Origin of the sequence: Curtobacterium sp. MCPF17_031, from assembly GCF_003234035.1 — a bacterium.
Lineage (GTDB): Bacteria > Actinomycetota > Actinomycetes > Actinomycetales > Microbacteriaceae > Curtobacterium.
This window is the reverse complement of the sequence record NZ_QKSG01000004.1, coordinates 57,102-111,925: the sequence shown is the minus strand read 5'-3', so window position 1 is coordinate 111,925 and position 54,824 is coordinate 57,102. Positions and strand designations below refer to the sequence as shown.

59 protein-coding genes (2 of these 59 cut by a window edge) are annotated in these 54,824 nt (G+C 71.6%); 32 read left to right on the top strand and 27 right to left on the bottom strand.

Annotated elements, in window-relative coordinates; all coding sequences use genetic code 11:
* Positions 1-1,173: the 5' portion of a uracil-xanthine permease family protein gene (locus tag DEJ31_RS07880; protein WP_111121591.1), read on the bottom strand. It extends 180 nt beyond the left edge of the window; only the first 1,173 of its 1,353 coding nucleotides appear in the window; the start codon lies at positions 1,171-1,173; the stop codon falls past the left edge of the window.
* 114 nt (positions 1,174-1,287) lie between these two features.
* Between DEJ31_RS07880 and DEJ31_RS07875 the strand changes: the two genes are divergently transcribed.
* The 3 genes from DEJ31_RS07875 (at position 1,288) to DEJ31_RS07865 (ending at position 5,801) form a co-directional block, all read left to right on the top strand.
* Positions 1,288-2,778, top strand: coding sequence for a hypothetical protein (locus DEJ31_RS07875; protein WP_111121590.1), 1,491 nt, complete (start codon positions 1,288-1,290; stop codon positions 2,776-2,778).
* A 75-nt stretch (positions 2,779-2,853) separates the two neighbouring features.
* A complete protein-coding gene (locus DEJ31_RS07870) occupies positions 2,854-4,818 on the top strand; it encodes a M13 family metallopeptidase (RefSeq protein WP_110903011.1) in 1,965 nt (654 codons plus the stop codon).
* The gene (locus tag DEJ31_RS07865; protein ID WP_111121589.1) at positions 4,818-5,801 is read left to right on the top strand and encodes a serine hydrolase; all 984 of its coding nucleotides are present in this window, start codon (positions 4,818-4,820) and stop codon (positions 5,799-5,801) included. Before DEJ31_RS07870 ends, DEJ31_RS07865 begins: the two co-directional genes overlap by 1 nt.
* Before the next feature lie 33 nt (positions 5,802-5,834).
* Here DEJ31_RS07865 and DEJ31_RS07860 read toward each other — a convergent pair whose 3' ends face one another.
* On the bottom strand, positions 5,835-6,338 hold the full coding sequence (locus DEJ31_RS07860) for a hypothetical protein (RefSeq protein WP_110902962.1): 504 nt from the start codon (positions 6,336-6,338) through the stop codon (positions 5,835-5,837).
* Positions 6,339-6,365: 27 nt separating this feature from the next.
* Positions 6,366-7,037 carry a DUF4232 domain-containing protein gene (locus tag DEJ31_RS07855; protein ID WP_111043660.1) on the bottom strand — a complete coding sequence of 224 codons (672 nt, stop codon included), beginning with the start codon at positions 7,035-7,037 and terminating at the stop codon, positions 6,366-6,368.
* 206 nt (positions 7,038-7,243) lie between these two features.
* Between DEJ31_RS07855 and DEJ31_RS07850 the strand changes: the two genes are divergently transcribed.
* Positions 7,244-7,519, top strand: coding sequence for a hypothetical protein (locus tag DEJ31_RS07850; protein WP_146240602.1), 276 nt, complete (start codon positions 7,244-7,246; stop codon positions 7,517-7,519).
* A gap of 19 nt (positions 7,520-7,538) precedes the next feature.
* Here the strand turns inward: DEJ31_RS07850 and DEJ31_RS07845 are convergent, their stop codons facing one another.
* Entirely contained in the window at positions 7,539-7,946 is a 408-nt protein-coding gene (locus tag DEJ31_RS07845) for an NUDIX domain-containing protein (protein ID WP_258366224.1), read from the bottom strand.
* Between the two features lie 35 nt (positions 7,947-7,981).
* Complete coding sequence (locus tag DEJ31_RS07840; protein WP_110902965.1) at positions 7,982-9,277, bottom strand: glutamyl-tRNA reductase; 1,296 nt, start codon at positions 9,275-9,277, stop codon at positions 7,982-7,984.
* Positions 9,278-9,351: 74 nt separating this feature from the next.
* On the opposite strand from DEJ31_RS07840, the gene hemE reads away from it, so the two are divergent.
* From hemE to hemL, 11 genes are all read left to right on the top strand, one after another.
* Positions 9,352-10,473, top strand: coding sequence for a uroporphyrinogen decarboxylase (gene hemE, locus DEJ31_RS07835; protein WP_111043663.1), 1,122 nt, complete (start codon positions 9,352-9,354; stop codon positions 10,471-10,473).
* Positions 10,470-11,822, top strand: a complete 1,353-nt coding sequence (locus DEJ31_RS07830) for an NAD(P)/FAD-dependent oxidoreductase (RefSeq protein WP_111121588.1) — start codon at positions 10,470-10,472, stop codon at positions 11,820-11,822. The genes hemE and DEJ31_RS07830 overlap by 4 nt, the downstream gene beginning before the upstream one ends.
* Positions 11,823-11,956: 134 nt before the next feature.
* Positions 11,957-12,223: a hypothetical protein gene (locus tag DEJ31_RS07825; RefSeq protein WP_110902968.1), complete on the top strand. Its 267-nt coding sequence runs from the start codon at positions 11,957-11,959 to the stop codon at positions 12,221-12,223.
* The gene (locus tag DEJ31_RS07820) at positions 12,220-12,678 is read left to right on the top strand and encodes a phage holin family protein (RefSeq protein ID WP_110902969.1); all 459 of its coding nucleotides are present in this window, start codon (positions 12,220-12,222) and stop codon (positions 12,676-12,678) included. The genes DEJ31_RS07825 and DEJ31_RS07820 overlap by 4 nt, the downstream gene beginning before the upstream one ends.
* Positions 12,679-12,731: 53 nt before the next feature.
* Positions 12,732-12,971: a DUF3618 domain-containing protein gene (locus DEJ31_RS07815; RefSeq protein WP_239539903.1), complete on the top strand. Its 240-nt coding sequence runs from the start codon at positions 12,732-12,734 to the stop codon at positions 12,969-12,971.
* Between the two features lie 141 nt (positions 12,972-13,112).
* Positions 13,113-13,850, top strand: coding sequence for a hydrogen peroxide-dependent heme synthase (gene hemQ / locus DEJ31_RS07810; RefSeq protein ID WP_110903014.1), 738 nt, complete (start codon positions 13,113-13,115; stop codon positions 13,848-13,850).
* On the top strand, positions 13,847-15,082 hold the full coding sequence (locus DEJ31_RS07805; protein WP_181421503.1) for a ferrochelatase: 1,236 nt from the start codon (positions 13,847-13,849) through the stop codon (positions 15,080-15,082). The genes hemQ and DEJ31_RS07805 overlap by 4 nt, the downstream gene beginning before the upstream one ends.
* 29 nt (positions 15,083-15,111) lie before the next feature.
* Complete coding sequence (hemC, locus tag DEJ31_RS07800; protein ID WP_110902970.1) at positions 15,112-16,194, top strand: hydroxymethylbilane synthase; 1,083 nt, start codon at positions 15,112-15,114, stop codon at positions 16,192-16,194.
* Positions 16,195-16,246: 52 nt separating this feature from the next.
* A complete protein-coding gene (locus tag DEJ31_RS07795) occupies positions 16,247-17,143 on the top strand; it encodes a uroporphyrinogen-III synthase (protein ID WP_111121587.1) in 897 nt (298 codons plus the stop codon).
* Positions 17,140-18,195, top strand: a complete 1,056-nt coding sequence (gene hemB, locus DEJ31_RS07790) for a porphobilinogen synthase (RefSeq protein WP_111121586.1) — start codon at positions 17,140-17,142, stop codon at positions 18,193-18,195. Before DEJ31_RS07795 ends, hemB begins: the two co-directional genes overlap by 4 nt.
* On the top strand, positions 18,192-19,535 hold the full coding sequence (hemL, locus tag DEJ31_RS07785; RefSeq protein ID WP_111121585.1) for a glutamate-1-semialdehyde 2,1-aminomutase: 1,344 nt from the start codon (positions 18,192-18,194) through the stop codon (positions 19,533-19,535). The genes hemB and hemL overlap by 4 nt, the downstream gene beginning before the upstream one ends.
* Positions 19,536-19,675: 140 nt before the next feature.
* Here hemL and DEJ31_RS07780 read toward each other — a convergent pair whose 3' ends face one another.
* Both DEJ31_RS07780 and DEJ31_RS17165 read right to left on the bottom strand, forming a co-directional pair.
* Positions 19,676-20,461: an ABC transporter ATP-binding protein gene (locus tag DEJ31_RS07780; RefSeq protein ID WP_111121584.1), complete on the bottom strand. Its 786-nt coding sequence runs from the start codon at positions 20,459-20,461 to the stop codon at positions 19,676-19,678.
* A gap of 38 nt (positions 20,462-20,499) precedes the next feature.
* The gene (locus DEJ31_RS17165) at positions 20,500-21,168 is read right to left on the bottom strand and encodes a GntR family transcriptional regulator (RefSeq protein WP_111043670.1); all 669 of its coding nucleotides are present in this window, start codon (positions 21,166-21,168) and stop codon (positions 20,500-20,502) included.
* 107 nt (positions 21,169-21,275) lie between these two features.
* Here DEJ31_RS17165 and DEJ31_RS17575 point away from each other — a divergent pair, with 107 nt between their 5' ends.
* Both DEJ31_RS17575 and DEJ31_RS07765 read left to right on the top strand, forming a co-directional pair.
* Positions 21,276-22,556, top strand: a complete 1,281-nt coding sequence (locus tag DEJ31_RS17575; RefSeq protein WP_111121583.1) for a sensor histidine kinase — start codon at positions 21,276-21,278, stop codon at positions 22,554-22,556.
* A complete protein-coding gene (locus tag DEJ31_RS07765) occupies positions 22,553-23,212 on the top strand; it encodes a response regulator transcription factor (RefSeq protein ID WP_258366223.1) in 660 nt (219 codons plus the stop codon). Before DEJ31_RS17575 ends, DEJ31_RS07765 begins: the two co-directional genes overlap by 4 nt.
* A gap of 106 nt (positions 23,213-23,318) precedes the next feature.
* Here DEJ31_RS07765 and DEJ31_RS07760 read toward each other — a convergent pair whose 3' ends face one another.
* From DEJ31_RS07760 to DEJ31_RS07745, 4 genes are all read right to left on the bottom strand, one after another.
* Positions 23,319-24,218 carry a L,D-transpeptidase gene (locus DEJ31_RS07760; RefSeq protein ID WP_111121581.1) on the bottom strand — a complete coding sequence of 300 codons (900 nt, stop codon included), beginning with the start codon at positions 24,216-24,218 and terminating at the stop codon, positions 23,319-23,321.
* A gap of 106 nt (positions 24,219-24,324) precedes the next feature.
* Positions 24,325-24,840 carry a hypothetical protein gene (locus DEJ31_RS07755; RefSeq protein ID WP_110902979.1) on the bottom strand — a complete coding sequence of 172 codons (516 nt, stop codon included), beginning with the start codon at positions 24,838-24,840 and terminating at the stop codon, positions 24,325-24,327.
* Between the two features lie 158 nt (positions 24,841-24,998).
* A complete protein-coding gene (locus DEJ31_RS07750; protein WP_110902980.1) occupies positions 24,999-25,976 on the bottom strand; it encodes an MDR family oxidoreductase in 978 nt (325 codons plus the stop codon).
* Between the two features lie 69 nt (positions 25,977-26,045).
* Entirely contained in the window at positions 26,046-27,074 is a 1,029-nt protein-coding gene (locus tag DEJ31_RS07745; RefSeq protein WP_110902981.1) for a 6-phosphofructokinase, read from the bottom strand.
* A 152-nt stretch (positions 27,075-27,226) separates the two neighbouring features.
* Here DEJ31_RS07745 and DEJ31_RS07740 point away from each other — a divergent pair, with 152 nt between their 5' ends.
* A complete protein-coding gene (locus DEJ31_RS07740) occupies positions 27,227-28,210 on the top strand; it encodes a DNA-3-methyladenine glycosylase (RefSeq protein WP_181433476.1) in 984 nt (327 codons plus the stop codon).
* A gap of 32 nt (positions 28,211-28,242) precedes the next feature.
* Here the strand turns inward: DEJ31_RS07740 and DEJ31_RS07735 are convergent, their stop codons facing one another.
* Positions 28,243-29,106 carry an NAD-dependent epimerase/dehydratase family protein gene (locus DEJ31_RS07735; protein WP_111121669.1) on the bottom strand — a complete coding sequence of 288 codons (864 nt, stop codon included), beginning with the start codon at positions 29,104-29,106 and terminating at the stop codon, positions 28,243-28,245.
* Positions 29,107-29,235: 129 nt separating this feature from the next.
* On the opposite strand from DEJ31_RS07735, the gene DEJ31_RS07730 reads away from it, so the two are divergent.
* A complete protein-coding gene (locus DEJ31_RS07730) occupies positions 29,236-29,451 on the top strand; it encodes a hypothetical protein (protein ID WP_146240603.1) in 216 nt (71 codons plus the stop codon).
* A gap of 1 nt (position 29,452) precedes the next feature.
* Here DEJ31_RS07730 and DEJ31_RS07725 read toward each other — a convergent pair whose 3' ends face one another.
* From DEJ31_RS07725 to DEJ31_RS07695, 6 genes are all read right to left on the bottom strand, one after another.
* A complete protein-coding gene (locus DEJ31_RS07725) occupies positions 29,453-30,235 on the bottom strand; it encodes a DeoR/GlpR family DNA-binding transcription regulator (RefSeq protein ID WP_111121580.1) in 783 nt (260 codons plus the stop codon).
* Position 30,236: 1 nt separating this feature from the next.
* Positions 30,237-31,232 (bottom strand): 4-hydroxythreonine-4-phosphate dehydrogenase PdxA, encoded by a 996-nt coding sequence (gene pdxA, locus DEJ31_RS07720; RefSeq protein ID WP_110902983.1) that lies wholly within the window; start codon positions 31,230-31,232, stop codon positions 30,237-30,239.
* 9 nt (positions 31,233-31,241) lie between these two features.
* Entirely contained in the window at positions 31,242-32,426 is a 1,185-nt protein-coding gene (locus tag DEJ31_RS16865; protein WP_181433475.1) for a four-carbon acid sugar kinase family protein, read from the bottom strand.
* The gene (locus DEJ31_RS07705; RefSeq protein ID WP_110902985.1) at positions 32,423-33,433 is read right to left on the bottom strand and encodes a 2-keto-3-deoxygluconate permease; all 1,011 of its coding nucleotides are present in this window, start codon (positions 33,431-33,433) and stop codon (positions 32,423-32,425) included. The genes DEJ31_RS16865 and DEJ31_RS07705 overlap by 4 nt, the downstream gene beginning before the upstream one ends.
* Positions 33,434-33,626: 193 nt before the next feature.
* Entirely contained in the window at positions 33,627-34,040 is a 414-nt protein-coding gene (locus tag DEJ31_RS07700) for a DUF2382 domain-containing protein (protein ID WP_111121579.1), read from the bottom strand.
* A gap of 143 nt (positions 34,041-34,183) precedes the next feature.
* Positions 34,184-35,005, bottom strand: a complete 822-nt coding sequence (locus tag DEJ31_RS07695; protein WP_111121578.1) for a DUF2382 domain-containing protein — start codon at positions 35,003-35,005, stop codon at positions 34,184-34,186.
* Positions 35,006-35,213: 208 nt separating this feature from the next.
* On the opposite strand from DEJ31_RS07695, the gene DEJ31_RS07690 reads away from it, so the two are divergent.
* Together DEJ31_RS07690 and DEJ31_RS07685 are read left to right on the top strand one after the other, a co-directional pair.
* Positions 35,214-35,915 (top strand): TetR/AcrR family transcriptional regulator C-terminal domain-containing protein, encoded by a 702-nt coding sequence (locus DEJ31_RS07690; protein WP_111121577.1) that lies wholly within the window; start codon positions 35,214-35,216, stop codon positions 35,913-35,915.
* Between the two features lie 90 nt (positions 35,916-36,005).
* A complete protein-coding gene (locus tag DEJ31_RS07685; protein ID WP_110902989.1) occupies positions 36,006-36,269 on the top strand; it encodes a zinc-ribbon domain-containing protein in 264 nt (87 codons plus the stop codon).
* A gap of 286 nt (positions 36,270-36,555) precedes the next feature.
* On the opposite strand, the gene DEJ31_RS07680 is transcribed toward DEJ31_RS07685, so the two are convergent.
* The 4 genes from DEJ31_RS07680 to DEJ31_RS07665 form a co-directional block, all read right to left on the bottom strand.
* Positions 36,556-37,713, bottom strand: a complete 1,158-nt coding sequence (locus tag DEJ31_RS07680; RefSeq protein WP_110902990.1) for a protein kinase — start codon at positions 37,711-37,713, stop codon at positions 36,556-36,558.
* A complete protein-coding gene (locus DEJ31_RS07675; protein ID WP_110902991.1) occupies positions 37,713-38,909 on the bottom strand; it encodes a PP2C family serine/threonine-protein phosphatase in 1,197 nt (398 codons plus the stop codon). Before DEJ31_RS07675 ends, DEJ31_RS07680 begins: the two co-directional genes overlap by 1 nt.
* Positions 38,906-39,796: a vWA domain-containing protein gene (locus DEJ31_RS07670; RefSeq protein ID WP_110902992.1), complete on the bottom strand. Its 891-nt coding sequence runs from the start codon at positions 39,794-39,796 to the stop codon at positions 38,906-38,908. Before DEJ31_RS07670 ends, DEJ31_RS07675 begins: the two co-directional genes overlap by 4 nt.
* A gap of 176 nt (positions 39,797-39,972) precedes the next feature.
* Positions 39,973-41,850 carry an adenylyl cyclase gene (locus tag DEJ31_RS07665; protein WP_181433474.1) on the bottom strand — a complete coding sequence of 626 codons (1,878 nt, stop codon included), beginning with the start codon at positions 41,848-41,850 and terminating at the stop codon, positions 39,973-39,975.
* Between the two features lie 205 nt (positions 41,851-42,055).
* Here DEJ31_RS07665 and DEJ31_RS07655 point away from each other — a divergent pair, with 205 nt between their 5' ends.
* The 3 genes from DEJ31_RS07655 (at position 42,056) to DEJ31_RS17570 (ending at position 44,781) form a co-directional block, all read left to right on the top strand.
* Positions 42,056-42,994, top strand: coding sequence for an AraC family transcriptional regulator (locus DEJ31_RS07655; RefSeq protein WP_181433473.1), 939 nt, complete (start codon positions 42,056-42,058; stop codon positions 42,992-42,994).
* Positions 42,995-43,356: 362 nt separating this feature from the next.
* Positions 43,357-43,839 (top strand): hypothetical protein, encoded by a 483-nt coding sequence (locus tag DEJ31_RS07650; protein ID WP_111121573.1) that lies wholly within the window; start codon positions 43,357-43,359, stop codon positions 43,837-43,839.
* A 63-nt stretch (positions 43,840-43,902) separates the two neighbouring features.
* The gene (locus DEJ31_RS17570; protein ID WP_258366222.1) at positions 43,903-44,781 is read left to right on the top strand and encodes a lytic transglycosylase domain-containing protein; all 879 of its coding nucleotides are present in this window, start codon (positions 43,903-43,905) and stop codon (positions 44,779-44,781) included.
* Between the two features lie 64 nt (positions 44,782-44,845).
* Here the strand turns inward: DEJ31_RS17570 and DEJ31_RS07640 are convergent, their stop codons facing one another.
* Complete coding sequence (locus tag DEJ31_RS07640; protein WP_111121572.1) at positions 44,846-45,793, bottom strand: alpha/beta hydrolase; 948 nt, start codon at positions 45,791-45,793, stop codon at positions 44,846-44,848.
* 556 nt (positions 45,794-46,349) lie between these two features.
* On the opposite strand from DEJ31_RS07640, the gene DEJ31_RS07635 reads away from it, so the two are divergent.
* Both DEJ31_RS07635 and DEJ31_RS07630 read left to right on the top strand, forming a co-directional pair.
* Positions 46,350-46,643, top strand: a complete 294-nt coding sequence (locus DEJ31_RS07635) for a hypothetical protein (RefSeq protein ID WP_110905153.1) — start codon at positions 46,350-46,352, stop codon at positions 46,641-46,643.
* A gap of 390 nt (positions 46,644-47,033) precedes the next feature.
* Positions 47,034-47,342 carry a hypothetical protein gene (locus DEJ31_RS07630; RefSeq protein ID WP_110904327.1) on the top strand — a complete coding sequence of 103 codons (309 nt, stop codon included), beginning with the start codon at positions 47,034-47,036 and terminating at the stop codon, positions 47,340-47,342.
* A gap of 255 nt (positions 47,343-47,597) precedes the next feature.
* Here DEJ31_RS07630 and DEJ31_RS07625 read toward each other — a convergent pair whose 3' ends face one another.
* Positions 47,598-48,440: an SDR family NAD(P)-dependent oxidoreductase gene (locus DEJ31_RS07625; RefSeq protein WP_111121571.1), complete on the bottom strand. Its 843-nt coding sequence runs from the start codon at positions 48,438-48,440 to the stop codon at positions 47,598-47,600.
* Between the two features lie 123 nt (positions 48,441-48,563).
* Between DEJ31_RS07625 and DEJ31_RS07620 the strand changes: the two genes are divergently transcribed.
* Positions 48,564-49,457 carry a helix-turn-helix domain-containing protein gene (locus tag DEJ31_RS07620; RefSeq protein WP_110905151.1) on the top strand — a complete coding sequence of 298 codons (894 nt, stop codon included), beginning with the start codon at positions 48,564-48,566 and terminating at the stop codon, positions 49,455-49,457.
* A gap of 68 nt (positions 49,458-49,525) precedes the next feature.
* Here DEJ31_RS07620 and DEJ31_RS07615 read toward each other — a convergent pair whose 3' ends face one another.
* Positions 49,526-50,026, bottom strand: coding sequence for an ATP-binding protein (locus tag DEJ31_RS07615; RefSeq protein ID WP_110905150.1), 501 nt, complete (start codon positions 50,024-50,026; stop codon positions 49,526-49,528).
* A gap of 87 nt (positions 50,027-50,113) precedes the next feature.
* The gene (locus DEJ31_RS07610) at positions 50,114-50,989 is read right to left on the bottom strand and encodes a DUF808 domain-containing protein (RefSeq protein ID WP_110905149.1); all 876 of its coding nucleotides are present in this window, start codon (positions 50,987-50,989) and stop codon (positions 50,114-50,116) included.
* Between the two features lie 542 nt (positions 50,990-51,531).
* Here DEJ31_RS07610 and DEJ31_RS07600 point away from each other — a divergent pair.
* Positions 51,532-52,410 carry a serine hydrolase gene (locus DEJ31_RS07600; protein ID WP_110905147.1) on the top strand — a complete coding sequence of 293 codons (879 nt, stop codon included), beginning with the start codon at positions 51,532-51,534 and terminating at the stop codon, positions 52,408-52,410.
* Positions 52,411-52,421: 11 nt separating this feature from the next.
* On the opposite strand, the gene DEJ31_RS07595 is transcribed toward DEJ31_RS07600, so the two are convergent.
* Positions 52,422-53,018, bottom strand: coding sequence for a TetR/AcrR family transcriptional regulator (locus tag DEJ31_RS07595; protein WP_110905146.1), 597 nt, complete (start codon positions 53,016-53,018; stop codon positions 52,422-52,424).
* A gap of 108 nt (positions 53,019-53,126) precedes the next feature.
* Here DEJ31_RS07595 and DEJ31_RS07590 point away from each other — a divergent pair, with 108 nt between their 5' ends.
* From DEJ31_RS07590 to DEJ31_RS07575, 4 genes are all read left to right on the top strand, one after another.
* Complete coding sequence (locus tag DEJ31_RS07590) at positions 53,127-53,489, top strand: DUF4267 domain-containing protein (protein ID WP_110905145.1); 363 nt, start codon at positions 53,127-53,129, stop codon at positions 53,487-53,489.
* 87 nt (positions 53,490-53,576) lie between these two features.
* Entirely contained in the window at positions 53,577-54,041 is a 465-nt protein-coding gene (locus DEJ31_RS07585; protein ID WP_111043684.1) for an ester cyclase, read from the top strand.
* Positions 54,042-54,270: 229 nt separating this feature from the next.
* On the top strand, positions 54,271-54,591 hold the full coding sequence (locus DEJ31_RS07580) for a transcriptional regulator (RefSeq protein WP_111121570.1): 321 nt from the start codon (positions 54,271-54,273) through the stop codon (positions 54,589-54,591).
* 195 nt (positions 54,592-54,786) lie between these two features.
* A protein-coding gene (locus tag DEJ31_RS07575; RefSeq protein WP_111121569.1) for a discoidin domain-containing protein crosses the window boundary here: on the top strand, positions 54,787-54,824 show its 5' portion. 5,389 nt of this gene lie beyond the right edge of the window; the window shows 38 of its 5,427 coding nt (coding positions 1-38); it begins with the start codon at positions 54,787-54,789; its stop codon lies off the right edge, out of view.

The window sequence follows — 54,824 nt, the reverse complement described above, 5'->3', positions numbered from 1 at the left end:
GCCACCGAGCGTGAACGTGAAGTCCGCGATGCCCATGATGAGCGCGACGCCCGCCGTCAGCTGGTTCTTCGGCTTGGCGAAGTCGACGCGGTTCTCCACCCAGATCCGGATGCCGATCACGCCGATGAGACCGTAGAGCGCCGTGGTCGCACCACCGAGGACGCCGGCGGGGACGGTCGAGATGACCGCACCGATCTTCGGCGAGAGCCCGAGCAGGACCGCGACGATCGCCGCGACCCAGTACGCCGCCGTCGAGAACACCCGGGTCGCCGCCATCACACCGATGTTCTCGCCGTACGTGGTGGTCGCCGAACCGCCGCCGACCCCCGCCAGCACGGTCGAGATGCCGTCCGCGAAGAGGGCACGCCCGGTCAGGGGCGTCAGGTCGCGGCCGGTGAGCTGCCCGACGCCCTTGACGTGCCCGACGTTCTCGGCGACGAGGGCCAGGACCACGGGCAGGAACCCGAGGTAGACGGCCATCTGCGACGGGTCGAAGGCCGGCGCGGTGAAGGTCGGTAGGCCCACCCAGTCCGCCTCCTCGATCGCGCTGAGGTCGACCTGACCGGCGACGAGGGCGGCCGCGTAGCCGACGACCACCCCGACGACGATCGACAGGCGTCCGACCAGGCCCTTGAAGAGCACGGTGCACAGGACGATCGCGGCGAGGGTGATGACCGCCACGACCGGGGCCTTCGTGAAGTTGTCGCGCGCGGCCGGAGCCAGGTTGAACCCGATCAGGGCGACGATCGCACCCGAGACCACCGGTGGCATGAGCCGGTCGATCCACCCGGCGCCGGCCAGGTGCACGACGAGGCCCACGACGGCGAGCAGCGCGCCGACGACGATGATGCCGGACAGTGCGAGCGGGATCCCGCCGATCTCCGTCGCGGCCCCGATCGGCGCGAGGAAGGCGAACGACGACCCGAGGTAGCTCGGCAGGCGGTTGCCGGTGACGAGCAGGAACAGGATGGTGCCGATGCCGCTGAACAGCAGCGTGGTCGACGGCGGGAACCCGGTGATCAGCGGCACGAGGAACGTGGCGCCGAACATCGCGACGACGTGCTGCACCCCGAGCCCGATGGTGCGGGGCCAGGTGAGGCGCTCGTCCGGCGCCACGATCGTCGATGCGGAGACGGTGCGGCCGTCCCCGTGCAGCTTCCACGGAAGTCCCATGCGATGACCGTAGCGGGCACGCGGGACCATGTGAGGACGGATGGGCTCCCTGTGGAGAACCCTGCCGTCGCCCTGCGGCCTGGATATGGTGTGTGGAACATCACGAGGAGCACCATGTCGAACCACCTGCACCACCACGTCCTTGTCCCCCCGGTCGTCGCCGCGCTCGCCATCGGTGCCGTCATCGGCCTCCCGGTGCTCGCCGCGGACCCCGCCCTCGCTGCGGCCACCGACCGCCCCACGACCCGGGTCAGTGCTCCCAGGCCGGGATCGCCGTCGGACGGGACGCGCGCCGCCACGGGCGTCGACTTCACCGCCGGGGTCCGGTCGATCGCACACGGTGCCGGCATCGTGACCCTGACCGGCTCCGTCCCCACCGGCACGAGCGTCGAGGTCAGCGGTGACGTCGTCGAGCCCGTGTGGGCCGAGGGCGACGCTGCGGGCCACTGGGAGGCGCAGGTCCGGGTCCGACCCGGTCAGCACGTCATCCGCGTCACGTCCCAGGTCTCCGGCCAGGCGGTCGACATCCCCGTCGAGCTGCTCATCCTGCTGCCACCGGACATGCTCGCGACCGTCGACGGCATCGCCCGGACGATCGACCTCGCCGGTTCCGGCCACCCCGGGGCGCACCTCGTGGTGCGGGCCGACGGGACGACCCGGGCCGCGACCGACGTCGCCGAGGACGGCACGTGGCACGTCCTGCTCCGTGACCTCGCCTTCGGCAGCCATCACGTCGAGGTCTCCCAGTACTTCGACGGCACGCGGAACGGGGGTGTCGACGACGTCTACGAGATCTCCGGTGCCCCGACGGTCGAGCGGGCACAGGCGTCCCGCCAGACCGAGCGCATCACACTCGCAGGCCGCGCACCGGCAGGCAGCACCCTGACGTTCGAGGACGCCCGTGGTCCGGTCACGGGCCCGGACGGCCAGCCGGTCGAGATCCGGGTCGGGGACGACACCTCGTGGCAGGCCACGCTCCCCATCCCGGACGACGTCCGGTTCGACGTCGTGACGGTCATCGCGCACGACGGCGGGCACGAACTCGGGCGGACGGACGCGCACGTCACGATCCCCCTCGCACTCACCGGCAGCGTGGAGGAGCTGGACGACGGCCGGATCCGCCTGAGCGGGACCGGTGAAGTCGGCGGCACGGTCACGCTCGAGGACGAGTCGGGAGCAGAACTCCGCGCTGCCGACGGGAAGCCGCTCCGCACCGGCATCGGCCGGAGCTGGGAACTGGTCGTCCCCCGCCACGACCTGCCCGCCGGGTCCGTGGTCGCCCGACAGCGGGTGCAGGACGTCGAGCAGGGCGCGCTCCGACTGGTGCTGCCCGGGCTGCCGGATCGGCCCGGAGCGGGCCACGGCAGCGGTACCGGAACGGGGGCGTCGGCCGGCGGTGGCATCGTCACGGGGACGGACACCCGGCACCCGACGGCTGCGCGGGTCCGGTCCGATGCTGCTCGACCCGGTACCGACGGTCGGCTCGCCTACACCGGTGCGGACATCGGGCGGCCGACCGCGGCAGCCGTCGCATCGCTCCTCAGCGGTGCGGCCGGACTGCCACTCGCCGCCTTCCTGCGCCGCCGGGCAGCCTCCCGCCGATGAGCGTCCCCGAGTGAGGTCAGGTCAGTGAACGAGTACCGGGTGGCGGACGAGGAGCCGGTGGCTATCGTGGGGAGCATGACCGACGTCGCAGGCACCACCGGAATCCGTACCGACGAACTCGACGAGTCGGTGCGACCGCAGGACGACCTCTACCGGCACGTCAACGGCAGGTGGATCGACCAGACGCCGATCCCGGACGACAAGGCCCGCTACGGCTCGTTCACCGTCCTGGCCGAGGAAGCCGAAGCCGCTGTGCGCACGATCATCGAGCGCGCACAGACCGCGGCGCCGGGCAGTGAGCAGCGCAAGGTCGGCGACCTCTTCACGTCCTTCACCGACGAGACGGCGCTCGAAGCACTCGGGTCCGCCCCGATCGAACCGCTCCTCGCCGACATCGCCGCGATCGAGGACAAGAACGACGTCCTCCGCATGGTCGGCCGCTTCGAACGACTCGGGCTGCCGAGCTTCATCCAGCTCTTCGTCGACAACGACCCGGGCGACCCGGACTCCTACATCGTGTTCCTCGAACAGTCCGGTCTCGGCCTGCCCGACGAGTCGTACTACCGCGAAGAGCGCTTCGCTGACATCCGCGAGAAGTACCGCGAGTTCGTGGGCTCGATGTTCCCGCTCGCCGGGTACGACGAGAGCGGCGACCGGACCGAGCACGTGATCGCACTCGAGACGGCGATCGCGTCAGCGCACTGGGACAACGTCGCGACCCGTGACAGCCAGAAGACGTACAACAAGCTGCCGTGGGACGAGGTCTCGGCGCTCGCCGAGGGCGTCGACCTGCGCCTCTGGTGGGACGCCATCGCGGCTCCCGCCGGCGCTTTCGACACCGTGGTGGTCCGCCAGCCGTCCTTCCTGACCGGCCTCGCCCAGCTGTTCCGCGAGCAGCCGCTGCCCGTCTGGAAGGACTGGCTCTGCTGGCAGGTGATCCGGGCCTCCGCCCCGTACCTGACGAGCGCGTTCTCGGCGACCAGCTTCTCGTTCTACGGCACCGCACTGACCGGTGCGCCGAAGCAGCGCGACCGTTGGAAGCGCGGGGTCTCCCTGGTCGAGGGTGCGATGGGCGAGGCGGTCGGACGCATCTACGTCGAGGAGCACTTCGACGAGACCTCGAAGGCGACGATGGACGACCTCGTCGCGAACCTGGTCGAGGCGTACCGCCGGAGCATCACGGGGCTCGAGTGGATGACCGACGAGACCCGGGCCCGCGCGCTCGACAAGCTCGAGAAGTTCACCCCGAAGATCGGCTACCCGGTGAAGTGGCGCGACTACAGCGCCCTGCCGGTCACCGCCGACGACCTGCTCGGCAACGTCCGCGCGATCGCGTCGTTCCAGGTCGACCGTGAACTCGGCAAGATCGGCAAGCCGATCGACCGCGACGAGTGGTTCATGACCCCGCAGACGATCAACGCGTACTACAACCCGGGTTTCAACGAGATCGTCTTCCCGGCCGCGATCCTGCAGTTCCCGTTCTTCGAGGCCACCCGTGACGCCGCCGCCAACTACGGTGCGATCGGTGCCGTCATCGGGCACGAGATCGGGCACGGCTTCGACGACCAGGGTTCGCAGTACGACGGCGACGGTCGCCTGCAGAACTGGTGGACCGAGGCCGACCGGCAGGCGTTCGAAGAGCGGACGAAGGCCCTCATCGCCCAGTACGACGCCCTGGTGCCGACCGAGGTGCCGGACGGCCACGTCAACGGTGCCCTCACCATCGGCGAGAACATCGGTGACCTCGGTGGCCTGTCGATCGCGTGGAAGGCCTACCTGATCTCACTCGACGGTGCCGAGCCGCCGGTGATCGACGGCCTGACCGGTGCCGAGCGTTTCTTCCTCAGCTGGGCGCAGGCGTGGCGGATGGCGATCCGTCCGGAAGAGGCCGCTCGTCTGCTGAGCATCGACCCGCACTCGCCGAACGAGTTCCGCTGCAACCAGATCGTCCGCAACATCGACGTCTACTACGACACCTTCGACGTCTCGGACCGTGACGCGATGTACCTGGCCCCGGCCGAGCGCGTCGCCATCTGGTGATGACGGAGCCGGACGCGCCGCACTCGTCGCGCCGGCGCCGCCCCGGACGCCCCGCTGACGACGGCTCAACGGGGAACAGTCCAGTCGGCGGTGGTCGTGCCGGCGGTGGTGGTCGGAGCCGTGGGAAGCACCGTGGTGGGGCGGACGAGCGCTTCACGGCCACGACACAGGCACTGGGCACCATCGCGCAGGACGGCGCAGGGGTCAGCGCCTCCATCATCGACACCTCCACCGGTCGTGCGCTGCTGGCGATCGACGACCGGTTGGTGCAACCGGTGTCCGGCCTGGGGCGCGTGCTGCTCCTCATCGAGGTCGCGGCGCAGCTCGAGGACGGTCGGCTGCACGGCGACCGGCTCCAGCGCATGGCCCGGGACACCGCGACGGGTGCCGGGCTGTGGCAGTTCCTGCAGGAGCCGACCATGCAGGTGTCGGACCTCGCCACCTTGGTCGGTGCGACCGCGGACGCCTGGGCGACGAACGCCCTGCTCACCACGGTCGGGATCGACGCAGTGCGTGCCCGTGCCGAGTCCCTCGGGGTCGAACGGTCCGCGCTGATCGACCGGGTGCGGGACCGCCGGGGCCCGGACGACGCCCCGGACGTCTCGGTTGCTGCGTCGGGAGAGCTCAGCTGGCTCTTCCGCGGGCTGGCGCTCGGTGAGGTCGTGGACCAGACGGTGTCGAACCGGGTCCTCGGGTGGTTGTCCCTGGCCGCGGACCTGTCGCTCGTCGCCGGGTCGTTCGGTCTCGATCCGTTGGCGCACCGGGCGCTCGACCACGGCCTCCAGTCCGTCGCCGTCACGGGATCCGGGCCGGGCATCCGGGCCGAGGCGGGCGTGCTCCGGGGGCCGGCGTCGTCGGTCTGCTACGCCGTCACGGTCCGGTTCGAGGACGACTCGCTGCAGCGGCGACTCGCGGTCGTCGAGGCGCTCCGCACGATGGGCACCGAGGTCCTCGAGGTCGTGCACACCCCGGCCGAGCGCTGAGCACTGCGCGCCGAGCGCTGAGCGCGGAGGCGTTCAGGACACCGAGTCCCGCCGTTGCCGGTCGTAGTCGCCGCGCATCCGCCATCCGGCCAGCACCCGGGTGACCGTCCCGTGGGGCGAGCGGGTGAGCACGGACCAGAGCCCGAGGACGACCAGGACGACGGGGACGGTCGCGACGGCGAGCACGATGCGCCGACGGACCTCGCCACCGTCGTCGAGCCAGCCGAGTCGCACGAGGTGCAGGACCCAGAAGGTGAGCGGCGAGACCACGACGATGATGCTGGTGCGCCAGTAGCGCCGGACGGCGTCGCGGAACCCGATGTCCAGGACCGCGCCCTCGGCGAGCTCGACCGTGTCCCCGACGGTGAAGGTGTGGGCTCCCGCGCGGATCACCGTGCGCTCGGCATCCGGGACGGCCCGCTGTCCGCGGCGCGGAGGCTGCCACCCGACGTCCTCCAGGTGCTCGACCTCGTCGTCGATGACGAACCACCCGCCCTCGAGGTCCTCGGGTCCGGTGACGATGCGGTGGCTGCTCACCCGCCCATCATCGCGGAACGGGGCCCCTCACTGCTGCTGCTGTCCCTCCGGCACGAACGCCCGCACCGACAGCAGTTGCGCCGACCGCTGCTGGCACGCGGTGTAGGCGGTGGAGGCGATGAACAGCGACTGCTTCGACCCCGGCGGGTAGACGCGGAACCCGTCGGGCTGCTGGGCGGTGCAGTCACCCGGCTGCAGGTTCTCGGCGCGGACGATCCGGAGCGGCGCGTACGCCGTCTGCCCGGCGGCCAGGGTGACGGTCGGACGTGCATCACTGCGGTCGAGCGTCGCCGATGCCCCGACCTGCGTGCCGTTCCCGTCGCCGACGAAGGACAGCCCCGGCCAGCCCTGCAGCGTGCACGACGCGCTGCCGGTGTTCCGCAGCGCCAGGTCCAGGTACACGCTGCCGGCCCCGCCGCCACCGCCGTCGACGATCGACCCGGTCAACGACGCCGCCGCGCAGGTCCGCGCTCCGGAGGCCGTGCCGCCGTCCGCCGGACCGGCCGCAGCGGCACCCGACGCACTCGACGCCGGGGTGGACGACGGCGCAGACGACGTCTTCGGCGCAGCGGACACCGGTGCAACGGACGACGAGGACGAGGACGAGGTGGAGGTCGTCGGTGCCGAGGACGCCCCACCGCCGTTCGACCCACCCGTGCACCCGGTCAACGCGAGGACGACCGCCCCGAGCACGCCCACCGTCCCCACCGTTCCCCGCAGCGACCGCCGTGCCGTCACCTGCGCGCTGGACCCTCGACTGCTCTGCCCCATGCCCGCCACACAACCACTTCCACCGTGGAACGGTCTCGCACGTCCTCCCACATCGGCACCGCCGTCCAGCGTCTTCGGGCAGGATCGGCATCGTGCACGTCGACGACGACGTGCGGACACGGAAGGACAGACCGATGGCAGCAGGCAAGCACGAAGCAGCACGCGGCGACGACGACCGGGCGGACGGCGTGGACGCACGCGCCGGCGAGTTCGTGGACAGTGACATCCCCGGGGAGCACCGCGTCGCCGGGGACGAACCGGTCGGCGAGTTCGTGTCGAGTGACATCCCCGGCGAGGCCCGCCCGCAGCCGGACGACGAGACCGGCGAGTACGTCGAGTCGGACATCCCCGGTGAGCGGCAGCCGGCCGGTCCCGAGGAGACCGGGCACTACACCGACCGCGACCAGTAACGGTCACCCGACCGGTCGGTCAGTCGACCAGTCCCGCCCGCGTCAGCAGGCGGAGCGTCTCGACCCCGGCCGGCGGGCAGCGTCCGGCGTCGTCGGAGGTGACCCACTCCACCTCGTCGACCTCTGCGGAGGCGACGGGCGTGGCGGAGTCCAGCGCGCCTCCCGGCCGTGCCAGGAACAGGGTCATCGCGACGATCGTGCCGGGTGCCTGCCCGTGCGCCGGTTCGGTGACGACCGCGAACTCGTCGACGTCTTCCGCGGTGAGGCGCAGGCCGGTCTCCTCGTACGCCTCGCGCACGGCGGCGTCGACGGCGGTCTCGCCGGGCTCGACCTTGCCACCCGGCAAGTACAGGACGTCACGTCCGCGGGCGCGCACCATGAGCACCCGTCGGTCGCGGACCAGCAGGAGCGCACTGACGTCCAACACGGGTACGGCCGGGAGGCCCGCACCGCCCGAGCCGGTCAGCTCGCGTCCGCCTCGTCGTCGCGCACACGCGCGGCCAGCGGCACGACCGGGGACGGCACGTCCGCCACGGGTTCCGGGCGCACCCCGAAGAGCGCGTCGAGCGCCCCGGTGAAGTCGTCGCCGCGACCGGCACGGCCGAGTTCGCGTGCCCGGACGGAGGGGCGGTGCAGCAGCACGCCGACCAGGTGCCGGAGCGCCCGCTCGGTCTGTTCCGCGGACTCGGGCGTGGTGTCACCGCGACGCTTCACCCGGTCGATCTCGTCGTCGAGGATGTCGAACACGTGCTTGCGCAGCGCGACGAGCGCCGGGGTGGTCGACTGCTCGAGCGCCTGCGCGCGGAACCGCGAGACCGCGTCGTCGACGATCGCGCGCGCCTCGGTCTCGGCGTTGAGTTCGGCGATGGGGGCATGGATGCTGATCGTCTCGAGGTCGAGCAGCTCGACGCCCTCGACGTCGGCGGCGTCGGGGTGCACGTTGCGGGGGAGCCCGAGGTCGATGACGATCCGTCGGGCGCCGTCGTCCAGGTCGCAGGCCTCGACGACCGGGACCTCGCTCGACGTGCAGGTGATGACGACGTCGCTCGTGCCGATCGCGGTGCGCAGGTCGGTGGCGGCGACCAGGTCGTGCTTCGCGGCGAACCAGGGGGCACGGCCGGACGGCGAGAAGACCTGGATCTGCTGGGCACCACGGTCGCGGAGGGCGGCGATGGTGGTCGCGGCGTAGCTGCCGGTGCCGACGAGGAGCACGCGCGTGGTGGCCCAGTCGGTGAGGCGCGAGGAGGCGAGCTCGAGTCCGAGTCGGACGAGCGACCGGCCGGCGGCGCCGATGCGGGTGCGGGTCTTGACCCCGCGGGAGGTGTGGGCGGCCTCCTGGAAGAGGCGCTCGAGCTCCGAGGTGGTGGTGCCGTTCCGGCGGGCGTCCTCGAGGGCCCGTCGGACCTGACCGGAGATCTCGGTCTCGCCGACGACGACGGACTCGAGTCCGCTCGACACGGCGAAGAGGTGCTGTACGACGTCGCCGCCGCCGAGGACCTGCACGGAGTCGAGGACCTCGTCCGCCTGCAGGTCGCTCGCTGCCGAGACGGCCTCCACCGTGGCGCGGACCGCTGCGTCATCGTCGCCGGCGATGTCGAGGTAGGCCTCGAACCGGTTGCACGTGGCGAGGACCACGGCGCCGTCGAGCACGTCCGAGTCCGTGACGAGGCGGCTGGCGGCCGCGGGTGCTCCGATGCTCAGACGCTCCAGGAGGTCGAAGCTGGCGTTGCGATGCGACGCCGTGAGACAGATGAGCACGTGTTCAATGGTAACCCCGCCGTCCCGAGCGCCAGATCGGAGAACGGCCCTGTTCGCGGTGCGAGAATCGTCCGGTGACCGACGCGCTCCCTGCCACCCATCCGCTCGCCGACGGACGCACCGCGGGCTCCCGGCTCGTCCGGGCACTCCGGGGCGACCGACCGGAGACGCTGCCGGTCTGGTTCATGCGCCAGGCGGGCCGGTCGCTGCCCGAGTACCGGGAGCTCCGGGTCGGGACGGCGATGCTCGACGCGTGCCTGGACCCGGCCCTGGCGTCCGAGATCACCCTGCAGCCGGTGCGTCGGCACGGGGTCGACGCCGGCATCTTCTTCAGCGACATCGTCGTGCCGATCAAGCTCGCCGGCGTGGACGTCGAGATCGTCCCGGGCCGCGGCCCCGTCCTCGGTTCCCCGGTCCGGACCGCGGCGGACGTCGACGCCCTGGGTCGGCTCGAGCCGGAGGCCCTGGCGCCGATCTCCGAGGCCGTCGCCCGCACCGTCGCCGAGCTGGGCAGCACGCCGCTCATCGGGTTCGCCGGCGCACCCTTCACCCTCGCCGCCTACCTGGTCGAGGGTGGGCCGTCGAAGGACCACCTCCGTGCCCGGACGATGATGCACGCCGACCCGGAGACCTGGTCGCGGCTGCTGGACTGGGCGGCCGACGTGTCGGGGGCGTTCCTCCGCGCACAGGTCCTCGCCGGTGCCTCGGCCGCGCAGCTGTTCGACTCGTGGGTCGGCTCGCTGTCGCGGGCGGACTACGTCGAGCGGGTCGCACCGCACTCGGCGACGGCGCTGTCCCACGTCGCGGACCTCGGCGTCCCGCGCATCCACTTCGGCGTCGGCAGCGGCGAGGTCCTGGCGGACATGGCGACGGTCGGCGGCCACGCGGACGCCGTCGACGCGGTCGGGGTGGACTGGCGCCTGCCCCTCGACGAGGCCGTGCAGCGCGTCGGCACCGGCGTCACCGTGCAGGGCAACATCGACCCGGCGATGCTCGCGGCCCCGTGGGAGGTCCTCGAAGCACACGTCCGTGCGGTCGTCCGCCGAGGCGGGGTCGCTCGGGCGCACGTCGTGAACCTCGGGCACGGGGTGCCGCCGGAGACCGACCCGGCGGTGCTCACCCGCGTCGTCGAACTCGTGCACTCGCTGGGCGACGGGACCGACGGGACCGACGGGGCCGGGAGCGCCGGGGCATGACCGACGTCGTCGTGGTCGGCGGCGGGGTCGCCGGGCTCGTCGCGGCGCGCGACCTGGCGAAGGGCGGCGCGCACGTGGTGCTGCTCGAGGCCTCCGGCGCGCTCGGCGGCATGATCCGCCGGCACACCGTCGCCGGGCTCGACCTCGACATGGCGGCGGACTCGTTCGCGACCCGGACGGACGCCGTGTCCTCGCTGGCGATCGAACTGGGCCTCGGCAACGACATCGTCTCGCCGGACCCCCGGGGTGCGTGGCTGATGACCCGCGACGGCCGCACCGCCCCCATCCCCTCGACCGGGCTGCTCGGGATCCCGGGCACGCCGATGGCCGCCGACGTCATCGCGGTCGTCGGCGGCGCCGGGGCCCTCCGTGCGCAGATGGACGCCCTGCTGCCCTCGCCCGTCGGCGCGCGGGCGACGTCGCTCGGCGCGATGGTCCGACGCCGGATGGGCGCGAAGGTGCTCGACGACCTCGTGGTGCCGGTCGTCGCGGGCGTGCACTCCACGCACCCGGACGACCTGGACCCCGACCGTGTGGCGCCCGGACTGCGCGCGGCACTGCAGCGGGAGGGGTCGCTCGCCCGAGCCGTGCTCGCACTCCGGAAGCGGGCCGTCGCGGGCTCGGCGGTGCAGGGCCTCCGTGGCGGCATCGCCCGACTGGTCGACGAGCTCGTCGCAGACCTCGACACGTACCGGGTCGACGTCCGGCTGCACACCCGGGTGACGCGCGTCGAGCGGGCGGCGGTCGAGGCCACCTCCGCCGACGGCCGGATCGAACGACTGGCCGCCGACCACGTGTTCGCGACCGTGGCCGACCCCGCCCGTGTCGCCGCGCCGCGACGGTCCGGCATCGAGCTCGTCACACTCGTGGTCGACCGGCCCGAGTTGGACGCCGCCCCGCGCGGCACCGGCATGCTCGTGCACCCGGCGGCGGTCGGCGTCGCCGCGAAGGCGCTGACGCACGCGACGGTGAAGTGGCCGTGGCTGGCGGAGCAGGCGGCCGGGAGGCACGTGCTGCGTCTCAGCTACGCCCTGCCCCCGGCAGGTGCCGCCCAGGCGACCGGCGCTGCCGACGCGACGGCCGCGGACCAGGTCGCCACGAGCCTCCCGGTCGACCCGGCCGGACCGGTCAGCGTCCGCGCGACCACCGATGCGTCCGCCCTGCTCGGCCTGGAGGTCGGGCCGGAGCACGTCGTCGGTGCCGCTCGCGTGCTGTGGCACGGGCCGGACGCCGAGGCCGCCGGACTGGCCGAGGGGGTCGTCGGCATCGGCGAGGCGTCGTCCGGGCGGGGCCTCTCGGGCATCGTGACGGCGGCCCGTGCCGCGGCTGAGCGCATCCTGGATTCCTGAGCGGACCGCTGATGCCCCGAGGGCTACTGTTGGGGGAACCGTCGGACACATGCCGATCGGTGCATGACCCCGCAACGGTGCATCACGAAGCACAGTGCTCACGACAGCACACTGACCCAACGGAGGAACCGCTCATGCGAGGAAAGCTCCTTTTCATTGCCGGCGCAGCGCTCGGGTACGTCCTGGGATCGCGAGCCGGACGGGCTCGGTACGAGCAGATCAAGACCGTCAGCGGCAAGGTCTGGAACAGCAACGGCGTCCAGAAGAGCGTCCACGACGTCGAGGGCTTCGTGCAGGACCGCACGCCCGACGTCGCCGACTTCATCGGTGAGCAGACCAAGAAGGTCGTCCGCAAGGTCAGCTCCAAGGCGTCTTCCAACAAGGGCTCGCAGATCTCATGACCGACACACGCGACCGGAAGTCGCGGTCGCTGTTCGGCCTCGTCAAGGAGCTCCCGGACCTCGTCAAGGACCTGGTGAAGGGCGAGATCTCGCTCCTCAAGGCCGAGATGATCGGCAAGGCGAAGGTCTTCGGCGTCGCCGCGGGCATCCTGATCGCCGCGCTCGTCATCGTGCTGTACGCGATCGGCGTGCTCCTCACCGCAGCGGTGATGGGCCTCGCGACCGTGATGCCGGCATGGCTGGCTGCGCTGCTGCTCGCCGTGCTGATGCTCATCGTCGCCGGGATCCTCGGACTCGTCGGCTGGAAGCGCCTGAAGAAGGGCCTGCCGATCGCGCCGAAGCGCACGATCGCCAGCGTCAAGAACGACGTCAACGCCGTCAAGGGCCTCGGCTGGAAGCCGACCCCGGAGACGCAGCGTGGTGCCCGCAAGCCCGACGTCGACGGCCGGTTCTGACCGCCAGTGGTCCCGCTGACCCCCGTCATCCCCACGAACCCATCGGAGGACCAGTGACCGACCCGAAGGACGAGCACGGCGACATCGCCGACCGCGTCGCCGCCACCCGCGCCCAGCTGTTCGACACCCTCGACGCGATCGAGGACAAGCTCAACGTGCCGAAGCAGCTCGGCATCGCGGCGTCGAAGGTGAAGCGCGGTGTCGACGAGAACCCCGTGCCCTACCTGGCCGGTCTCGCAGCGGGAGTGGCAGTGGTCGGGGGTATCGTCGTAGCGGCGCTCCGACGACGGTGATCCACAGGCGGCGAGCCACCGCGAGCCACTGTGGAACGTCGGTCCGGACGCCTGCTCGGCGACGGGGACGGGCAGCCCACACCCCTGGCAACCGTGCCGCTGGCGATCGTGCTCGCGGCCACCGTGGAGGACGACCGATCCATGAGCACTGACGTGCCCACACCAGCACCGAACGCACCGCACGAGACCGATCCCGCGTCCGGCATCGACCCGAACCTGCTCACCGCCTACGCCCTGTGGGCGGTCTTCCGTCGTCCGGTCGGTGCGGTCGCCCGCGGCGGTGACGAATCGGTCGCCGAACTCGACGCCGTCGTCGCGGCCGGAGCCGAGCGAGGCGTCACCATCCGCGGCTTCTACGACGTCTCCGGCTTCCGTGCCGACGCCGACGTCATGATCTGGCTGCACGGCGACGACGCGCAGACCATCCAGGCGGTCCTCCGGGACGTGCGTCGAACGGCGCTCTTCCGCGATGCCGAGCCCGTCTGGCACGCGATGGCCATGCACCGCGAAGCCGAGTTCAACAAGCGGCACACGCCTGCCTTCCTCCGCGGCAAGGACCCCGAGGCCTGGATCACGGTCTACCCGTTCGTCCGGTCCTACGAGTGGTACCTGCTGCCGGAAGCCGAGCGTTCGGGGATGCTCCGTGACCACGGCATCGCCGGCGCCAAGTACCGCCGTGTCCTCACGAACACCATCGCCGCCTTCGCCCTGGGCGACTACGAGTGGATCCTGCCGCTCGAGAGCCCCGACCTGGTCGACCTCGTCGACCTGATGCGCGACCTCCGCTACACCGAGGCCCGCATGCACGTCCGCGAAGAAGTGCCCTTCTACACGGGTCGCCGCGTGACGACCGCCGAACTCCCGGAGGTGCTGTCATGACCGACACCAGCATGATCACGAACGGACAGCCCGTCCTGGCCGCCACCGCTGCGGCCGCCTCCGGCCCGGAGCACGTCGAGGTCCCGACCGCCTACGACGCGATCCTGCTCGCCGGCTTCGGCGGTCCGGAGGGCCAGGACGACGTCATCCCCTTCCTCCGCAACGTCACCCGTGGACGGGGGATCCCGGACGAGCGCCTCGAAGAGGTCGCGCACCACTACCGTCACTTCGGCGGAGTCAGCCCGATCAACGCCCAGAACCGCGCGCTCAAGGCCGCACTCGAGGCCGAGCTCGCATCGCGCGGCATCGACATGCCCGTGCTCTGGGGCAACCGCAACTGGGAGCCCTACCTCGAAGGCGCGTTCACCGAGGCCGCCGACAAGGGCTACAACAAGCTCATCGCGATCGCCACGAGCGCGTACTCGTCGTTCTCCAGCTGCCGCCAGTACCGCGAGGACTACGCCCGCGTGCTCGACGAGACCGGTTTGATCGACACCATCCAGATCGACAAGGTCCGCCAGTTCTTCGACCACCCGGGCTTCGTCCGACCGTTCGTCGACGGCGTCCGGGACGGCCTGGCCCGCGCGATCGCCGAGAACGACGGGCTCGACGTCGCGACCGAGCTGCAGGTGCTGTTCTCCACGCACTCGATCCCGTCGACCGACGCCGCCCGGTCCGGTCCCGACTACCGCGGCTTCGACGAGCACGGGGCGTACGAGGCGCAGCACCTGGCCGTCGGCGAGGTCGTCCTCGACCAGGCGTGGGCGGAGCTGCTCGAGCAGCCCGAGCACGCCCACCTGCAGGGAACGTCGAAGCCCGCCTGGAAGCTCGTCTACCAGTCCCGCTCCGGCCCCCCGACGCAGCCGTGGCTCGAGCCGGACATCAACGACTACATGAACGAGGAGCTCAAGGGCGGCCCGACCCGCGCCGTGCTCATCGTGCCGCTCGGCTTCGTCAGCGACCACATGGAGGTCATGTGGGACCTCGACGAGGAAGCCACCGAGACCGCCGGGGAGCTCGGCTACTGGTCGCTCCGCACGCAGACCCCCGGCGTCGACCCCGCCTACGTGTCCGGTCTCGTCGACCTCGTGCTCGAGCGGGTCAACGGGACACCGAAGGCCGAGCGACCGCACATGACCGACATCGGGCCCTGGTACGACGTGTGCCGTCCGGGGTGCTGCGAGAACGTGCGAGCGGGGTTCAAGCCCGCCGTGGCCGGCGTCGCCCCGTGACCGGCGGACCCACTTCGGAGCATCCGGCAGTGCAGGACCCCGCATCCTCGAAGTCGTCGGGCGACAAGCCCGCCATCCGGCTGGGCACCCGCGCCAGCCGGCTCGCGGTCGCCCAGTCACAGGACATCGCGGACCGGCTCGCCAAGGTGTCCGGGCGGCCGGTGGAACTCGTCACCGTGACCAGCGAGGGCGACACGAACCGCGCCTCCCTGGCGTCGCTCGGCGGCACCGGCGTGTTCGCGTCGGCGCTCCGTGAGGCCCTGGTGGCGCACGAGGTCGACGTCCTCGTGCACTCCCTCAAGGACCTGCCGACGGCGCCGTACCCGGGCCTGACGATCGGCGCGGTACCGAAGCGCGCTGACGCTCGCGACGTCCTGGTCGCCCGCAACGGCGCGACGGTGGAGACCCTGCCCGAGGGTGCGACCGTCGGGACGGGATCACCCCGCCGTGCCGCGCAGCTCAAGGCCGACCGACCCGACCTCGACGTCGTCGACATCCGCGGCAACATCGACACCCGGCTCGCCCGTGTCGAGGACGACCTCGACGCCGTCGTGCTCGCCGCCGCCGGACTCGGTCGCATCGGTCGACTCGACGCGGCCACCGAGCTGCTCGACCTCGGCTTCTGGCCGAGCGCTCCCGGCCAGGGCGCCCTGGCCGTCGAGATCCGTGCGGACGAGGACGACCGGAACCTGCTCGCCGCCCTGCGGAAGATCGAGCACGCCCCCACCCGGCTCACCGTCACCGCAGAACGTGAGGTCCTGGCGAAGCTCGAGGCCGGCTGCTCCGCGCCGATCGGTGCGACGGCGGTCGTCGACGCCGAGATGCTCCTGGTGTCCGCGACGGTGTACAGCCCGGACGGGTCCGAGTACCGGACGGCCTCGCACGCGGCCGTGCTCGACGGGTCGGCGCAGGACCGCCTCGACGAGGCCCTGTCCGTCGCCGACCGGGTCGCCGCCGAGCTGCTCGAGAACGGCGCCGCCGAACTGGCCGACCTGTCGAGCTCCGCCGGGTCGGACTCGGCCGAGCACGACGCCGAGCACACCGTCGGCCCCGGCCTCGACACCCCCGGTACCGAGGGTCCGTCCGACACGTCCGCCACCGCGACCGAGTAGGGCGACGATCACCACGGACACCACGCGGCACGACACGACCGGGCACCGGCCCGTGGTCGTCGTCCCGCGCGGTGGCTCCTGGGGTGAACGGGTCGCCGCCGCGGCCACGGCGCGCGGGCTCGACCCGCGCATCGTGCCGCTCGTCACCGACGCTCCGCCACTCGACGCCAGCCCCCTCGACCGGATGGTCGCCCGGCTCGAGGCCGGGAGGCCCGGAGCGGCTCCCGACCCCGGCCAGCCCTCCCAGGTTCCACAATTCCGCGGCCTCGAGGCGTCGGGTTCCGACATCGTGGAACCTCGACGACCCGCACGCGGCGAGTCGTCGGACCTCGACGGCGCGGGCGCCGACGCCGAGCCGGCAAACGCCAGTGGCGCCGGCGACGACTGGCTCGTGGTGACCAGTGCGACCACCGTGCGGGTGCTCGCGGAACGCTTGCCGGGCCTCCCAGCCGGGGTCCGCGTCGCCGCCGTCGGCGAGGCGACCGCTCGCGTAGCCCGCTCCGCCGGGTGGACCGTCGACCTCGTTCCGGAAGACCAGTCGGCTGCCGGACTCGTGCGGGCGCTCCCGGCGGACGCCCGACTCGTCCTGCACCCGCGCTCCGACCTGGTGGCACCCACCCTCGTCGACGGCCTGCGCGCCCGGGGCATCGACGTGTCGGAGGTGGTCGCGTACCGTACCGTCGGGACCGGAGACGCGCCGATCCCGGGCGACCCCGCGCCGGACGTCGTCCTCGTGACGAGCGGCAGCATCGCCCGCGAAGTCGCTCGTCGTCTCACCCCACTCGACCCGCGCACCCGGATCGCCTGCATCGGCCCGGGCACCGCCGCCGAGACCCGCGACGCCGGACTTCCCGTGCACGTCGTCGCAGCCGAGCGGTCCGCCGAAGCCCTCCTCGACGCCGTCGTCGAGTCCCTCGCCCCACACCCCGAACAGGAAGGTCACTCGTGACTGGACGCTTCCCCCAGGTCCGCCCCCGACGGCTCCGCGCCACCCCCGCGATGCGTCGACTCGTCGCCGAGACCCGGCTCCACCCCGCCGAGCTCGTGCTGCCGATGTTCATCCGCGAAGGCGCCACCGACGCGATCGACATCACGAGCATGCCCGGGGTCCAGCAGCACTCCCTCGACTCGTTCCGCCGTGCGCTCAACGAAGCAGCGTCGGTGGGGATCGGCGGCGTGAACCTGTTCGGCGTGCCCGAGCGCAAGGACACCGTCGGCTCCGGCGCGACGGACCCGGACGGCATCCTCAACGTCGCGATCCGGGTGGCGAAGGAGGAAGTCGGTGACGCGCTCGTCGTGCAGTCCGACCTGTGCCTCGACGAGTTCACCGACCACGGTCACTGCGGGGTGCTCGCGACGGACGGTTCGGTCGACAACGACGCAACGCTCCTGCGGTACCGGGACATGGCGGTCGCGCAGGCCGAAGCCGGCGCCGAGCTGGTCTGCCTGAGCGGGATGATGGACGGCCAGATCGCCGCCGCCCGCGCCGCCCTCGACGTCTCCGGCCACTCCGGCACGGCGCTCCTCGCCTACGCCGCGAAGTACGCCTCCGCGTTCTACGGCCCGTTCCGGGAGGCCGTCGCCTCGACCCTGCAGGGTGACCGGCGCACGTACCAGCTCGACTCCGGCAACGGGCGCGAGGGGCTGCGCGAGGTCGAGCAGGACATCGAGGAGGGCGCCGACATCGTCATGGTGAAGCCCGCCATGAGCTACCTCGACGTCCTCGCCCGCACCGCGGACACCTCGCCCGTCCCGGTCTGGGCGTACCAGATCTCGGGCGAGTACGCGATGATCACCGCAGCCGCCCAGAACGGCTGGATCGACCGTGACGCCGCCGCCATGGAGGCCCTCATCGGCATCAAGCGCGCCGGTGCCGACGCGATCCTCACGTACTTCGCGGTCGACATCGCCCGCAAGCTCAACGACGAAGCGGGTCTGCGCACCTCGGGCAGCACTGCGGACGTCGCCGGCATCGCCACGACCGGGAAGGCCCCCGAATGACCTCGACGACGACCACGAACGACCAGCTGTTCGGCCGTGCGAAGAACAGCATCCCCGGGGGTGTGAACTCGCCGGTCCGTGCGTACGGCTCGGTCGGCGGCACACCCCGGTTCCTCGTCGACGCGAAGGGCGCGTACGTCACCGACGCCGAGGGTCGCGAGTACGTCGACCTCGTGGCGTCCTGGGGGCCGGCGATCCTCGGGCACGCCCACCCCGGCACGGTCGAGGCCGTCCAGCAGGCGGCGGCCCGCGGGCTGTCGTTCGGCGCGTCCACCCCGGGCGAGACCGAGCTGGCCGAACTCGTGAAGCAGCGGGTGCAGGTCGACGGCGACGGTCCGATCGAGAAGATCCGCATGGTGTCGACCGGCACCGAGGCCACCATGACCGCGATCCGTCTGGCGCGGGGCTACACCGGCCGTGACCTGCTGGTGAAGTTCGCCGGCCACTACCACGGCCATTCCGACTCGCTGCTGGCCGAGGCCGGCTCCGGCGTCGCGACGCTCGCCCTCCCGGGCAGCGCCGGCATCACGGCCGAGACCGCCGCGCAGACCCTGGTGCTGCCGTACAACGACCTGGAGGCCGTCCGCCGCGCCTTCGACGAGCACTCCGAACGCATCGCCGCCGTGATCGTCGAGGCCGCAGCCGCGAACATGGGCGTCCTGGCACCCGAGCGCGGGTTCAACCGGGCGCTCGCGCAGATCACCCGGTCGCACGGCGCGCTGCTCATCGTCGACGAGGTCCTCACCGGCTTCCGCGTCGGACCCGCCGGCTGGTGGGGCCTCGAAGCATCGAACACCGTCCCCGACGGTGCCGGGTGGAAGCCCGACCTGGTCACCTACGGCAAGGTCATCGGTGGCGGCATGCCCCTCGCCGCGCTCGGCGGTCGGCGCGAGGTGATGGACTTCCTCGCGCCGCTCGGCCCCGTGTACCAGGCCGGCACGCTCTCCGGGAACCCGCTGGCGGTCGCCGCCGGCATCGCCACGCTCCGCGCTGCGACGGCCGACGTCTACGCGCACCTCGACCGCACGGCCGAGGTCGTGTCGCGGGCCACGAGCGAGGCGCTGTCGGCCGAGGGCGTGGCGCACACCGTGCAGCACGCCGGGAACCTGTTCTCGTTCGCCTTCACGGACACGCCGCCACGGAACTACGACGACGTCCGAGCGCAGGACGTCTTCCGGTACGCGCCGTTCTTCCACAGCATGCTCGACTCCGGCGTCGCCCTGCCGCCGAGTGTGTTCGAGGCGTGGTTCCTCACCGCGGCGCACGACGAGCGTGCGGTCTCGCAGATCCTCGACGCCCTGCCCGCTGCGGCGAAGGCCGCGGGCGCCGCCACGGCCTGACGGGGGTGCCTGCGCGAGACGCCTCGGAGTGCCCGAGACACCCCTGAACTCCAAGGCGTCTCGGTGCTTCCGGGGCGTCGTGCGGTGACGGGCCCGTCTCGCGGCGGCGGCACGCGGCACGGCCGGGAGGCGCGGCTCGTCTAGTCCGCGCGGCGCGCGTGCCAGCGCCCACCGCTGCGCTCGACGGCGAGCGGGAAGTCGAACGCCGCCGACACCTGCGCCGAGGTGATGACCTCGTCAGCGTGCCCCTGCGCCACGACGCCCCCGTCCCGCAGCAGCATCGCGTGCGAGGTCGACGCCGGCAGGTCCTCCAGGTGGTGCGTCACCATCACACTGCCGAGGCCGGGCTGCCGGACACGCAGAGCGTCGACGGTCTCGAGCAGGTGTTCACGGGCGGCGACGTCGAGGCCGGTCGCGGGTTCGTCGAGCAGCAGCAGCCGTGGCTCGGACATCAGCGCCCGGGCGATCAGCGCTCGTCCCCGTTCGCCCTGGGACAGCACCGGCCAGCGGGCGTCACGACGGGCGGCCAGCCCGACGTCGGCGACGTGCTGTTCGGCGCGGACGACCTGCTCGGCGGTCGGCTCCCACCGCACCATGAGGTCGGTCGTGCCGGTGAGGCCGGTGAGCACGGTCTCGAGGACGGTGAGTGGCGAGAGCATCCGGTGCCGCGGGTCGACGTGGCCGATGTGTTCGCGGAGCTCCCGGACGTCGACACGACCCAGGCGGTGCCCGAGCATCTCGACCGTGCCCGCGGAGGGGTGCCCGGTCGCCCCGAGGACGGCGAGCAGCGTGGACTTGCCCGCACCGTTCGGACCGAGCAGTGCCCAGTGCTCGCCGGCGCGGACGGTCAGGTCGACGTCGTGCAGCAGGTCCCGGCCGCTGCGGGTGACACGGAGTCCGGAGGTGCGGAGGAGGACGTCGTTCATCCCGCCATCCTCGCGCACCTCGGCGGACGCGGCCGCTGTCAGGCCGCTGCGGCCCGGGCGGTGGCCAGGTGCTCGGCCATCGCACGTCCGAGTCCGCGGACGAGGGCTCCGCCGGCTTCGCCGTCGCGGCCCTTCGCCGCGGCGCGGAACCCGTCGAGGGCCTGTTCCACGTCCCAGAAGACGAACTCGGGCTCGCCGATCCGCACGAACTTCGCCCGGTTCAGCAGGGACTCGCTCGTCTTGATCAGCAGCTCGTTGCCGGACTTCTGCACCATGAACGCGATCGCCCGGTCGATGTCGTCGTTCAGCGCGCGGTCCTCGGCCTTCGCGTGGGCACGCATGTCGTCGAGGATCGCGCCGAACGCCTTCACGTCGGCGTCCTCGAAGCGGGGGAAGGACCAGCGGGCGGCGAGCTCGCCGAAGCCGAAGAGCATCTGGAACGCGTCGTCGTAGGCCTCACGGGTCGGCGAGGCGACGCGGGTGTACCGGTTCGCCTCCATCTCGACCAGGCCGTAGTCGACGAGCTTGGCGATCGCCTCGCGGATCGGAGTGCGACTGACACCCAGCCAGGCGACGAGTTCGTCGTCGTTCAGGCGTTCGCCGGCCTGCAGCGTGCCGTCCTGGATGGCGGCGAGCATCTTCTCGAGGACGACGTCCCGGAGGAGCTTCCGGGGCGAGTTCTCGACGGTCGACTTGGGTACCGGCATCCGGGTCTCCTCAGTGAAGGTGTTCGGAACTCAAATCCTAACGTGACATTGTGCAAACGCTTGGCTTCTAAACGAGGATCACTGGTGACATCTGGTATTCTGCCCCGATGGGCAACGGACCGGCCGAGCGATGCGGTTCAGGACAGCGCAGCCGCCGATGGCGCGATGGAGGTCGGCCGAGCGGAGAACAGGGCAGCGGCAGGATCCGACGTCATGGCGCCGACGCACTCGTCGCGCTCGGGTTCGCCGTCGTGCTCGTCGTCTACTCGATCCTCGAGACCGGCTTCGCCTACCAGGGGCCGGAGAACGTCATCCCGGTGGCCGCCGTCCTGCTCGTCCTGGTCCGCCGACTGATCCCCTGGCTGGGCCTCGCCGGACAACTCGGCGTCGATCTCGTCGACCGCTGGGCGGCGATCTCCAGTGAACCCTTCGGCGCCGCCGTCGCCCTGTTCACGATCGCGACGATGCGGAACACCCGGACCCTCGTCGTCGCGAACGGCGTCGCACTCGTCGTGCTCGTCGCCTCCGTGGCGGTGGCGGGCCGGACGGTCCGAGGCGCCGTCGTCTGCCTCGCCGTGTACGCGCTCGGCTCGGTCAGCGGATGGGCCGTCCGCCGCTCATCCCTGCAGCGGCTCCACGTGCTCCGGCTCGGCGTACTGGCCCGTCAGCATCGAGAGGCGCTGGCACGAGCCGAGGAGCGGGCGACGATCGCAGCCGCGGCGCACGACACCGTGACCGCCGCACTCGCGGTCGTGCTCCGGCTCGGCGAGGCCGCTCGCGCCCAGGTCGACCACGACCCTCGGACCGCTTCGCTGACGTTGGAACGACTCACGACGGTCGCGCGGTCCGGCATGGGCGAGGTCCGCCGCTTCGTGCGCATCGTGGACCCGGACCCAGACCGAGACCCAGACCCAGAGCGAGACCCAGACCGAGAGCCATGCGCCGAGGGCAGCGCGGCGACGTCCCTCGACCAGGTGATCGCCGACGTGCGTGCTGCGGGCGTCCCGATCTCGTCGTCGGTCAGGGGAGCCCCGGCGGACGGCCGCACAGCGGAGGTCGTCACCCGCGTCGTGCAGGAGTCCCTCACGAACGTCCTCAAGCACGCTGACCCCACCGCGGTGCAGGTCCTCGTCCGCTACCCGGAGGACGGGACACCCGGGTCCGTGCTCGTCCGGAACGACGGCGTCCGGCCCGGCCCGCGCGGGAACGGGCGTGGCCTCCGCGGGCTGGAGCGCCGGTTGCAGGCGGTCGGTGGACGATGTGTCGCCGGCCCGGCGGAGCAGGACGGCACGTGGGAGGTGACGGCGGTCCTGCCGGGTGGGGCGGGCCTCCCGTCCGTCGCCGTCCCGGACCGCACCGACCGGACCGGAGCGGGGAATCGGCCGTGATCCGGGTCCTCGTCGTGGACGACCACGACCTGCTCCGGACCGGCACGGCGATGGTCGTCGGTGCCGCACCCGACATGACCGTCGTCGGCGAGGCGAGCAACGGCCGTGACGCCGTGCACCGAGCCGGCGGACTCCGACCGGACGTCGTCGTGACCGACGCCCGGATGCCCGGGACGGACGGCATCGCGGCGACCGCCGAGATCGTCCGGCGGTTCCCCGAATGCCGCGTCCTCGTCCTCACCGCCTTCGACGTCGACGACCACGCCTTCGGTGCGCTCGATGCCGGGGCGAGCGGGTACCTGCTCAAGGACTGCACGGCCGACGAGCTCCTCGCAGGGATCCGCGCGGTCGCTGCAGGGAACGCGATCGTCGCGCCACACGCGACCCGGCGCCTGTTGGAACGGACCCGCGGGACCCTGCTCGTGTCCGACGGCGCCGCGGCTGATCGTGGCCGGTTCGATGCGCTCTCCGGCCGCGAACACGAGGTGCTGCGGGCGGTGGTCCGCGGGGCGTCGAACGCAGAGATCGCCGGCGAGTTGTTCATCTCCGAAGCCACCGTGAAGAGCCACGTCGCGAGCATCCTCCGCAAGACCGGGCTCCGCGACCGGATCCACGTGGTGATCGAGGCGTTCCGCTGCGGGTACGTCCAGGGCTGACGAGCGGTCGGCACCGGCGGGCAGCATGCCACCGCGTCGCCGGGTGGATCGTCGTCGCTCTCGGCATCGCGGCGGCAGTGCGTCAGGGCAGCAGAGCACCACCGCGTCACGGCGTCAGCCGGATCGCCGTCCCCAGTGGGAGCACGTCGACCGCCGCGAGTGCACCCGGCCCGACCCGGATGCAGCCGTGTGAGACCGCACCGCCGCCGATCGGTCCGACGTGGATGCCGATCAGGCCGCCGTCATCACCCCCGTAGGGTTCGTCCTGCCGGGTGGCGTGCAGCGACGTGAGTTGGATCCGGTGTGCGGACTGGCCCTGCGCCGGGTCCGTGTACCGGGCCTGCAGGTAGCCGCTCACGTCGGTCGGGGTGGGCGTCCCCGGGGTGCCGACCCCGACCGGGAACTGCTGCTCCCGCTTCCCGGCCCGGACGGTCATCGTCGCCCGCGCGACCGACACGATCACCGAGGCGTCCACGGGACGCAGCGGCGGCAGCGCGTCGGTCCGGACGTAGGCGGCCGTCTGGGCCGGTGCCCCGTCCGGGCCCGCGGCGGACGGGAGCACGCGTCGTGCCGGCGTGAGCACCACGGACCAGTCCCCGTCGGATCGGGTCACCGCGACGGTCGTCGCGTCGCCGAGGAAGTCGCGGGCCGGGAGGACCGCCACCGGTCGGTCACGGTCCTCACCGTAGAGCGGCAGATCCATCCGCAGTCGCCCGGCGGCCACCGGCGCGGTGTCCGGAGCTGCGAAGAGGTCGGGGACGACGGCGTCGTGCACTGCTGCCGGGAGACCGGCCGGATCGAAGGACGGTTCGGTCGTGGGCGGGTGTCGTGGAGTCGAGAGCGCGGACCCCGGCGTCCTCGTCGTGTCGGACGGTGTCACCGTGGGCGCGATCGGTGTCGCTTGTTGGTGCACTGCGGGCGCGGCGCAGGAGGCGGGTCCGCCCAGGACGAGGGCAGCAGCCAGGGCTGCCGCGACGAGGGATCGGGTCTTCCGGTGCGAGGACATGTCGTTCCATCCGGTGGTTCGAGGACAGGGCGCGGCCGTCCGCCCCGGGGCCGAGGCCCGAGGGGCGGGGTGGCCGTGACGGAGCCGCCACGACCACCCCCGGGGCTCATCCGGCGACGCGGGGCAACGTCCCCGTGCCCGACGTCCCGGTGCGCGGAGCTCCGGTTCCCGGAGCACCGGCCCCCGGCGCCGGCTTCTTCTGGAGGTCACCGCCACTCCCCGGCCCGTGGTTCCCGCTCGCGATCTCCTCGAGCTCCGACCCGTCGGTCGCTCGCCACCCGGCGGCGAGCAGGCGGCGGGCGCTGTCCTGGGTCAGGAGCCCGTTGCTGTCACGTTCGATCAGCGGCGGCTCGCCAGGCCCTTCCAGGCCGGGGATCGACCGGTTGGGGCCCTTGCCGCCCGGCGGCGCGGTGGGACCCGTCGAGGCCGTGGGGACCACCGTGGTCGGGGTCGAGGTGGTCGGCGCCGAGGTGGGCGTGGTCTGCGCCGCGACGGGTGGACCCGACACGTTCCCGTCCGGGCCCGACGCCGATGCGGAGGCCGCCACCGGTCCGAGGGCGATCGCCGAGACGAGCGCGACCGACGACGCGATGCCGACGATGGTCTTCTTGATGGTGTTCATCACCACTCCTTCTGTTCGTGTCACCGGCTCATCCGGCGACGTGAACAGTGAAGCGTTCGGGAGTGATGTGCCACATGCTGCCTGGGGGTGGTTCAGCGATCCGCCCTCCGGCTGAGTCCGCTGGGGGTCCTCCGTCCTGAGGACGACCGGCACCCGGGTCAGCGTCGGACGTCGACCACCGTCCGCCCGTGCACCCGTCCCGCGACCACCTCGGCGCCGACCTCGATCGCCGCCGCCAGGTCCACCGTCCGCGTGACCCCGGCGAGCAGCGCCGGGTCGAGGTCCGACACGAGCCGGTCCCACGCCCGCTTCCGCACCGGCAGCGGTGCGTCCACCGAGTTCACCCCGAGCAACGACACCCCGCGCAGGATGAACGGGAGGACCGTGGTCGGCAGGGCACTGTCCTGCGCGAGACCGCAGGCGGTCACCGCGCCGCCCCACTTCGTCGAGGCCAGGACGTTCGCCAGGGTCGCACCGCCGACGCTGTCGACCGCACCGGCCCAGATCGCACGCTGCATCGGCTTCCCGAGTTCCGCGATGGCGGCCCGGTCGATCACCTCGGTCGCGCCGAGCGCGCGCAGCGAGGCGTCGTTCTCCGGTCGCCCGGTCGACGCCGTCACGGTGTAGCCGCGCGCTGCCAGGAGGGCGATCGCCACCGTGCCCACGCCCCCGGAGGCGCCCGTCACCAGGATCGGCCCGTCCTCCGGCACGACCACGTGCTCGAGGGCCAGCACGCTGAGCATCGCCGTGAACCCCGCCGTGCCGATCGCCGCGGCACGCTCGTCGGGCATGTCGTCCGGCAGTCGCACCAGGGACCCGGCCGGGGCCAGCGCCCGCTCCGCCCAGCCGCCGTGTCGCGTCTCACCGAGTCCGGCGCCGTTGAGCACCACGCGGTCCCCGACAGCGACGTCGGTCACCCCGCTGCCCACTGCTGCGACCGTGCCGACGGCGTCGATCCCGGGGACGAGCGGATCCACCCGGGCGACGCCGGGGTTGCCGGCCAGCGCCAGGCCGTCCTTGTAGTTGACGCTGGACAGGGTGACGTCGAGGAGCGCCTCACCGGGGCCCGGGTCGCCGATCTCGACGTCGGTGACGGCGGGGGTTGCGGAACGTGAGGCGAGGACGGCGCGGGTCATGCGCGCGACGCTACCCCGGGCCTCCCGGCCGGAACCGGGCGGACCGGGCGGACCTCGGGTGGGACGGCGTCAGCCGAACATGATGGCGGCCTCGTCGTACCGGTCCTGCGGCACGGTCTTCAGCTCGCCGAGCGCGTCCGCGAACGAGACGTGCACGATGTCGGTGCCCTTCAGCGCGACCATCCGACCCCAGCGCTCCTCGACCACCGCGTCGATCGCCGCCAGCCCGAGGCGCGTCGACAGCACCCGGTCGTACGCCGTCGGCGTACCGCCGCGCTGGATGTGGCCCAGGGTCGTGGCGCGCGTTTCGATTCCCGTCATCTCCTCGATGAGCGGGGCGAGGCGCTCGCCGATGCCGCCCAAGCGAGGTCGGCCGAAGGCATCCAGGCCGCGCTCGGTGTGGGCGGTGTCCTCGTGGTCCGGGACGAAGCCCTCGGCGACCACGACGAGCGGTGCGCGTCCGCGGTCGTAGGCGGCCTGCACCCACTCCGCGATCTGCGCCAGGGACGTCTTCTGCTCGGGGATGAGGATCGCGTGCGCGCCCGCTGCCATGCCCGAGTGCAGGGCGATCCAACCGACGTGCCGGCCCATGACCTCGGCGACCATGCAGCGTGAGTGGGACTCGCCGGTGGTGCGCAGGCGGTCCATCGCCTCGGTCGCGATCGCCACCGCGGTGTCGAAGCCGAACGTGTAGTCCGTGGCACCGAGGTCGTTGTCGACCGTCTTGGGGACGCCGACGATCTTGAGCCCGGCGTCGGTGAGGCGCTTCGCGGCGGCCAGTGTGCCCTCGCCACCGATCGCGACGATGGCGTCGATGCCGTGCCGCTCGAGCGTCGCGGTGATGTTCTCGACGCCGCCCTTCGGGCCCTCGAACGGGTTCGTCCGGCTCGTGCCGAGGATCGTCCCGCCCTGCTTCGCGATGCCCTGGATGTCCTTGCGGCCGAGCGGCACGATGTCACCCTCGACCACGCCCCGCCAGCCGTCCCGGAAGCCGACGAACTCGTGGCCGTGGATCGCGATGCCCTTGAGCACGATGGCCCGGATGACCGCGTTGAGACCGGGGCAGTCGCCGCCGGAGGTGAGGATGCCGATGCGCATGGAGAGGACTTCCGATGTCGGGTTCGGTGGACCCCCTCATCATGGCCGACGCGGGTCCGGGACCGCCACGCTGTGACCGAGCTTGTGGACAACCGCCGGTGGTGCCGTCCGCCACGGTCGCCGGTGTCCGTACCGGCGTTTACGATCCCTGCATGGCTTCCGTCCGATCCGCTGCGGCGTCGACCGGCGACGCCGAGCAGGATCGCGACCCGCTCGTCGACCTACGCCGCGTCGACACCGTCTACCGGCCGGGAGGCCCGGTGGACGTGATCGCGACGCTGCGGCCCCTCTCGCGCGGCTCCGGTGACCCGGCGCACCGGGTGGTCGGGTCCGACGTGTGGCTCGCGTTGCGCACCCCGGAGGGGCCGGCGTCCGTCCTCGTCCGGGCCGTCAGCGACGCCGTCGCGATCAGCGCGTGGGGTGCCGGAGCCGCGTGGGCTGTGTCGCACGGACCGGACCTCGTCGGCCGCGGTGACGACTGGTCCGAACTCGACGTGTCTGCGCATGCGTTCCTGGAGCAGGCGCGACACCGCCAGCCGGGGTTACGGCTCCTCCGGACGAACACCGTCGTCGCGATGCTCGTGCCCGCGATCATGGAGCAGAAGGTGACCTCGCGGCAGGCCTGGCGTGCGTGGCGGTACCTCGTCCGACGCTTCGGAACGCCAGCACCCGGCCCGGCTCCGGAGGGCATGGTCGTCCCGCCGGACGCCGACACCTGGGCCCGGATCCCGAGTTGGGAGTGGCACAAGGCCGGCATCGAACCCGGGCGCTCCGCGACGGTGATGCGAGTCGTGAAGGTCGCGCCCGCACTCGAGCGGACGCTGACGCTCGGCCGCGGCGGGGAGCTCGTCGCGAGTCGGCTGCAGTCGATCCCCGGCGTCGGGCCGTGGACCGCCGCCGAGACGGCGCAGCGGGCACACGGCGACCCGGACTCGCCGAGCGTCGGGGACTACCACGTGCCAGCACTCGTCGGGTGGGCGCTCACCGGCGGTCCGGTCGACGATGACGGGATGCTCGAACTGCTCGAACCGTGGCGGGGGCACCGGGAGCGGGTCGTGCGGTTGATCGCGGGCTCGGGCTTCCGGAAGCCGGCGTTCGGGCCGCGGATGACGATCCAGGACCACCGGGGGCATTGAGTCCGCTCGGCCCGGATCCCACTGACCGGTGCTCAGGCGTGACGGTTGCCTGCGCCAGCGAGCACCGCGCGGTAGCCCTCGCGGTAGGTCGGGTAGCGGAACGCGAAGCCGGCCGACCGGAGGAGCGCGTTCGACAGCCGCTTGTCACCGCCCGCCTGTCGGTCTGACGCCGGGCCGGGCTGCGGTGCCGGCACCTGCAGTTCGTCGGCGAGGAACCGGAGCACGTCGTCCAGCCGGACGGGCTCGTCGTCGGTGCCCAGGTAGGTCAGTGCCGGGTCGTCCAGCGTCGCGAGGTGCACGATCGCGGCGGCGGCGTCGTCACGGTGGATGCGGTTCGTGTGGGGAGACGCTGCCGGGGTCGGCGCGAGTCGGGCATTGCCAGAGCGCACCTGGTTGAGGAGTCGCTCGCGCCCGGGCCCGTAGATGCCGGAGAGTCGGAGGAGCACCGCACCCGGAGCTCGCTCGCGGAGGAGCGCTTCGGCCTCCACGAGGACCTCCGCCGTGGGCGTCCCGCCGGTCGCCGGCGTCTCCTCGGTGACCTCGCTCCCGTCCGACACGTCGTAGACCGCGGTGGAGGACACGACGACGATCCGCGGCCTCGCTCCCGACCGGTCGATGCCGTCCAAGACGTTCCGGAGGCCGTCGACGTAGGTCGCGCGGTACTCGTCCGGGTCGCGGCTGCCGGCAGCCAGCGCCACGACGACGATCGCGGTGTCGACGTCGATCTCGGGGACGTCCTGCCGCAGGTCCGTGTTCCGACCCTCGATCGGTGCGGGCAGGAGTTCGGCGCGACGCCGGAGTCCGACGACGCGGTACCCGAGGTCGGCGAAACGGAGGGCGGCTTCGGTGCCGAGGTCGCCGCAGCCGGCGATGACGACGGTCTGGGAGGTGCTCATCCCCCGAGCGTCCCACGAGGAGTCGCGGAAGACCGGTGAGCGGCACATGTCGGGTCACACATGTCGGCGGCCTATCGTCGGGAAGGTCGTCGGTCCCCGTGAGCGGCGCAACACAGGAAGTCGGCGTTCGTGGACCGTATGCAGGCCATCACATGGCGACACGATTCCGGTGCGCACTGGACCGCCCGCCGCGACGGGATCGTCGTCGGCACGATCGACCAGGGCCAGGGGTACGAATTGCACTCCACGGACGGCACGATCCGCGGATCGCACAACTCGCTCGGCAACGCGCAGGCGCAGCTCGACGCCTGGGCAGCGTGGACGATCGGACCCGACCGCTCCTAGGTCAGCGGTCCGACCCGGGCTGCCCGGTCCCGGCAACGTGCACCGTCACGAACGCCGATGCCCGGAACGGTGCCAACTGCTCCTCCGTCACCCCGTCGTCGGTGACGAGCGACCACGACCGTTCGATCCGCGTCCACCAGTGGGACGACGCGACACCGAGCTTCGTCGAGTCCGCCAGCACGTACAGCTCCCGTGCCCGCTCGACCATCACGCGTTTGAGTGATGCCTGCTCCGGGGTCTCCTCACAGAGCCCGTGCTCCGCCGAGACCCCGTCGGCACTGAGGAACGCCACGTCGGCGGAGACGTCCGCCATGACCCGCTCGGCGAAGGGGCCGACGAACCCGGAGCTGATGTGCCGCAGCCGTCCGCCGACGACGATGAGCTCGACGCCCGTGCTGTGCTCGAGCGCGTTGGTGGTCGTCAGCCCGGTGGTCACGACGGTGATGCCCTCGCGGTGGACGAGGTTCCGCGCGAGGGCCCCGACCGTGGTTCCGGCGTCGAGTACCGCGACCGCTCCGGCTGGGATGAACGTGCTCGCGAGCCGTCCGATGGCGGCCTTCTGCTCCACCGCGATCGCCTCGCGCTCCCGCAGGCTCCGCTCCGCTCCGCCGATGGTCTGGGCGCCACCGTAGGTCCGGACGATGGCGCCGTCCCGCGTCATCGTGTCGAGGTCCCGCCGGATCGTCGACGCGGAGACCGAGTACACCGCTGCGAGCTCGTCGACGGTGACGGGCTTCTCCTGCAGCAGGCGGCTGATCTCGCGCCGACGGTCGCGGGCGTTCACGTCAGCCTTCGCGCTCCGGGGAGAGGTCGGCGGCCTGGCGGAGCGCTTCGAGCAGCGGTTCGTGGTCCACGATGTCCTTCCCGGCGATGTCGAACGCCGTTCCGTGGTCGACCGAGGTCCGGACGAACGGCAGGCCGACGGTGACGTTCACACCGTTCTTCAGCCCGAGCACCTTCACCGGGATGTGGCCCTGGTCATGGTACTGGGCGACGACCAGGTCGTAGTCGCCACGGCTGGCGAGCATGAAGAGGGTGTCGGCGGGCAGCGGGCCGATGACGTCGAGGCCTTCGGCGCGCGCACGGTCGACGCCGGGCTGGATCTTCTGGGCCTCCTCGTCGTTGCCGAACAGACCGTTCTCGCCGCCGTGCGGGTTGATGGCCGCGACGGCGATGCGCGGACGCTCGTTGCCGGAGCGGACGAGCAGGTCGTTGCCGCGCGTGATGGTGCGGTAGACCCGGTCGCCGTCGATCGCGGCGACGGCGTCGACGAGGCCCAGGTGGGTGGTGACGTGGATGACGCGCATGTTCGGCGCGGTCAGCATCATCGAGACCTCCTCGACCCCTGCGAGGGAAGCGAGCATCTCGGTGTGCCCGGGGAACTGGTGCCCGCCCATGTGCAGGGCCGCCTTGTTGAGCGGACCGGTGCAGATGGCGTCGATCTTGCCGGCCATGGCGAGCTCGACGGCCTTCTCGATGAACAGGAAGGCGCCGTGTCCGGCCTCGGCCGAGAGCTCGCCCCAGGCCAGGTCCTCGGGGATGCACGGGATGTCGAGGACGTCGATGGTGGTCGGGTCCTCGGTCACCTCGGACGGGTCGCTGATGCGGTTGAGGGTCAGTGTGCTCGACACGACGTCCATGGCGAGCTGCAGGCGGCGCAGGTCGCCGATGACGAACATCGTCGCCAGGGACCGGGTCGCCTGGTCGGCCATCGCCTTGGCGATGATCTCGGGTCCGACGCCGGCGGCGTCACCCATCGTGATCGCGATGATCGGCTTCATTGTTCTTCCTTACTGCTCTGTGTTCTGCTGTCGGAGGGCCCGGACGGTGCGGGCGAGGGTGCCGGCGTCGCCGAACGCCCCCGCCTTCGTCACGAAGACCGGCCGGTGGTCGGGGTGGCTGCTGAGGACGACGCCGGGTTCGACAGTGCCGTGCACGCGGACGGTGTCGATGCCGAGCGCGTCCAGGACGGCTCGGGCGGTCTCCCCGCCGGTCAGGACGAGAGCCCCGAAGCAGCCGGCGCTGCGGGTGACGGTCGCCGCGAGGGCTGCGGCGACGTCGAGGGCGTTGTCCTTGTCGACCGGCACGCCCAGGTCGGGGGTGAGGACGACGTCCGAGACGGAACGGGCGATCTGGTCCGTCGCCGCCTGTTCACCGTCGTCGCGGTGCCGCAACTCGACGTGCTCGGCACCGCGCCGGACGAGTTCGTCGATCTGCGATCGAGCGGGTCCGGAGTAGCTCCCGACGACGACGAGGACGCGGTCGACCGGCGCCAGCGGTGCCGTCGGTGTCGCGCCACTGTCTGCGAGCGACAGCATGTGCGCGGCGAGTCCGCCGGAGCCGGTCACGAGGACGGGGCCGGTGACCAGCCGGGAGGCCCGGGCGATCGTCTCGAGGTCGGCGTCGGTGACCGCGTCGAGGACGACCGCGTCGACGCCGTCGGCGTGCAGGCGGTCCAGCTGGGCCGCGATGTCCGCAGGGCTGTCCGTCGGAGCGGGGCTGAGCCTCCCGGCCTGGAGGCCCGCTGCGGTGAGCGATGCGGCCACGTCACCGGCGTGGTCGCCGTCGATGTTGGGCGCGCCACCGACGTGGACGACGCCTCCGACGGTGGTGCGGCCGGTGCCGGGGAAGGCCGGTGCGACGACCGCCAGGGCGCGCTCCGGTCCGGAGACGGCATCGAGTGCTGCCGCGACCTCGGCGCCGACGTTGCCGCGGAGCAGGGAGTCGATCTTCTTGAAGACCGGCCGACCGAGGTCCACCGAGCGGCGGACGACGGAGCCGACGAGCGAGGCGGCCTCTTGGCCGGACAGGTACCGGCTCTCGGTGTCGACCGCGAGCACGTCAGCGGCAGGCCAGGGGACCTCCGGGCCGAGGACGACCGCGCTGGTGCGGATCGCGCCGTACCCGGCCGCGGCGTCAGCGGCACCGGTTAGGTCGTCGGCGACGATCGTCAGGGTGGCTGCGGCGTCGCTCACGAGGCGGCCCGATCGACGGCGACGGCCGCGACGCCGGACGTGTCCCCACCGGTCTTCTTCGCGGCGAGGCGACGGGCGTACCAGGCGACGATGAGCGGGGTGCCGATCGACGTCACCACGATGGCGGCGGAGACGAGGACGGTCGCGGGACCCGCGGCCTCCTTGTACGCCGGGTTCGCGGCGGCCACGAGCATCGGTACCGCCGCCGCGTTGCCGGCGGTCGACGACGCGGCGAGTCCGCCGAGGCCGGTGCCGCCGGTGAAGCGGTCGGCGAGGAACAGCACAGCGCCGCTGAGGAACAGCACGACCAGGCCGAGCAGGACGCCGACGAGGCCGGCGCTGAGGACGGTCTGCAGGCTGATGCCGAAGCCGAGCGCCAGGCCGAAGAAGAAGATGAGCACCGGCGACGCCGACGACAGGAACTTCCGCATCGCCGGGTCGAGTGAGCCGAGGACCATGCCGAGCACCAGGGGGATCAGCGCGCCGACGAGTGCCTGCCACGGGAACGCGGAGAGGCCGGCGACGCCGAGGATGAGCATGGTGAGGAACGGGCCGGACTCGATCGTCATGATCGAGTATGCTGCGACGTCCTTCGGCTTGCCGTACTGGCCCATCAGTGCCATGTAGAGGCCGCCGTTCGTGTCGCTGAACGCGGCGACGAGGGCCAGGACGGACAGGCCGGCGAGGAAGCCGCCCTGGACGGGGAGCTCGGACATGAACTGCCCGGCGACCACACCGATGACGACGGCGAGCAGCACCTTCGAGCCGAAGAGCGCCCCGCCCTTCTTGAGGATGTAGGGCGTTGCGCGGAGGTCGATGCTCGCGCCCATGCAGACGTAGAAGACGGCCAGGATCGGCGTGCTCCCGGTGAGGAGGCCTCCGGTGAAGGAGCCGAAGAAATCCGCGGTGCCCGGGGCGACCGTCGCGAGGACGGCGCCCACGAGGAGCGGGACGAGCATCATGCCGCCAGGGACCTTCTCGATGGCGGCCTTGATCGGAACGGACATACGTAACTCCATCGTTTCGTTCCGGGTCGTTCCGGCCCGGTACGACAAGAGTTGCACACAACGCGCAGACACGTGCGCGTTGTGTGCAGAATGCGAAGCGACCCCGGCACACGCGCGGTCCTGCCCGGAACGAGACGAGCCTCCCGTCCGTCACGATGACGGCCAGGAGGCTCGGTGTGCTCGGGTGGGCTGCTCAGGCTGTCGGCCCGGTCACCTCGTCGACGTGCACGACCTCGTGCCGGAGGGTCTCGTCGACGACCACGTCGTGCGTGACAGTGTGCGTGGTGAGCGTGACGCGCTCGACCGGCACGACGACCTTCGAGACGACGAGTTGTTCCTCGTGCAGGACGACCACGATGGGTTCGCGGACGGTGTCGCCGGTGGCGGCGGGCAGGCGCGTGTCGCCGGTGATCGGCTCACGGGTCAGGCGGACCTCCTCGCGGCTGACGTCGACGGTGACGGTGCGCTGCTCGGTGACGATGTACCGCTCGAGTCGGACGCGTTCGGTGGCGTGACGCTCGGTGGTGACGGCGAGGCGCTCCTCGCTGCGGACCACCTCGACGTGGTCGTCAGCGTCGGACGCGTGCGGCTGGTCTCGATGGGTCATGGTCTGCTCCGTTGGGCCGTGGGGTGCTCCGGTGAGGGAACGGGAGGGGGCGGGAACGCCTGTCGGCCCCGCTCGTCATGATCGGGGCCGACAGGTGTGAGTGGGCTCAGTCCGGGCGACGGGTGGGCCGTCGCCGGTGGTGCCTAGGAGCGGAGGTCGCGGTCCGTGACGGTCCCGTCGGTGGTGCCGCGCACCTCGCTGTCGTCGAGCTCGATCTCCTCGTGGGCGACCTCCTCGTTGACGGTCTGCTGCTCGGTGACGGTCTCCGTGCCGAGGCGCACACGCTCGACGGGGACGGTCTCCTTGGCGGTCACGACACGCTCTTCGGAGAGGACGACCTCGTGCTCCTCCTCGCTGAGCTCCGGGCCGGCGAGGGCGTCAGCGGCGTTCACGTCGGTGACCGGCTCGCGGGAGAGGGTGACCTCCTCGTGGCTGACCGGGACGGTCTTGGTGACCTGTTCGGTGACGACGTGCTTGCGCAGACGGGCACGGCCGGCCTGGACCTGCTCGGTACCGACGCGCAGACGCTCCTCGGAGCGGGTCATGGCGTCGTCGGTCGTCGGGCCGGACGTGTCGTGGCCCTGGGTGCCGTGGGTGTTCGCACCACGGTCGGCGTCCTGGTCGTACAGGGGCTGCTCGTCCGCCACGGAGGTGTCGGTCATGCCGTAGTACGAGTAGAGCGCCTGCTCCTCCTCGTCGCTCAGAGCGCCGTCGGCCTCGACACGCGGTGCGTCCTTGACGAACGCCTTGTCGTACGCGACCCGGACGATGCCGGCGTCGAAGTTCGCGTCCGTCAGCGGGGCGAACGTCTCGGCCGAGCCGAAGAGACCCGTGCGGATCGTCACCCAGGTCGGCGCCTGCGTGTCGTTGTCGACGTAGACCTGTCCGACCGTGCCGATCTTCGCCTCGCCGCTGCCGTAGACGTCGGCGCCGATGAGGTCGTTGATGCTGTTGCTGTCGATCATGGTGGTGCTCCTGTTCCCCGGCGTGGTCACCGGATCCGATGAGGAGTGCGTCCGAGATGGAGGTGGAGGTCACCCCGGCGGACTTACGGCGTAAGCCCGCGTCGGAGCTTACGGCGTAAGCGCGCGTACGGTCTCAGGTACGGACAGCGACGCGTCCCGAGGACGCCGTCGGGGCCGGAAGCCCCATCCACAGCGAGGGAGATCCGCCATGGCGGCACGCGACAGGACGACCGCACCCGGGTTGAGTCGGGACCTCATCGTCGCGACGGCGCTCGGGCAGATCGACCGGTCGGGCATGCAGGGGCTGTCGATGCGCTCCCTCGCGCAGGAGCTCGGTGTCGAGGCCATGTCCCTCTACCGGTACGTGCACGGGAAGGAGGACCTGCTCGAGGGCATCGTCGCCTCCCTGATGAGCGACCTCGTCTCCCACCTGGAGGAGGCCGAGGGCACGCACTGGCAGGCGTTCCTCCAGACGGTCGCGCACGCGGTCCGCCGGATCGCGACGGACCACCCCAAGGCGTTCCCCCTCGTCGCCACCCGCCACCCAGCCGCACCCTGGCTGCGTCCGCCCCTCCGGAGCATCGAGGTCGTCGAGACGTTCCTCCGGGCCCTCACCGGGAACGGGTTCTCCGACGCGCAGGCCGTCAACGCCTACCGCGCGTTCAGCAGCTTCCTGCTGGGTCAGCTCCTCCTGCAGTCCGTGGTCAGGGGAGCCGAGGCCGGACCCGCCGAGGAGCCGCTCGACGAGGGCGGCGCCGCCGTCCCGGAGGGCGACGGGAACCTGTCCCTCGACATCGCCCCGGAGGTGCAGCGGCTGCGTGCCCTGCTCAGCGAGGACCGCAGCGACGAGGAGTTCGAGGTCTCGCTCGAGGCGCTCCTCGACCGGCTGGACCGCGAGCTCTCGCAGTAGGTCGGAGTCGCGGCGCTCACCACGCTCACCATCGAGGAACGGCTCCCGCACCCGTCCGGATGGACATGTGTCGGGTGGTTCACTCGAAGGATGTTCCTGCTCTTCGGCACCCGCGCGGTCGCGGCGCTCCTGTTCGTCGTGACCTTCGTGTGCGGGCACTGCGGGGTCGCGGCACCACAGCAGATCGTCCGCGAGCGGCAGAAGGTGACGCTGTTCTTCATCCCGCTGTTCTCGCTCGGGACGTCCTACCTGATCGAGTGCAGCAACTGCGGCATGGTCACGGGGTTGTCGCGCCAGCAGGCGGAGCACTCGATGCAGTGGGCGGACGCGCAGGGCATCCCGGTCGCCCCCTGACCGTCGAGCGCTGACCGACGGGCCGGAGTCGACGGCCCGCCGGATGGCTCAGCGGAAGGGGTTGCTCCCGAAGATCTCCTCCGGGCTCGGGAACCGCGGCGCTCGCCGTGGCGGTGGTGCGACGGTCCGCGGTGCCGCGGATGACGGACGTGGACGGGCCTCCGGAGGCCGGGGTGCCGCGTCCGCGGGCATGAAGCCGGGGGGGAGCTGCTCACCACAGGTGCTGCAGGTGCGGCCACCACGGTTGACGCCCTCGCACACCGGGCAGCGCCAGACCGCCGGCATCTCAGCCACGGTCGGACCTCCGGTCGCGCGGAGTCCGCCCGAGCAGCTTGCCCTTGAGTCCACTCGACGGAGCAGGCGGCGGGGTCACGCCGGACGGGTCGGCCGCCGGTTCGCTCGTCCTGACGGGAGGCCCGGCGTCGGCCGGCGTGGATGCTGGCCTGACGAGCTTCCCGCGGAGGCCGCCGGAAGCGACCGGCGCTGCGGCCGGCGTCGTCGACGGGGCCGGCGTCGCTGCCGGTGCGGCTGGCATCGCGGCCGGCGCGACCGCCTCACCGGATCCGCGGAGGCTCATGAGGCCGGCGTGCACCTGCCCGACCGTGGGCCGTGACGCCGGGTCGGCCAGCAACATCCGGTCGACGAGGTCGGCCAGGGCAGGATCGAGCGTCGAACGGTCGACCCGGAGGACGACCCCGCTCCGCACGGCCACGGCTGGTTCGCCGTACGCACGGTCGTAGGCGGGCAACTCCCCCGTCAGGAACTCACTGAAGATCAGTCCGAGCGCGAAGATGTCCGCTGCGGTCCCCAGGTCCGCGGCGGCGACTCCGTCCTCCTGGATGTACCCGAGGAGCTCCGGCGAGTAGTAGTTGATCGTGCCGACGATCTCGGCCGGTGGTGGCGGGTCACCCGCGACGTAGGCGTTGTCGAAGTCGATGAGCTTGCTCGTGTACCCGAGGTCGGTCCGCTTGACCAGCACGTTGTCCGGCTTCAGGTCACCGTGCACGATGTGCAGGTCGTGCAGGATCTTCAGGCTGTGCGCGGCCGACTTCAGCAGGACGAGCCGTTGGCGGAACGGCAGGGCGGCGATGCCGGCGACGCCGAGGTCCTCGGACTCCACGCGCTCCGTCGTCTTGTAGTACTTCGCGCCCGCGCGGAAGAAGTCGAGCGTGACGATGAGGTTGCCGCCGTACGTCGACAGCGGTGCGAGCGCCGTCTGCATCGCGGCGTGCCGTGCCTCGAAGGCTGCACACCGCTCACGCTTCCGCGCCTTGACGCGGTCACTGCCCGGGGAGCTGTCCTCCGGGTACGTGGGGCTGAGGAACTCCTTGACGAAGTACTCGCGCCCGCCCTTCGTGGCGAAGGTCCAGCGGCTGAGGCCCGCTCCCACCACGCTGAAGTCGGCGAGCAGCGTGTACCCGTTCAACACGTCTCCGGCCTGCATCAGGAGGCCTCCCCTTCACGTGTCGGGACACCGTCGGACAGCGGTGTCTCGCCGGTGTCCGGCGCGCTGTCGGTGTCCGCAGCTGTGGCCACGTGCCCGGTGGCGATCCGCTTCGCGGGCTTCCAGATCTGGCGCGACGGGGTCTCCTCGGCGGAGTCGACCGACGCGTCCGGGTCGTCCTGCAGCAGCTGCTCGTACCCGGCACGGTAGCGCTGCCACTGCTCGGCCTGCGCGGCGACGTACCGTGCCTGCAGGTCGGTCAGGTCCTGCTGCGCGCGGTGGATCTCGTCGGCCATCGCGTCGAGGGGCGCGACCACCACGTCGGCGATCTCGGCACGTCGCGGAGCCAGGGCTGCCTGGAAGTCGACGAGGTCGGCACCGACGACGATCGTGGCCATCGACGCATCGTCACCGGTCACGGCGCTGATCGTCCGCTGGACGGCGAGGGACCAGTCCTCGTCGGTCTCGGCCTCGGCCAGTCCGTCGAGCACCAGCTTCTCGAAGTGCATCGGGGACGGCACGTACCCGAAGCACCCGTCGGTGGCGCAGAGGAGGGCGAACGGCGCCTCGAGCGTCACTCGCCGGTGGTTCACCTGGAAGTCGGTGTCGGCGGAGATCGCGTTGCTGATGACCGAGTCACGCTGGAGGTTCGTCATCGCGTCGCTCGGGTCACGGAGGTCGTCGATGCTCAGTTGGTGCAGCCCGGAGGCGTCGAGCGCGTAGACGCGGGAGTCCCCGGCCCAGAGCACCTCGCAGACCCAGCGGGACCCGTCCGGCTCGCTGCGCTGCAGCGCACCGAGCGCCATCGTCGTGGGGAGCGCGCGCAGCAGCCGGGACCGCAGCCGGCTCACCGGGGCGTTGAGCCCGGTCAACGCGTCCTGTAGCACGGTCTCGATCGCGTCGTGCAGCTCGACGGCCGTGGCCGGCAGCGGCAGCGGCCGGTCCGGGGTGAGCGTGCGGAGGAGGTGCTCCTCCACCACGTCACGGACGAGCCGGGAGGCCAGGTAGGCACCCGAACGCGCGCCGTCAGGCGTGTCGTAGACGGTGCCGCCCGCGCCTCCCATGCCGTCGAAGACCGCTGCGAGCCCGAGGTCGGGACCTTCGCGGAGGATCGGGTCGGAGTCCTCGCCGTGGTCCGGCACCTTGGCCAGGTTGAACCCGAAGGACGCGGTCGGGCCCGCAGCGGTCTCGCTCACACCGAGTTCCCGATGGAGTCGATGATCGTGCCGTAGTCGACGTCGGACAGTCCACCACCGGCGGTCGAGGGGTTGTGCACGACGTTCTCCCACTCGGCGGAGATGTCGCTCCAGCCGGGACCGTCCGGGGCGAAGAGGATGAGGCGCTTCGTGCTGGACCCCATCACGCCCTGCTCGTCCTCCCACGCGTCGGTGAGCGCGCTGAAGTCGGCGGGGATGCGGGAGCGGAGGTCCGCGGGGACAGCTGCGGGGTCGAGCGGGTGTGCGGGCTGGTCGCTCCACACCACGATCACCTGACGGCGGCGGTCACCGTTGCGGGTCCACGGCGACGCGATGGCCAGGGCCACGGCCTCCAGACCGGACTCCGGTGCGTCTCCGCCGCCCTCGGCGACGAGGCCCCCGACGAACTCGGAGAAGCGGGCGCGGTCGTCGGGGAGGCCGTAGAACGGCGACTCCTCGATCGCCGCAGCACCGTCGGCGACGAGGTCACGGAACGCGATCACGCGGACGCGGAGCTCGGCGACGTTCTTGCCCTTCGCGGTGAGGTTGGTCTGCACGTCGTCGTAGAACCCGAGCGCGTTCGCCTTCACGGCGTCGAGGATCGGGTCCATGCTCCCGGTCACGTCGATGCAGAAGACGATGTCCACGGCGTAGTTCACACCGCGTGACGCGAGGCTCGTCTGCGGCGGCACGACCGGGGCGACCGGCACGGCAGCGGCAGGGGTCGGCGTCGGAGCGGCCGTCGCCGGAGCGGGAGCCTCGGCGGGGACGGCTTCGGCGGCCGGTGCATCGGTCGCAGGGGACTCGGGCGTGGCTTCGACGGGCGGGACGGACGCAGCGTTCGTGTCGACGGGCTCACTCGGAGCGGCCGGGGTGGTGTCGGACATGACACTCCTTCGATCGGGGACGGCGGTGTGCCGACGGCGGGGTCGCCTCTCCCGGACCGTACCCGCGTGCTGATGCTGGGCCGTCGAGGAACGGGGCCCGGCTGCCACCGAGCCTCCCGCCCGTCATCGTGACGGACGGGAGGCTCGGCTCACCCAGTCGGGTCAGCGCGCGTCCGCTACTGCACCGTCTTGTTCGAGTACCGCGTCACGGTCTGCGGCTGCCCGGACACCGCGCCCGTCGCCGCCGATCCCTGCCCGTTGATGACGTGGTCGATGGTCCCCGCGTTCGTGTTGAGCGCGACGGTGGTCATGTCGTGCATGACCACGCCCGGACGGTCCGGGACCTCGAACGACTGCGTCGCGTGGAGCGTGGGGTTCACGTTGGTGAAGATGTAGCTGCCGAGACCCCAGGCTTCGTGCGTCTTGACCTTGTCCGAGACCTTGTACGCCGCCCAACCGTTGACCTTCTGGTGCCGCCACGATGCCTGGTCCGGTGCGTCGTAGGGCAGCTCGTTCTGGAAGAACACGGTCCGCCCGCGCTCGCCGTTCCAGATCACGTTGTACTTCTGGTAGTGCTCGACGAACAGGCCGGTGGCGGTGACGTCGTCACCGTTCACGACGACTCCGGTGTCGGCCGTGTTGACGGTCCAGCCGACGGATCCGGCGACGCCGTGGTCGGCGCGCCAGGCCCAGATGTCGTCGAGGATCGTGTGGCTGCTGTTGACCTCGAGGCTCGTCGTGGCCTTGCCGACGTGCGGACCGCCGATGCGGAAGAACACGTCCTGCAGGGCGGTCGGGTCGGCGGCGCTGCCGGCGGTGGCAGGGTTCCGGTCGACCTTGTGGTGGCCGCTGCCGATCTTCAGCAGCGTCGGCGAGTTGACGGTGCCGGCGTCGAAGGTCAGGCCGGCGATGTCGACACCGCGCACGTCGCCGACGACCATCGGGACGGCGCCGTTCTGGGGGGTGAGCGTGGCCAGGCCGAGCCCCAGCACGACGGTGTCGGCGCGCTTCACGGCGATGCTCTTCGCGACGTCGTAGACGCCCGGCGTGACGAGCAGGTTCTTGCCCTTCGCGAGGGCGGCGTTGATCGTCGTCACCGAGTCCGTTGGGTGCGCGACGAAGAAGTCACTGAGGGGCAGCGACCGGCCGGGCGTGTGCCCGTCCGCCCAGCTCGGGCCGACCGAGTTCGTCGCGGCGCTCGGCACGAACACGCGGTACGCCCCGTGGTCGTCGACGTAGAGGTACGGCTTCTCGCGGGAGACCGGCGTCGCCGTCAGCGTCGTGTACGGCGGCACCGGGAAGGACTGGGCCGGGGCGTTCAGGTCGCCGGAGAACACCTGGTTCCAGACGCCGTTCGACCATCCGGCGCCGAGGTCGGTGTTGCGGACGTAGAACTGCTGCTGCGACCCGTTCAGCGCGCCGCCCTCGAGCTTCGAGTCGGCGACGAAGCCACCACTGGCGTAGTTCGGGTCCTCGCAGTACGGCATGAAGGACGTGTAGTCCTTCACGTCCACGCGCCGCATCGGCGCGGCCTGCGAGACGGCCCACATCTCGTTGCCGGTGTGGCAGGCGTCGGCCGTCGGGACCACGTGGATCGTCAGGTTCGACACCGACCGCCAGAAGGTGTCGAGGGAACCGCTGCCGTTGCGTCCGGTGGCCGTGACACCGCCGTTGATGGTCACGCCGCTCGGGTCCTGGCCGAGGCCGTCGACCTCCGTGTAGTACCCGACCCGGATGTCGAGCGGGTTCGTCGCCGAACCGTAGGTGCCCGGCTTGAACAGCAGCGCGTACCGAGCCGTGCCCATCTCGTTGTCGACCTGCTGCTCGTAGACGGCGTCGACCTTCGCCTGGATGTCGGCCTGCGGCATGTCCGGTGAGAAGACCAGCACGTTCTGGCCGAGGTCCGTCGTGGGTGCCGGTACCGGTGGTGCCGCGACCGCGGTCTGGGTCGTGGCGAGGACGCCGAGTGCGGCCGCGCTCACCGCGACGGTCGCGCCGATGACGCGCCTGCGGGTTCGTGCTCGTCCGAGGGGCGATGGGGAGAGGGGGATCACCGTGACCTGCTTCCTTGCAGACGTGCGGTCCGCGTCGGGCCCCGGTGACGTCGCTGTCACCGGGCGGACGACGACGGCCGCGCTGGTTGGGGTGGCGGCAGCGTAACGCCGTCCAGGCGGTTCGCAGGGGACGGATCCATCGGGACTCGTTGCGCGGATGATCCGTGCCCGCCGTCCGGCGGGCACGTGTGGTAGACCCCTCCCCATGAGCAGTCCTTCGTTCCTCGACGTGGAGACGACGAATGCCGACGAACTCACCGCAGCGATCAGCACGGGGTTCGGGTACCGCATCGCGCCCACCACGCGGGCACTGTCGCACCGGCAGCACGTGATCGTCGGCGACCCGGTCACCGTCGCCGACATCGAGTGGGACACGGAGGTGCGCGTCGCCGTCGACTCCACCGACGAGGTCATGTTCGTCCAGGTGCACTCCGGGGCCTACGCGTTCAACCCCTGGGGAGCCGAGCACGTGGTCGGCGAAGGGGAGGCGTTCGTGATGCCCCCGGACCAGGAGCTCGACTTCGTCATCGACCACGCCTACGCATCGACCTGCTCGTTCTCTGCCCAGGTGCTCCGCCGGGTCGCCGGCGAGATCTGGGACGACGAGGACGTGTGCCTGGCGGAAGGTGCCGTGCGTCCGGTCGACGCCGCCCGGCACTGGCTGTGGCGGCGGACCGTGCAGGAGTACCGGCAGCAGGTGCTCGAGACCCCGGAGGTCTACGGCAACGAGCTGCTGCGCGCGCAGGCGACGCGGTTCGTGGTCGTGAGCGCCATCTCCGCCTTCGGACTCGTCACCGAACCCCGGGGCGGTGCGGAGGAGAGTGCCGCCGTCCGCCGTGCGACCGCCTGGGTCGACGAACACCGCCGCGAGCCGATCACGGTGCAGGACATCGCGGCCGCCGCGCGCCTCTCGACCCGTGGACTGTCCCTGGCCTTCCGCCGGGAGCGCGGGCAGACGCCGATGGAGTACGTCCGGCTGGCGCGGGTCGACGGTGCCCGGGCGGACCTGATCGCCGGCGACCCGACGCGGGGTGACACCGTCACGAGCATCTCGGCCGACTGGGGTTTCAGCAATGCCGGACGGTTCACGGCGCTCTACCGACAGACCTACGGAGAGACGCCGCGCCGGACGCTGATGCGCTGAGGGTGCTGCCACCGTCGCCGCGCGGAGGGTGCAGAGGGCGGAGGTCGGTGAGGCCCCCGCCCTCTCTTCCCAGGACCCTGATCCGGCCCCGGGGCATCCCCATTGTGCCAGGAGGACCGCGTCGACGCAGGCAGTTCGTTCTGCGGCGACACCGATCCCGAGGAGTGTGCCGATGGCGTCTGAGTGCTACCGTCAGCGTCACGCCTGGTCCCTGGCCGGGCGTCCGCGGGACGGGGTGGCTCCTGATCCGCCACCCCGTCCCGCCCCACTTCCGCGCCGCGGTCCCGCTCGCTACCGTTCTCGACGGGGACGTCGCGCAGGCGTGGACGGGTCTCCCGCCGCCGCAGACGAGGGGACGCACCATGGGCTGGACCACCGCGATCGCCGCCATCGCACCCCTCGGCGCCGTGCTGGTGCTCGGCGGCTGCACGCAGGAGCCGGTCGACCCCGCGGCGGTCGGACGCTGGAGTGCCTCGAGCGAGGCTGCCGTGCAGGGTGACGACGACGTGCTCGTCGTGCTCAGCGCCGAGATCAGCGCGGGGCAGACCGAGGAGCACGAGCACGGCTCCGTCGCGTCGACCTTCGCGGGGCCGGCGGAGATCGACGCGCTGGAGTTCTCGTGCTTCGGCGACGGCACGATGTCGACCGAGGTCGAGCTCGAGTCCCACGGCACGACGGTGACGTACAGCGCGGTGCCGATGCAGTGCGGCGGACGGCCGCAGCACCTCCGGGTCCCGGCGAAGTGGCGGCACGACGTCGACCGCGTCGGGTTCGGTGGCGGCGACAGCACGGCGGACAGCGCCTGGCAGCTGACCGTCCGCGGCTCCGGCGGCCAGGCGGACTGACACGCGCCGCGCCGGAGCAGCCGTGCTCCCACGACGACACGGCGAGGGGCTACGCTCGCCGGCATGGGCCGACACGCCGCAGTGCCATCGACCGAGTCGGCGATCGTGGCCGCGCCGGCACCCCTCGAGCGTCCGGTCGCAGGACCACGGTCGGTCTCGGTGTCGACCTCGCGCGCCCGTCGAGGTCCCGGCCCGTTGCCCCGTGCGCCGCTGCCGTCCCGGTCATCGACACCCTCGTCGGCAGCACCGGATCACCGCACGCCCCGCCGCCCCGCCGCCCACCCCGCCGCCGCGCATCGTTCGGCGGCCCGTCGCGTCGCCGCGGCCGTGGCGTTCGCGACGCCCGTCGCCCTCCTCGCGACGCAGCTGACCCTCCCGGCCTTCGCCGACCCCGCGACGGCGGTCGTCCCGGCATCGGCGACGGCCCCCGCCGTGCAGACGTTCTCCACGCAGGGCGCGGTCGAGCTCGCCGTCGACCGCGACGGCTTCACGGTGCAGGCCCCGAAGCCGAAGCCGAAACCGAAACCGCAGACTCCGGCTGCCCCGACCACTGCCCCGGCGGTGCAGTCCGTGGCCGCCAGCGCGGTCGCCCCGAAGCCCGCCGCCACACCGGCCCCCGTCCCGGTCGTCCCGACACCGACCCCCGGGAGCGCCCAGGCGATCGCCGCTGACATGGTCACGGCTCGCGGCTGGAGCAGTGACGACTTCGGCTGTCTCGTGTCCCTCTGGGACCGCGAGTCCGGGTGGCGCACCACGGCCGCCAACCCCAACGGTGCGTACGGCATCCCGCAGGCGTATCCGGGGTCGAAGATGGCGTCAGCCGGAGCCGACTGGCAGACCAATCCCGCGACGCAGATCACCTGGGGGCTCGACTACATCGCCGGTCGGTACGGCACCCCGTGTGGTGCGTGGGCGCACAGCGTGGCCGTCGGCTCGTACTGAGCCGTCGGCGCCTGCCGACCGCTCGTGGTGTACACCCGTCACCGGATGGACACCCGGTCTCGGGTCAGGACACGGCGAGTGCCCGGCGGAGCTCCTGGCACAGCTCGCCGAGCGCCTGCGGCACAGCACGACTGATGCGCGGGAAGGCCATGAAGCCGTGCGGCATGCCGAAGTACGTCGTGGTCCGGACGGCGACCCCTGCGTCCTGCAGCGCTGTGGCGAACCGGAGCCCGTCGTCCCGGAGCGGGTCGTGCTCGGCGACCTGCACCAGGGCGGGCGGGAGCCCGGCCAGGTCCGCGAACAGCGGTGACGCGTACGGCTCGCGCGGGTCCGCGCCACCGAGGTAGTGGCGGCGGAACGCGAGCATGTCGGCCTTGGTCAGGATCGGGGCGGTGGCGTTCTCGTCGATCGACGGGCTCGCCATCGTCAGGTCGGTCGCCGGGTAGAGGAGTGCCTGGAACGCGATCGCCGGGCCGGAGCGGTCGCGTGCCATCAGGGCGACGACGGCGGCCAGGTTCCCGCCGGCACTGTCACCGACGACCGCGACCCGGGTCGTGTCGGCACCGAGTTCCGATGCGCGACCGACGAGGTCCACCGTGGCTGCGTACGAGTCCTCGGCGGCCGCGGGCCAGCGGTGCCCCGGCGCGAGGCGGTAGTCCAGGGACGCGACCACCACCCGGGCGTCCCGAGCGATGTTCGACGCCAGCCAGTCGTAGGTGTCGAGCGTGCCCGAGGTCCAGCCGCCACCGTGCGCGAGGACCACGAGCGGTGGGGTCCCGGTGAACGTCGTCGGACGGTACACGCGCACCCCGATCGGTCCGTCCTGTCCCGCGGCGGTCGTGTCGCGGACGCTGACCCCGGGAGCGAGTCCGCCGAGCAGCAGGTCCGTGACGGCGTTGTGGCCGACCACCCGCTGCTGGTCGGCGACGATCTGCGCCTCGGACCGGCGGGTCACGGACGCCAGCCCGATCAACCGTCCCAGGACCTTGGTCCGTCGATCGAGTTCCGTCACGGTTCCTCCTCCGTCGCCGTCCTGGTAGCTGTCAGCAGTCTCCGCTCCGGATGGGAGCGCACGGTCAGGGAGCGGCACGCGGAACACCGCCGACAGCGGAGGATCCCGGATCCGGAGGCGGGTCGGTTCCGCAAGGTCGTTCGCGGGTACTCACCGAACGCTTGGTAGGCGCCGGAGAACCGGCCCATGTGTGCAGAGCCCCACCGTCGGGTGATGTCTCGCACGGAAGCAGTCGCTGCGTCCAGCTCCCGGAGTTTCTCGGCGGGCTCCGTGGAGACGAACGGTCTGCATAGCGACCCGGCGGCTTGCCGCTCAGACCTTCCTCGTCGACGCTCGTTCGCCCGTTCATCCCTTTCGCGCGGGCATCCTCGGGGAAATCACGAGTGAGTCGTAGCGTGCAAGGAGCACGAGACCTCGTTGATCGCGTGCACCGTTCTGCACACGATTCGCCCCCTTTGAGCTGGTCGCGGGTGCCCACCCACATGACCAGCCGCACCGTCACCAGGTGCACCTTCCTCGGCACCAGCCGAAAGGAGCAGGTCGGAACCGGATCATCATGATGTACCTCGTCTACGGACTGTCCTCGATCCTCACCAGCAGCGCGGCCGCTGCCGCCGTGTTGCGCTACACAGCAGCGTTGAGTCAGAGCTCGCGCGCGGACGTCGTGACGATGCCGGCAGTCGATCTGAGCGGCGCGAACACGTCCGTCAACCTGGTGCTCGGCCCGGGGATCCCCGTGCTCACAGAAGACGCTTCCGACGACGTCCTCGAGCCAGCGCATCAGGAGTTCGTCGACGACATCACCGACCGCACCCGCGCCGTCCTCATCACCGCGCATCCCCGCACCTGACGGCAGGCGCCGACCGTCGGCTGTCAGCTGGAACCCGACCTGCAGACGACGGGGTGATGCACGGGGCGGCGGCGATGTCCGCCATCGTGATCGTGTCCGGCAGGTGCGAGTCCATTTCCGCGACGGCACGGCGCACGGTCGCCTCGCCTGCCCCCTCGCCCGTTCGTTGATCACGGCGATCAACGGTCGGCGGATGTGGCCGTACGCCCGGGCCAGGTCCGCGGTCGCGGTCGCGGTCGCCCCAGTGACTGCAGCGCCTCGACCGCGGGGGCCCCTGCCCGGCCGTGCGGCTGGGAAACGAAACTGGGTTGGTAATCAGCGACGCGAGACAAGTGTGGACCGCAACGATGCCGCCGGGGTCCGGCGGCACAGAATGTGAAGGAGACACCCATGTCGAACACGGCAGGAAACCCCGCACGACACGACAACGTCGTCCGTCGCACTTGGAACGAGACGAAGTCCGCACTGAAGACCACGGAGTTCTACGCGTGGATCGTGGTGTCGCTCGCCATCCTCATCGCGTCGGCGGTCGTCGACAACGCCGACGAGGGCCACACCGGTTTCGGTGCCGACCAGGCCTGGTTCTACGTCGCGCTCGTGACGATGGCCTACATCCTCAGCCGCGGCATCGCCAAGGCCGGCGTGCGCAAGCCCGAGGACGACGACGACCGTCGCGACGGCAACGGGCGCTCCAACTGACCCGAAGTCTCACCCCGGCCCGGTCCGTGACCGGGCGGGGAACACCAGCACGTGACGTGCGGAACCCGAGTTGGTGACCGGGAGTGGAGGCCGTTGCTCGTTCTGAGCAACGGCCTCCAGTCGTACCGGAGCTGCCTGCGGCGGCGGAGTGGGCGATGATCCGGAGGTCCGAACCGGGGAGGTCACGACGGCGCAGTCGAGCGTGACCGCGCCGGCGGATGCGCGGCGGCAGACAACCGGTGGTCGGTCAGGGGATCAGGCGTCGTGGGCGAGCGAGGAGGACAGCTGCTCGTGTGCCGCGACCTGCTCGAGGAGCAGGTTCGCCTTGCCGAGGGCGGTCTGCACGGCATCGGCGCCCGCGACCCAGCGCAGTGGGGCTTCGCCGGAATCGGTCAAGGAGACCAGGGCGGCCGCGAGCTTGGCGGGGTCCCCTCCTTGCTTGCCGTTCATGCCCTTCCACGCCTCGATCGTCGTCGCGGTGCGCTCGGCGTAGTCCTCGACCGACAGCTCGGGCCAGATCGTCGACGAGCCTTCGACGAGCAGTTCGGTGCGGAAGAAGCCGGGCTCGACGATCATCGTCGCGATGCCGTACGGAGCGAGGTCGTAGCGGATCGACTCCATCCATCCCTCGAGCGCGAACTTCGATGCGCAGTACGCCGCGACGAACTCCTGACCGACGATGCCCGCTGTCGAGCTGATCGTGATGACCTGACCGCTGCGCTGACGACGCATGACGGGCAGGACCGCGCGGGTGACGGTGAGCGGGCCGAAGAAGTTCGTCTCCATCTGCTGCCGCATCTGCGCCGGGCTGATCTCCTCGAAGAACCCGGCGTAGAACAAGCCGGCGTTGTTGACGAGCACGTCGATGCGACCGAAGTGGGCGACGGCAGCGTCGGTGGCTGCCCGGGCGGCGCGCTCGTCGGTGATGTCGAGTGACACCGCCAGCAGGTTCTCCTGGTCACCGAACAGGTCGGTGACCTTCGCAGCGTCACGCGCGGTCGCGACGACGCGGTGGCCGGCGGCGAGGGCGGCCCTGGTCAGGTCGATGCCCATCCCGCGTGCTGCGCCGGTGATGAACCAAACCGTGGAGTCGGTCATGGGAGTGCCTTCCTGTCGGGAACGCTGCAAGTCAACGTCGCCGCCTCAGACGGAGCCAGACCCCGCCGACACGGTCACTGACAGGGACCCTCTCGGGGTACCGGAGTGACGTACCGTCGACGGGTGGACACCCAGGCGGAGATCCGCGACTTCCTGACATCGCGGCGGGCACGGCTCACCCCGGAGCAGATCGGCCTGCCCGACTTCGGCGGACGCCGCCGAGTCGCGGGACTCCGACGGGAGGAAGTGGCTCTCGTCGCCGGGATCAGCGTCGAGTACTACACCCGCCTCGAACGCGGCAACGCGACCGGCGTCTCCGACAGCGTCCTCGACGGCGTCACCCGCGCCCTGCTCCTCGACGATGTCGAAGCCACGCATCTGGTCGACCTCGTTCGTGCTGCCAACGCGCCCACGAGCCTCCGGACGCGGCGCACCGCACAACGACCACAGCACGTCAGTGCGAGCGTGCAGCAGATCGTGGACGGCATGACGGACATGCCGGTGATCGTGCAGAACAGCACGCTCGACGTGGTCGCGTCGAACCGGCTCGGTCGCGCGTTCTACAGTGACCTCTTCGGTACTCCGGGCCGGTCGGTGGACTTCGGCCGGTACATCTTCCTCGACCCCCGGTCGCACGACTTCTACCGCGACTGGGACAGCGTTGCCGAACAGAGCGTCGCGGTGCTCCGGACCGAGGCGGCCCGCACTCCCGGCGACCGCGCACTCACCACGCTCGTCGGCGAGCTGTCGGTGGCGAGCGAGGCATTCCGCACCCTCTGGGCCAGCCACACGGTGCGGGAACACAGGTCGGGCGAGAAACTGGTGCACCACCCGATCGTCGGTGACCTCGACCTGACGTTCGAGTCGCTCGACATCGGCTCCCGTCGCGGACTCGCGCTGGTCACCTACCTCGCATCACCCGGATCAGCCTCACACGACAGCCTGCAACTGCTCGCGCACTGGGCTGTCACCAACGACACGGAACCGGTCCGCCAGCCCCGCACGACGGAGCGGTGACCCCGGAGCGATCGTCACCGTCCATCCGGACGGACTCCGCCGTCTCCGGCCGTCGCCCGCCGATCTGCTCACGATGAGCCCGTCCCGCCGGTGGCGACGTGGTGCTCTCGCTGCAGCGGCCCGGGGAGGCGCATCACCAGTCGCCACCGGTTCCCCTCGGGATCGCGCTCGTAGGAGAAGTCGTCCATCAGCAGTTCGATCATCGCGATGCCGCGCCCGGACTCCGCCATCTCCTCGGGGTCCGGCATCGTGGTGCGGAACGGCACGCGCACCTCGGCACCGCTGTCGCTGAGCAGCGCCTCCAGCGCCGTCGACGTCCGGCGGAGTGTCAGCTCGCACAGCAACCGCTCGCTGCCCTCGGTGTGCTCGATGACGTTCCCGGCGAGTTCGAGCAGTGCGGTCTCGAACCGCGCTCGCTCGCCACTGCCGAGGTCGGTGTTCAGGTGCCAGAGGTCATCGACCGACTCGTGCACCTCGTCGACGTCGTTCGGCGGGATCACGAGCAGCACGGTGCGCTCCCACGCCGGCCCGTGGATCTCCGACACGTCGGCCGTCTCGTCACTCACCATGGCCACATACTCACACCTCTGCGGGCCGACGCGGTCCTCATTCGTCTCCGACAGCGTCGATCAACGGCAGGTCGCGGGCCGAGGCCGTCAGTGCGCGCGGCCCCGCAGTCGCCCGATCCCCAGCACGATCCCGACGACGACCATGCCGAGGACGAGTCCCGCGACGGCCGAGATCGCCGTGTCGACGACCCACGTGACGACGGGGCCGGCACCCCGGACGGCGTGCTCGACGTGGTGCAGCAGCTCGTACGGCCCGGCCCAGAACGTCTCCGCCAGGTTCGCGATGACCAGGTGGCCGCCGACCCAGAGCATCGCGACGGTGCCGACGATGCTGATCACCCGGAACACGGCCGGCATCGCGCGGACGATCCGGGCGCCGGCGCGACGGGTGCGCCGGACCGGGTTCTTCATCATCTGCAGGCCGATGTCGTCGATCTTCACCAGCAGTGCGACGGCGCCGTAGACCAGCAGGGTCATGCCGAGGCCGATCACCGCGAGCGCACCGAGGGTCGGCCAGAAGCCCAGGTCGGTGTCCAGGCTGGCGAGCCCGATGAGCATGATCTCGGTGCTGAGGATGAGGTCGGTGCGGATCGCGCCGAACACGAGCTTCGGCTCGCTCGCGGCCTCGTCCGAGGCGGCCTCGTGGTGCACGCCGAACCACTCGGTGACCTTCTCGGCCCCCTCGAAGCACAGGTAGGTGCCGCCGATGACGAGCAACCACGGCAGGACCCAGGGCGCGAAGGCCGACAGCAGCAGCGCCAGGGGGATGATGATGACGAACTTGTTGAACAGGCTGCCGAGGGCGATCCGACCGACCACGGGGAGCTCCCGCGCTGGCGCCAGGCCCTGCACGTACTGCGGGGTGACGGCGGCGTCGTCGATGACGACGCCCGCGGTCTTCGCGCTGGCCTTGAGCGCCGCGCTGAGGATGTCGTCCACGACGGCGAGCAGTCCGACTGACATGTGGTGGTCTCCTCGACGGTCCGGGCAAGCTGTCCGATCGCACAGACTAGTGGCCCGGAGGTGGGCGTTCCCGATGAGCCGATCGGTCCGTGGACGATCCAGCAGGCCGTCTCGTGTCCTGGGTGTGGGAATGCGCACTCGTACCAAGGTCGCCATCGCCATCGCCATCGCCATCGCCATCGCCATCGCGGTGGCGGGAGTCGGCAAGATCAGCACGCCGGAAGCCGCGCGCGACGCCTACTTCCGTGACGAGGCCCTGCAGACCGACCAGGCCCCTCACCGGCCACGAGAGCACCCTCGCCTCGGTCGCGCACCGCGTCGGCTGGCTCCTCGGCGGACCGGTACGCCTCACCGACAAGTCCGGGTTCGACGTCGTGGACGGCGGCCGGACGGGAGGCCCGTGGCCTGTCCGCCACGACGGACGTGCCCCGCGCCGACATCGCGAGCGTCGAGGTTCGACTGGGGGGCGGGCACGCTGGCGCGGACGACCTCTGATCCCCGCACCCGCTCCGAGGGCTGTTCGCGCACGAGAGGATGGCGGGATGACTCGCGCGCACACCGTCCGGGACGCCGTCGTGGCCGAGGTCACCCGGAGCGGTTTCGGCGCCCACGGGCTGCACGTGCTCGTCCGCGACGACGTCGCCGACCACCGCTGGACGCCCGACGAACCGGAGGACGTGCAGTCGATCGCGAAGGGCGTCTGCGTCCTGGCGGTCGGGATCGCCGCCGACGACGGCGTGGTCGACATCGACGTGCCGGTGTCGGAGTACCTGCCCGAGGTCCGGTTCGGCGAGGGCACGCAGCGTGTCACGCTCCGTCGCCTGCTCAGCATGACGAGCGGTGTCGACCTGCCCTGGACCCCGACGCTCCTCACCGACTGGCCGGACCTGGCCGTCGAGTTCCTCGGGCGCCCGAGCCGGGGCCGGGTGTTCCAGTACGCGAACGCCAGTACCTACACGGCGATGCGTGTCCTGGCGACCCGAGTCGGTGACGTCGGCCGCTTCGTGCAGGACCGGCTGCTCACCCCGCTCGGCATCGACGGCGCCGAGTGGGAGCGGTGCCCGAACGGTTCCGTCGCGGCCGGGGGCGGGCTGTTCCTCCGGACCGCCGAGGTCGCACGGATCGGTCGACTCGTCCGCGACCGAGGCCGGGTCGGCGGGCAGCAGCTCGTCGCGGCGCAGTGGGTCGACGCCCTGCACGCCGACTGGGTCGTGGCCGGTCGGGACCCGGCGTACGAGCGGTACGCACTCGCCGGGTGGGACGGGCCGGCGCAGCTCTGGCGGCTGCACGGGGCGGGCGGGCAGATGCTCCTCTTCGACCCGGCGGCGGACGCCGTGGTGACCGTCACGGCCGACGACCACTCCGGGGCGGACGCGCTGGCGTCGTTCGTGGCGGCGACCTTGGCGGACGTCTCGGACTGACGGACGTCGGCTCAGTCGGCCACGCGGAGGTCGTCCCGGGACCGGGAGCTCGTGGGGACTGCGGCTCTGTCCTGCCCTCGGGCCAGAGCCCGGTGAGCGTGGTCGAGTCGTGCACGGGACCTCGTGGCGGGCAACCGCCCGCTGATCTCGAGGGTCGCCAGACCGTGCACCGTCGCCCACGCCACCTCGGCGTCGGTGTCGTCGGGACCAGGGAACGCCGCCCGGATCGCGGCGAAGGCACGCTCGAGGGCATCTGGTCCGGTCCCCGTCCCGAACTCGAGTCCCGACGGCATCGAGAACATCGCCGCGTAGACGTGCGGCTGGGCGGCGGCGAAGTCGAGGTACGCCTGCATCCGCGCGAGGGGTTCGGCGGGGACGTCTTCGAGTGCGGTCGCGATCGCATCGAACCCGCCGAGCGCGACGGCGTCGATGAGCGCCTGTCGGCCGCCGGCGAACGCGGAGTAGATGACCGGCTGCGTCACCCCGATCTCGGATGCGAGCCGACGCATGGTGACGGCTTCCCAGCCCTCTGCTTCCGCGATGCTGCGAGCCGCTCGGGTGATCTGGTCACGCCGGAGGGCGAGGTCGGGAGCTGGTCGTGGTGACATGGCGCCACAGTAGCAGAACGAAGTTAGGTAACAGCGGTAGACGAAGCACCGTCGTCGTGCTACGTTCGTTGCAGAACGACGTTATGTAACGACAGAAAGGTTCGTCCCATGATCTTCGCCGCGCTCCTGGTCGCCATCCTCGGTTGCCTCTTCATCCTCTTCATCGGCGGCCGCTTCCTCCTCGCGCCGAGGGTCGCCACCGCCGGGTTCGGTGTCGGCGAGGACCGCCGTCGTGCGTTCACCAGCATCAAGGGTGTCCGTGACATCACCTCCGGCATCGTGCCGCTGGTGGTCCTGCTCGTCGCCGGCCCGCACGTGTTCGGGTGGGCTCTTCTCGCCGCGGCGATCACGCCGATCGGTGACGCGATCATCGTCGTCACCAACGGTGGCACGCTCCGCCAGGCCCTCGGCGTCCACGGCGCGACGGCACTCGTGCTCGTCATCGCCGGCCTCGTCCTCGCCCTCGGCTAGATCCGCCCAGCACTCCCTGCGCGTCTCGCCGCCCTCAACTCGCTCCTCTTTCCACCTCGCATCGACCATCTCGAAAGGTCCACCCTCATGAGCACCACGAACGAGCAGAACGACACCGACGACACCGCCACGGAGAACATCGTGCGGGCGTTCTACGAGCCCTTCCGCACCGGCGACACCACCGGCTACGACGAGGTCCTGGCGGAGGACTGGATCGACCTGCCCCTGGCCCCGGGCCAGCAGCAGGGACCCGCCGGCATGGCCGCCCAGATCGCCCTCTTCCGTCACGCCATGCCCGACTACGACGTCGCGCACCAGGACATCATCGTCCAGGGCGACAAGGTCGCGGTCCGCAACACCGTCTCCGGCACGCACCAGGGCGCCTTCATGGGTCACGAGCCCACCGGCAGGCGCATCGAGATGCGCACCATGGACGTGCACCAGGTCCGCGACGGGAGGATCGTGGCGACCTGGCACCTCGAGGACTTCGCCGGCCTCATGGGGCAGCTCGGCAGCCCTGCGGACGCCCCCACTCCGGCGCCCTGGGGCTGAACCCGACCTCTGCGGAGGGCACGAACTCATCCCCGAGCTCGTGCCCTCCTTGCACGCCTGGTCGTGCCATGCGCCGAACCGGAACCGGCGACGCACAGACCCGTCTCGCCGCGCGAAGGCGCTCGCCGTGGTGGGTGCACCTGCTGCGCGGCGGACTCGTCACTGCGGTGGTCTTCGGGGGTCAGCGGGCGGGCGACCACATCGGCGGCACGCCTGGAGGCGACGCACGGTGAGTGCTCCGGAGCCGGTCTTCGGCGCCGTCGTCCACGCGCCGCAGCGGCTGCAGATCTGCGCCGTGTCGGCGCGCGGTGGGGAGGTCGAGTTCGGCGTCCTGCGCGAGGCGCTCGACGTCTCGGACGCCACCCTCAGCGAACACCTCCGCATCCTCACCGATGCGGGCTACGTCGACCTCCGCCGTGTGCAACGCGCCAAGGGACAGGCGCGCAGCTGGGTCTCACTCACCGCGATGGGGTCGACGGCGCTCCGCGAGCACTTCGCGTTCCTGCAGAGCTTCGCGCCGCCAGAGCCCGCGAACCCGCGTGAAGCCTGACGGTCGGACCACAGGGGCCCCACCGGAACTCGCGACGGCCGTTCCGTCCCCGCCCCCGAAGTGGGGTGGGTGATCCCGCCCGGGTCCGTAGTTCTACCGACTGACGTCGCGTGAACGCGCCGATACCGTCGGACCGTGCCCCGACGCCACGCGGAACGACCGCGCAGAAGCCGCTCCACGCCCCGCACCACCGTCATGTCCGGATTCGTGGTGATGACGGTGATCGCCGCGGT

Excerpts from the sequence above, each read along its gene's own strand:
- DEJ31_RS07875 (WP_111121590.1), top strand. The coding sequence starts at position 1,288 with ATGTCGAACCACCTGCACCACCACGTCCTTGTCCCCCCGGTCGTCGCC.
- DEJ31_RS07870 (WP_110903011.1), top strand. The coding sequence starts at position 2,854 with ATGACCGACGTCGCAGGCACCACCGGAATCCGTACCGACGAACTCGAC.
- DEJ31_RS07865 (WP_111121589.1), top strand. The coding sequence starts at position 4,818 with ATGACGGAGCCGGACGCGCCGCACTCGTCGCGCCGGCGCCGCCCCGGA.
- DEJ31_RS07850 (WP_146240602.1), top strand. The coding sequence starts at position 7,244 with ATGGCAGCAGGCAAGCACGAAGCAGCACGCGGCGACGACGACCGGGCG.
- DEJ31_RS07830 (WP_111121588.1), top strand. The coding sequence starts at position 10,470 with ATGACCGACGTCGTCGTGGTCGGCGGCGGGGTCGCCGGGCTCGTCGCG.
- DEJ31_RS07825 (WP_110902968.1), top strand. The coding sequence starts at position 11,957 with ATGCGAGGAAAGCTCCTTTTCATTGCCGGCGCAGCGCTCGGGTACGTC.
- DEJ31_RS07820 (WP_110902969.1), top strand. The coding sequence starts at position 12,220 with ATGACCGACACACGCGACCGGAAGTCGCGGTCGCTGTTCGGCCTCGTC.
- hemQ (WP_110903014.1), top strand. The coding sequence starts at position 13,113 with ATGAGCACTGACGTGCCCACACCAGCACCGAACGCACCGCACGAGACC.
- DEJ31_RS07805 (WP_181421503.1), top strand. The coding sequence starts at position 13,847 with ATGACCGACACCAGCATGATCACGAACGGACAGCCCGTCCTGGCCGCC.
- hemL (WP_111121585.1), top strand. The coding sequence starts at position 18,192 with ATGACCTCGACGACGACCACGAACGACCAGCTGTTCGGCCGTGCGAAG.
- DEJ31_RS07780 (WP_111121584.1), bottom strand. The coding sequence starts at position 20,461 with ATGAACGACGTCCTCCTCCGCACCTCCGGACTCCGTGTCACCCGCAGC.
- DEJ31_RS17165 (WP_111043670.1), bottom strand. The coding sequence starts at position 21,168 with ATGCCGGTACCCAAGTCGACCGTCGAGAACTCGCCCCGGAAGCTCCTC.
- DEJ31_RS17575 (WP_111121583.1), top strand. The coding sequence starts at position 21,276 with ATGGGCAACGGACCGGCCGAGCGATGCGGTTCAGGACAGCGCAGCCGC.
- DEJ31_RS07760 (WP_111121581.1), bottom strand. The coding sequence starts at position 24,218 with ATGTCCTCGCACCGGAAGACCCGATCCCTCGTCGCGGCAGCCCTGGCT.
- DEJ31_RS07755 (WP_110902979.1), bottom strand. The coding sequence starts at position 24,840 with ATGAACACCATCAAGAAGACCATCGTCGGCATCGCGTCGTCGGTCGCG.
- DEJ31_RS07750 (WP_110902980.1), bottom strand. The coding sequence starts at position 25,976 with ATGACCCGCGCCGTCCTCGCCTCACGTTCCGCAACCCCCGCCGTCACC.
- DEJ31_RS07745 (WP_110902981.1), bottom strand. The coding sequence starts at position 27,074 with ATGCGCATCGGCATCCTCACCTCCGGCGGCGACTGCCCCGGTCTCAAC.
- DEJ31_RS07740 (WP_181433476.1), top strand. The coding sequence starts at position 27,227 with ATGGCTTCCGTCCGATCCGCTGCGGCGTCGACCGGCGACGCCGAGCAG.
- DEJ31_RS07735 (WP_111121669.1), bottom strand. The coding sequence starts at position 29,106 with ATGAGCACCTCCCAGACCGTCGTCATCGCCGGCTGCGGCGACCTCGGC.
- pdxA (WP_110902983.1), bottom strand. The coding sequence starts at position 31,232 with ATGAAGCCGATCATCGCGATCACGATGGGTGACGCCGCCGGCGTCGGA.
- DEJ31_RS07705 (WP_110902985.1), bottom strand. The coding sequence starts at position 33,433 with ATGTCCGTTCCGATCAAGGCCGCCATCGAGAAGGTCCCTGGCGGCATG.
- DEJ31_RS07700 (WP_111121579.1), bottom strand. The coding sequence starts at position 34,040 with ATGACCCATCGAGACCAGCCGCACGCGTCCGACGCTGACGACCACGTC.
- DEJ31_RS07695 (WP_111121578.1), bottom strand. The coding sequence starts at position 35,005 with ATGATCGACAGCAACAGCATCAACGACCTCATCGGCGCCGACGTCTAC.
- DEJ31_RS07690 (WP_111121577.1), top strand. The coding sequence starts at position 35,214 with ATGGCGGCACGCGACAGGACGACCGCACCCGGGTTGAGTCGGGACCTC.
- DEJ31_RS07685 (WP_110902989.1), top strand. The coding sequence starts at position 36,006 with ATGTTCCTGCTCTTCGGCACCCGCGCGGTCGCGGCGCTCCTGTTCGTC.
- DEJ31_RS07680 (WP_110902990.1), bottom strand. The coding sequence starts at position 37,713 with ATGCAGGCCGGAGACGTGTTGAACGGGTACACGCTGCTCGCCGACTTC.
- DEJ31_RS07670 (WP_110902992.1), bottom strand. The coding sequence starts at position 39,796 with ATGTCCGACACCACCCCGGCCGCTCCGAGTGAGCCCGTCGACACGAAC.
- DEJ31_RS07655 (WP_181433473.1), top strand. The coding sequence starts at position 42,056 with ATGAGCAGTCCTTCGTTCCTCGACGTGGAGACGACGAATGCCGACGAA.
- DEJ31_RS07650 (WP_111121573.1), top strand. The coding sequence starts at position 43,357 with ATGGGCTGGACCACCGCGATCGCCGCCATCGCACCCCTCGGCGCCGTG.
- DEJ31_RS17570 (WP_258366222.1), top strand. The coding sequence starts at position 43,903 with ATGGGCCGACACGCCGCAGTGCCATCGACCGAGTCGGCGATCGTGGCC.
- DEJ31_RS07635 (WP_110905153.1), top strand. The coding sequence starts at position 46,350 with ATGATGTACCTCGTCTACGGACTGTCCTCGATCCTCACCAGCAGCGCG.
- DEJ31_RS07630 (WP_110904327.1), top strand. The coding sequence starts at position 47,034 with ATGTCGAACACGGCAGGAAACCCCGCACGACACGACAACGTCGTCCGT.
- DEJ31_RS07625 (WP_111121571.1), bottom strand. The coding sequence starts at position 48,440 with ATGACCGACTCCACGGTTTGGTTCATCACCGGCGCAGCACGCGGGATG.
- DEJ31_RS07615 (WP_110905150.1), bottom strand. The coding sequence starts at position 50,026 with ATGGTGAGTGACGAGACGGCCGACGTGTCGGAGATCCACGGGCCGGCG.
- DEJ31_RS07610 (WP_110905149.1), bottom strand. The coding sequence starts at position 50,989 with ATGTCAGTCGGACTGCTCGCCGTCGTGGACGACATCCTCAGCGCGGCG.
- DEJ31_RS07600 (WP_110905147.1), top strand. The coding sequence starts at position 51,532 with ATGACTCGCGCGCACACCGTCCGGGACGCCGTCGTGGCCGAGGTCACC.
- DEJ31_RS07595 (WP_110905146.1), bottom strand. The coding sequence starts at position 53,018 with ATGTCACCACGACCAGCTCCCGACCTCGCCCTCCGGCGTGACCAGATC.
- DEJ31_RS07590 (WP_110905145.1), top strand. The coding sequence starts at position 53,127 with ATGATCTTCGCCGCGCTCCTGGTCGCCATCCTCGGTTGCCTCTTCATC.
- DEJ31_RS07585 (WP_111043684.1), top strand. The coding sequence starts at position 53,577 with ATGAGCACCACGAACGAGCAGAACGACACCGACGACACCGCCACGGAG.